The organism is Streptomyces sirii, from assembly GCF_045690365.1.
In the GTDB taxonomy this organism is placed as follows: Bacteria; Actinomycetota; Actinomycetes; order Streptomycetales; family Streptomycetaceae; genus Streptomyces; species Streptomyces sirii.
The window spans coordinates 744,088-799,082 of record NZ_CP147982.1 but is presented as its reverse complement, the minus strand read 5'-3'; the positions used below and the strand labels follow the sequence as shown (position 1 = coordinate 799,082).

Annotated in this window: 59 protein-coding genes and 2 pseudogenes (2 of these 61 only partly in view); 38 read left to right on the top strand and 23 right to left on the bottom strand. The window is 70.9% G+C overall.

Translation table 11 applies throughout. The features are described 5' to 3' along the window. From WAB15_RS03815 to WAB15_RS03800, 4 genes are all read left to right on the top strand, one after another. Positions 1–1,448 carry the 3' portion of a purine-cytosine permease family protein gene (locus WAB15_RS03815; RefSeq protein ID WP_407285313.1) on the top strand. The gene continues 13 nt to the left of window position 1, outside the view, so only the last 1,448 of its 1,461 coding nucleotides appear in the window; the start codon falls outside the window, past its left edge; it ends in the stop codon at positions 1,446–1,448. A gap of 77 nt (positions 1,449–1,525) precedes the next feature. After that, positions 1,526–3,187 carry an amidohydrolase gene (locus tag WAB15_RS03810; RefSeq protein WP_407285312.1) on the top strand — a complete coding sequence of 554 codons (1,662 nt, stop codon included), beginning with the start codon at positions 1,526–1,528 and terminating at the stop codon, positions 3,185–3,187. Positions 3,188–3,429: 242 nt separating this feature from the next. Then, positions 3,430–4,506, top strand: a complete 1,077-nt coding sequence (locus WAB15_RS03805; RefSeq protein ID WP_407285311.1) for a PP2C family protein-serine/threonine phosphatase — start codon at positions 3,430–3,432, stop codon at positions 4,504–4,506. Between the two features lie 26 nt (positions 4,507–4,532). After that, on the top strand, positions 4,533–5,036 hold the full coding sequence (locus tag WAB15_RS03800; RefSeq protein ID WP_407285310.1) for a VOC family protein: 504 nt from the start codon (positions 4,533–4,535) through the stop codon (positions 5,034–5,036). 102 nt (positions 5,037–5,138) lie between these two features. Here the strand turns inward: WAB15_RS03800 and WAB15_RS03795 are convergent, their stop codons facing one another. Further along, positions 5,139–6,032: a SigB/SigF/SigG family RNA polymerase sigma factor gene (locus WAB15_RS03795; RefSeq protein ID WP_407285309.1), complete on the bottom strand. Its 894-nt coding sequence runs from the start codon at positions 6,030–6,032 to the stop codon at positions 5,139–5,141. Between the two features lie 135 nt (positions 6,033–6,167). Here WAB15_RS03795 and WAB15_RS03790 point away from each other — a divergent pair. After that, positions 6,168–6,276, top strand: a pseudogene (locus tag WAB15_RS03790) (IS630 family transposase); the annotation flags it as partial. Between the two features lie 87 nt (positions 6,277–6,363). Here the strand turns inward: WAB15_RS03790 and WAB15_RS03785 are convergent. Beyond that, the gene (locus WAB15_RS03785; protein ID WP_407285308.1) at positions 6,364–6,552 is read right to left on the bottom strand and encodes a hypothetical protein; all 189 of its coding nucleotides are present in this window, start codon (positions 6,550–6,552) and stop codon (positions 6,364–6,366) included. A gap of 111 nt (positions 6,553–6,663) precedes the next feature. Here WAB15_RS03785 and WAB15_RS03780 point away from each other — a divergent pair, with 111 nt between their 5' ends. The 3 genes from WAB15_RS03780 (at position 6,664) to WAB15_RS03770 (ending at position 8,122) form a co-directional block, all read left to right on the top strand. Then, a complete protein-coding gene (locus WAB15_RS03780; RefSeq protein ID WP_407285307.1) occupies positions 6,664–6,924 on the top strand; it encodes a DUF4436 family protein in 261 nt (86 codons plus the stop codon). Between the two features lie 199 nt (positions 6,925–7,123). Continuing rightward, positions 7,124–7,582 (top strand): TIGR03618 family F420-dependent PPOX class oxidoreductase, encoded by a 459-nt coding sequence (locus tag WAB15_RS03775; RefSeq protein WP_407285306.1) that lies wholly within the window; start codon positions 7,124–7,126, stop codon positions 7,580–7,582. A gap of 141 nt (positions 7,583–7,723) precedes the next feature. Beyond that, entirely contained in the window at positions 7,724–8,122 is a 399-nt protein-coding gene (locus WAB15_RS03770; protein ID WP_407285305.1) for a nuclear transport factor 2 family protein, read from the top strand. Between the two features lie 126 nt (positions 8,123–8,248). On the opposite strand, the gene WAB15_RS03765 is transcribed toward WAB15_RS03770, so the two are convergent. The 12 genes from WAB15_RS03765 to WAB15_RS03710 form a co-directional block, all read right to left on the bottom strand. After that, positions 8,249–8,419, bottom strand: coding sequence for a hydrophobic protein (locus WAB15_RS03765; protein ID WP_234442092.1), 171 nt, complete (start codon positions 8,417–8,419; stop codon positions 8,249–8,251). Between the two features lie 79 nt (positions 8,420–8,498). Beyond that, positions 8,499–8,819 (bottom strand): gas vesicle protein K, encoded by a 321-nt coding sequence (locus tag WAB15_RS03760; protein ID WP_407285304.1) that lies wholly within the window; start codon positions 8,817–8,819, stop codon positions 8,499–8,501. Next, positions 8,752–9,081 (bottom strand): gas vesicle protein, encoded by a 330-nt coding sequence (locus tag WAB15_RS03755; protein WP_407285303.1) that lies wholly within the window; start codon positions 9,079–9,081, stop codon positions 8,752–8,754. Before WAB15_RS03755 ends, WAB15_RS03760 begins: the two co-directional genes overlap by 68 nt. After that, positions 9,078–9,338, bottom strand: coding sequence for a GvpL/GvpF family gas vesicle protein (locus WAB15_RS03750; protein ID WP_407285302.1), 261 nt, complete (start codon positions 9,336–9,338; stop codon positions 9,078–9,080). The genes WAB15_RS03755 and WAB15_RS03750 overlap by 4 nt, the downstream gene beginning before the upstream one ends. Next, positions 9,302–9,517, bottom strand: coding sequence for a GvpL/GvpF family gas vesicle protein (locus tag WAB15_RS03745; protein WP_407285301.1), 216 nt, complete (start codon positions 9,515–9,517; stop codon positions 9,302–9,304). The genes WAB15_RS03750 and WAB15_RS03745 overlap by 37 nt, the downstream gene beginning before the upstream one ends. Before the next feature lie 5 nt (positions 9,518–9,522). Further along, positions 9,523–9,777, bottom strand: a complete 255-nt coding sequence (locus WAB15_RS03740; protein WP_407285300.1) for a gas vesicle protein GvpG — start codon at positions 9,775–9,777, stop codon at positions 9,523–9,525. 62 nt (positions 9,778–9,839) lie between these two features. Further along, the gene (locus tag WAB15_RS03735) at positions 9,840–10,553 is read right to left on the bottom strand and encodes a GvpL/GvpF family gas vesicle protein (RefSeq protein ID WP_407285299.1); all 714 of its coding nucleotides are present in this window, start codon (positions 10,551–10,553) and stop codon (positions 9,840–9,842) included. A 3-nt stretch (positions 10,554–10,556) separates the two neighbouring features. After that, positions 10,557–11,000 carry a gas vesicle structural protein GvpA gene (locus tag WAB15_RS03730; RefSeq protein WP_407285298.1) on the bottom strand — a complete coding sequence of 148 codons (444 nt, stop codon included), beginning with the start codon at positions 10,998–11,000 and terminating at the stop codon, positions 10,557–10,559. Positions 11,001–11,073: 73 nt separating this feature from the next. Then, positions 11,074–11,430 (bottom strand): gas vesicle protein, encoded by a 357-nt coding sequence (locus WAB15_RS03725; RefSeq protein ID WP_407285297.1) that lies wholly within the window; start codon positions 11,428–11,430, stop codon positions 11,074–11,076. Positions 11,431–12,050: 620 nt separating this feature from the next. Further along, positions 12,051–12,947 carry a YwqG family protein gene (locus WAB15_RS03720; RefSeq protein WP_407285296.1) on the bottom strand — a complete coding sequence of 299 codons (897 nt, stop codon included), beginning with the start codon at positions 12,945–12,947 and terminating at the stop codon, positions 12,051–12,053. 73 nt (positions 12,948–13,020) lie between these two features. Further along, the gene (locus tag WAB15_RS03715; RefSeq protein WP_407285295.1) at positions 13,021–13,668 is read right to left on the bottom strand and encodes a LuxR C-terminal-related transcriptional regulator; all 648 of its coding nucleotides are present in this window, start codon (positions 13,666–13,668) and stop codon (positions 13,021–13,023) included. After that, entirely contained in the window at positions 13,653–14,912 is a 1,260-nt protein-coding gene (locus WAB15_RS03710; protein ID WP_407285294.1) for a sensor histidine kinase, read from the bottom strand. Before WAB15_RS03710 ends, WAB15_RS03715 begins: the two co-directional genes overlap by 16 nt. A gap of 204 nt (positions 14,913–15,116) precedes the next feature. Here WAB15_RS03710 and WAB15_RS03705 point away from each other — a divergent pair, with 204 nt between their 5' ends. Both WAB15_RS03705 and WAB15_RS03700 read left to right on the top strand, forming a co-directional pair. Beyond that, on the top strand, positions 15,117–15,557 hold the full coding sequence (locus tag WAB15_RS03705) for a hypothetical protein (RefSeq protein ID WP_407285293.1): 441 nt from the start codon (positions 15,117–15,119) through the stop codon (positions 15,555–15,557). 314 nt (positions 15,558–15,871) lie between these two features. Next, complete coding sequence (locus WAB15_RS03700; protein WP_407285292.1) at positions 15,872–17,710, top strand: sulfatase; 1,839 nt, start codon at positions 15,872–15,874, stop codon at positions 17,708–17,710. A 71-nt stretch (positions 17,711–17,781) separates the two neighbouring features. On the opposite strand, the gene WAB15_RS03695 is transcribed toward WAB15_RS03700, so the two are convergent. Further along, complete coding sequence (locus WAB15_RS03695) at positions 17,782–18,540, bottom strand: DeoR/GlpR family DNA-binding transcription regulator (RefSeq protein ID WP_407285291.1); 759 nt, start codon at positions 18,538–18,540, stop codon at positions 17,782–17,784. Between the two features lie 73 nt (positions 18,541–18,613). On the opposite strand from WAB15_RS03695, the gene WAB15_RS03690 reads away from it, so the two are divergent. Further along, positions 18,614–19,828, top strand: a complete 1,215-nt coding sequence (locus WAB15_RS03690) for an MFS transporter (protein ID WP_407285290.1) — start codon at positions 18,614–18,616, stop codon at positions 19,826–19,828. Positions 19,829–19,839: 11 nt separating this feature from the next. Here WAB15_RS03690 and WAB15_RS03685 read toward each other — a convergent pair whose 3' ends face one another. Next, positions 19,840–20,367: a hypothetical protein gene (locus WAB15_RS03685; protein WP_407285289.1), complete on the bottom strand. Its 528-nt coding sequence runs from the start codon at positions 20,365–20,367 to the stop codon at positions 19,840–19,842. Here WAB15_RS03685 and WAB15_RS03680 point away from each other — a divergent pair. Then, entirely contained in the window at positions 20,347–20,649 is a 303-nt protein-coding gene (locus tag WAB15_RS03680) for a hypothetical protein (RefSeq protein WP_407285288.1), read from the top strand. The two genes, WAB15_RS03685 and WAB15_RS03680, sit on opposite strands and share 21 nt — an antisense overlap. A gap of 155 nt (positions 20,650–20,804) precedes the next feature. Then, the gene (locus WAB15_RS03675; RefSeq protein ID WP_407285287.1) at positions 20,805–21,944 is read left to right on the top strand and encodes an FAD-dependent oxidoreductase; all 1,140 of its coding nucleotides are present in this window, start codon (positions 20,805–20,807) and stop codon (positions 21,942–21,944) included. A gap of 49 nt (positions 21,945–21,993) precedes the next feature. Here the strand turns inward: WAB15_RS03675 and WAB15_RS03670 are convergent, their stop codons facing one another. Continuing rightward, positions 21,994–22,845 (bottom strand): helix-turn-helix transcriptional regulator, encoded by an 852-nt coding sequence (locus tag WAB15_RS03670; protein WP_399144847.1) that lies wholly within the window; start codon positions 22,843–22,845, stop codon positions 21,994–21,996. Between the two features lie 54 nt (positions 22,846–22,899). Here WAB15_RS03670 and WAB15_RS03665 point away from each other — a divergent pair, with 54 nt between their 5' ends. The 5 genes from WAB15_RS03665 (at position 22,900) to WAB15_RS03645 (ending at position 28,438) form a co-directional block, all read left to right on the top strand. Continuing rightward, positions 22,900–23,724, top strand: coding sequence for an SDR family NAD(P)-dependent oxidoreductase (locus WAB15_RS03665; protein ID WP_399144848.1), 825 nt, complete (start codon positions 22,900–22,902; stop codon positions 23,722–23,724). Between the two features lie 328 nt (positions 23,725–24,052). Next, the gene (locus tag WAB15_RS03660; RefSeq protein ID WP_407285286.1) at positions 24,053–26,140 is read left to right on the top strand and encodes a SpoIIE family protein phosphatase; all 2,088 of its coding nucleotides are present in this window, start codon (positions 24,053–24,055) and stop codon (positions 26,138–26,140) included. A gap of 156 nt (positions 26,141–26,296) precedes the next feature. Then, positions 26,297–26,872 carry a hypothetical protein gene (locus WAB15_RS03655; protein WP_407285285.1) on the top strand — a complete coding sequence of 192 codons (576 nt, stop codon included), beginning with the start codon at positions 26,297–26,299 and terminating at the stop codon, positions 26,870–26,872. A 193-nt stretch (positions 26,873–27,065) separates the two neighbouring features. Beyond that, positions 27,066–27,731: a CBS domain-containing protein gene (locus WAB15_RS03650; RefSeq protein ID WP_407289156.1), complete on the top strand. Its 666-nt coding sequence runs from the start codon at positions 27,066–27,068 to the stop codon at positions 27,729–27,731. A gap of 11 nt (positions 27,732–27,742) precedes the next feature. Next, the gene (locus WAB15_RS03645) at positions 27,743–28,438 is read left to right on the top strand and encodes a CBS domain-containing protein (RefSeq protein ID WP_407285284.1); all 696 of its coding nucleotides are present in this window, start codon (positions 27,743–27,745) and stop codon (positions 28,436–28,438) included. Between the two features lie 56 nt (positions 28,439–28,494). On the opposite strand, the gene WAB15_RS03640 is transcribed toward WAB15_RS03645, so the two are convergent. Next, a complete protein-coding gene (locus tag WAB15_RS03640; protein WP_399144852.1) occupies positions 28,495–29,070 on the bottom strand; it encodes a hypothetical protein in 576 nt (191 codons plus the stop codon). A gap of 188 nt (positions 29,071–29,258) precedes the next feature. Between WAB15_RS03640 and WAB15_RS03635 the strand changes: the two genes are divergently transcribed. Continuing rightward, the gene (locus WAB15_RS03635; protein ID WP_407285283.1) at positions 29,259–29,966 is read left to right on the top strand and encodes a response regulator; all 708 of its coding nucleotides are present in this window, start codon (positions 29,259–29,261) and stop codon (positions 29,964–29,966) included. A gap of 48 nt (positions 29,967–30,014) precedes the next feature. Here the strand turns inward: WAB15_RS03635 and WAB15_RS03630 are convergent, their stop codons facing one another. Both WAB15_RS03630 and WAB15_RS03625 read right to left on the bottom strand, forming a co-directional pair. Beyond that, positions 30,015–31,724 (bottom strand): GAF domain-containing protein, encoded by a 1,710-nt coding sequence (locus tag WAB15_RS03630; protein ID WP_407285282.1) that lies wholly within the window; start codon positions 31,722–31,724, stop codon positions 30,015–30,017. Between the two features lie 95 nt (positions 31,725–31,819). Beyond that, positions 31,820–32,482 carry a CBS domain-containing protein gene (locus WAB15_RS03625; RefSeq protein ID WP_407285281.1) on the bottom strand — a complete coding sequence of 221 codons (663 nt, stop codon included), beginning with the start codon at positions 32,480–32,482 and terminating at the stop codon, positions 31,820–31,822. A 244-nt stretch (positions 32,483–32,726) separates the two neighbouring features. On the opposite strand from WAB15_RS03625, the gene WAB15_RS03620 reads away from it, so the two are divergent. From WAB15_RS03620 to WAB15_RS03610, 3 genes are all read left to right on the top strand, one after another. Beyond that, positions 32,727–33,719 carry an Acg family FMN-binding oxidoreductase gene (locus tag WAB15_RS03620; protein WP_407285280.1) on the top strand — a complete coding sequence of 331 codons (993 nt, stop codon included), beginning with the start codon at positions 32,727–32,729 and terminating at the stop codon, positions 33,717–33,719. Positions 33,720–33,879: 160 nt separating this feature from the next. Beyond that, entirely contained in the window at positions 33,880–34,776 is an 897-nt protein-coding gene (locus WAB15_RS03615) for a universal stress protein (protein WP_399144857.1), read from the top strand. An 83-nt stretch (positions 34,777–34,859) separates the two neighbouring features. Beyond that, a complete protein-coding gene (locus WAB15_RS03610; protein WP_399145061.1) occupies positions 34,860–35,456 on the top strand; it encodes a CBS domain-containing protein in 597 nt (198 codons plus the stop codon). A gap of 104 nt (positions 35,457–35,560) precedes the next feature. Here the strand turns inward: WAB15_RS03610 and WAB15_RS03605 are convergent, their stop codons facing one another. After that, positions 35,561–36,436 (bottom strand): universal stress protein, encoded by an 876-nt coding sequence (locus WAB15_RS03605; RefSeq protein WP_407285279.1) that lies wholly within the window; start codon positions 36,434–36,436, stop codon positions 35,561–35,563. Positions 36,437–36,819: 383 nt separating this feature from the next. On the opposite strand from WAB15_RS03605, the gene WAB15_RS03600 reads away from it, so the two are divergent. The 8 genes from WAB15_RS03600 to WAB15_RS03565 all read left to right on the top strand — a co-directional run bounded on the left by WAB15_RS03600 (position 36,820) and on the right by WAB15_RS03565 (position 45,838). After that, a complete protein-coding gene (locus WAB15_RS03600) occupies positions 36,820–37,050 on the top strand; it encodes a hypothetical protein (protein WP_407285278.1) in 231 nt (76 codons plus the stop codon). 272 nt (positions 37,051–37,322) lie between these two features. Further along, positions 37,323–37,895 carry a toxin gene (locus tag WAB15_RS03595; RefSeq protein ID WP_399144861.1) on the top strand — a complete coding sequence of 191 codons (573 nt, stop codon included), beginning with the start codon at positions 37,323–37,325 and terminating at the stop codon, positions 37,893–37,895. Positions 37,896–37,949: 54 nt separating this feature from the next. Beyond that, on the top strand, positions 37,950–39,239 hold the full coding sequence (locus WAB15_RS03590; protein WP_407285277.1) for an MAB_1171c family putative transporter: 1,290 nt from the start codon (positions 37,950–37,952) through the stop codon (positions 39,237–39,239). After that, positions 39,236–40,237 (top strand): aldo/keto reductase, encoded by a 1,002-nt coding sequence (locus tag WAB15_RS03585; RefSeq protein ID WP_407285276.1) that lies wholly within the window; start codon positions 39,236–39,238, stop codon positions 40,235–40,237. The genes WAB15_RS03590 and WAB15_RS03585 overlap by 4 nt, the downstream gene beginning before the upstream one ends. Positions 40,238–40,345: 108 nt before the next feature. Next, positions 40,346–41,761, top strand: a complete 1,416-nt coding sequence (locus WAB15_RS03580; protein ID WP_407289155.1) for a cellulase family glycosylhydrolase — start codon at positions 40,346–40,348, stop codon at positions 41,759–41,761. Positions 41,762–41,906: 145 nt separating this feature from the next. Next, on the top strand, positions 41,907–43,124 hold the full coding sequence (locus WAB15_RS03575; protein ID WP_407285275.1) for an FAD-dependent monooxygenase: 1,218 nt from the start codon (positions 41,907–41,909) through the stop codon (positions 43,122–43,124). Between the two features lie 95 nt (positions 43,125–43,219). Continuing rightward, entirely contained in the window at positions 43,220–44,134 is a 915-nt protein-coding gene (locus WAB15_RS03570; RefSeq protein WP_407289154.1) for a cyclase family protein, read from the top strand. A gap of 123 nt (positions 44,135–44,257) precedes the next feature. Next, positions 44,258–45,838: a GMC oxidoreductase gene (locus tag WAB15_RS03565; RefSeq protein ID WP_407285274.1), complete on the top strand. Its 1,581-nt coding sequence runs from the start codon at positions 44,258–44,260 to the stop codon at positions 45,836–45,838. 28 nt (positions 45,839–45,866) lie between these two features. On the opposite strand, the gene WAB15_RS03560 is transcribed toward WAB15_RS03565, so the two are convergent. After that, the gene (locus WAB15_RS03560) at positions 45,867–46,832 is read right to left on the bottom strand and encodes a CorA family divalent cation transporter (RefSeq protein ID WP_407285273.1); all 966 of its coding nucleotides are present in this window, start codon (positions 46,830–46,832) and stop codon (positions 45,867–45,869) included. A 48-nt stretch (positions 46,833–46,880) separates the two neighbouring features. Further along, positions 46,881–47,165, bottom strand: a complete 285-nt coding sequence (locus tag WAB15_RS03555; protein ID WP_407285272.1) for a hypothetical protein — start codon at positions 47,163–47,165, stop codon at positions 46,881–46,883. A gap of 234 nt (positions 47,166–47,399) precedes the next feature. Between WAB15_RS03555 and WAB15_RS03550 the strand changes: the two genes are divergently transcribed. The 8 genes and pseudogenes from WAB15_RS03550 to WAB15_RS03515 all read left to right on the top strand — a co-directional run. Beyond that, positions 47,400–47,813 carry an LLM class flavin-dependent oxidoreductase gene (locus WAB15_RS03550; RefSeq protein ID WP_407289153.1) on the top strand — a complete coding sequence of 138 codons (414 nt, stop codon included), beginning with the start codon at positions 47,400–47,402 and terminating at the stop codon, positions 47,811–47,813. A 30-nt stretch (positions 47,814–47,843) separates the two neighbouring features. Next, a complete protein-coding gene (locus WAB15_RS03545; RefSeq protein WP_407285271.1) occupies positions 47,844–50,270 on the top strand; it encodes a phosphoketolase in 2,427 nt (808 codons plus the stop codon). 246 nt (positions 50,271–50,516) lie between these two features. Next, entirely contained in the window at positions 50,517–51,824 is a 1,308-nt protein-coding gene (locus WAB15_RS03540) for an NAD(P)/FAD-dependent oxidoreductase (RefSeq protein ID WP_399145064.1), read from the top strand. 9 nt (positions 51,825–51,833) lie between these two features. Beyond that, a pseudogene (locus WAB15_RS03535) lies at positions 51,834–52,231 on the top strand (DUF6479 family protein). Next, entirely contained in the window at positions 52,209–52,433 is a 225-nt protein-coding gene (locus WAB15_RS03530; RefSeq protein ID WP_407289367.1) for a hypothetical protein, read from the top strand. The pseudogene WAB15_RS03535 and the gene WAB15_RS03530 overlap by 23 nt, the downstream one beginning before the upstream one ends. Before the next feature lie 652 nt (positions 52,434–53,085). Beyond that, a complete protein-coding gene (locus WAB15_RS03525; RefSeq protein ID WP_407285270.1) occupies positions 53,086–53,748 on the top strand; it encodes an endonuclease in 663 nt (220 codons plus the stop codon). Positions 53,749–53,817: 69 nt separating this feature from the next. Further along, a complete protein-coding gene (locus WAB15_RS03520; RefSeq protein WP_399144871.1) occupies positions 53,818–54,045 on the top strand; it encodes a DUF6458 family protein in 228 nt (75 codons plus the stop codon). Positions 54,046–54,345: 300 nt separating this feature from the next. Then, positions 54,346–54,995 carry the 5' portion of a histone protein gene (locus tag WAB15_RS03515; protein ID WP_407285269.1) on the top strand. The gene runs 325 nt beyond the window's last position, so the window shows 650 of its 975 coding nt (coding positions 1–650); its start codon is at positions 54,346–54,348; the stop codon falls past the right edge of the window.

Here is a 54,995-nt window from a genome sequence, read left to right as displayed (position 1 = left end):
CGAACGCGGACACGATCGGGACGACGGGGACGGGTGGCGGCCCCGTACCCGCCGCCGACGCGGCCGTCGACCCCGCTGCCACCGACGAGGTGTTCCGGGTCGAGACCCACGGCATCGATCCGATCCCCGACGACGAGCGGCACGGCAGCGCCAAGGACCTCTTCTGGCTCTGGTTCGGCTCCAACCTCACCTTCACCTATGTGATCAACGGTGCCCTCGCGGTCGGCTTCGGGCTCTCCTTCTGGCAGGCGACCGCGGTCGTGGTCATCGGCGGGCTGTCGTTCTTCGCGATCAGCGCGGCGGGTCTGAGCGGGGTCCGTACCGGAACCGCCACCCTGGTCATCTCCCGAGCCGCCTTCGGCGTCCGCGGGAACTGGCCGGCCGGACTGCTCAACTGGGTGGTCAGCATCGGTTACACCATCGTGAACACGGTCGTCGGCACCCTCGCCCTGGAGGCGTTCTTCGCCGACCTCGGCTGGCAGGGCGGCAACCTCGCCCGTGCGCTCGCGCTCGCGGTGACCCTCGCGCTCACCTTCGTGGTGGCGATGTGGGGCCACGCCACGGTCCAGTTCGCCGAACGCTGGATGGCCTACGTCCTGGCCGTCGGCTTCGCCGCGCTGCTGGTCTTCGTCCTGCCCGGCGCGCACCTCACCGCCCGGGACGGTGCCCCCGGAGCCGCGGGCTGGAGCCTGGCGTTCGTGGTGATGCTCGCCGGGCCGTTCTCGTACGTGCCGATGCCCGCCGACTACACCCGCTACCTGCCGAAGACGACCTCGCTGCGCGCCCTCACCTGGAGCGGCGCCCTCGGCGGCTTCCTGTCCTCCGTCGCGCTCGGCGTCATCGGCGTGGCCGCGGCGAGCCGGACGGACATGACCGACGCCGTCGCCGGGACGGAGCGGCTGCTGCCCGGATGGTTCCAGCCGGTCTTCCTCGCCCTGGTCCTCCTCGGCTCGGTCACCAACTCCATCATCACCCTCTACTCCTCCTCGCTGAACCTCCAGGTCCTCGGCATCCCCTGGAGCCGGGCCAAGGCCATCGTGATCAGCGCCGCCGTCACCGCCCTCGGCTCGCTCGGCGCCCTCTTCCTCACCGACTTCACCGAGTCGCTGCTCTCCTTCCTCTCCCTGCTGATCATCGTCTTCGCCCCCTGGGGCGGTGTCTTCCTCGCCGACATGCTGCTGCGCCGCTGCCGGTACGACACCGCGGCGCTGCACTCAGGGCGCACCGGCGCGTACTGGTACCGCTCCGGCTACCACCCGGCGGGGATGACCGCACTGCTCGCCGGGATGCTCTTCGCCGCCCTGACCTGCGACTCCGAGCTGTGGACGGGCCCCTTGGTCGCGCCGTTGGGCGGTGCCGACCTCACCTTGGCCGGCGCGGTCGTCTCCGGCCTCGTCTACTGGCCGCTCGCCGGGCGCAGCCGGTCCGCCACGACACCGGCCGCCTGATACGCACCCATACCCCGTCCCGTCACATCCCACCTCGTCTGACCTCATCCCTCCATGCCACCGGGAGCCCCACCCTCATGACCCGTACCACCCCGTCCGCCGCCCCCGCCGATCTGGTCCTCACCGGGGCCCGTATCCACACCGTCGACCCCGCCCTGCCCGAGGCCGAGGCGCTCGCCGTGCGCGACGGCCGGATCGTGTGGCTGGGCACGGACGCCGGCGCGGCGGTGTGGACCGGCCCGGACACCCGGGTGATCGACGCCGGCGGCCGGCTGGTGCTGCCCGGCTTCATCGACGCCCACAACCACGTCCGGCTCGGTTCCGACGACGCCTGCGTCCAACTCGCGGGCGCGCGTACCCTGGAGGCGATCCACGAGCGCGTCCGCGCCTGGCACGCCGCCCACCCGGACGCCGAGTGGATCGAGGCCGAGGCCTTCGACTACTCGGCGATCCCCGGTGGCCGGATGCCGCGTGCCGGCGACCTCGACCCGGTCACCGGCGACACCCCCGCCTTCGTCCTGAGCTACGACGTGCACACCGCCTGGTTGAACACCGCGGCCCTGCGCCGCCTCGGCATCGACCGGAGCCGGACGAGCCTGCCCTTCGGCGAGGCGGAGACCGACCCGGAGACCGGCGAACCCACCGGATTCGTCAAGGACTTCGCGATCAAGGGCCTCTCCCGCGCCGGGCACCGCGCCCTGAAGGAGCTCGGCGTGCCCTGGGCCTCGGCCGACCGCCAGTACGGGCGCCTCGCCAAGAGCCTCGACGACGCCATCGGCTTCGGCCTCACCACGGTCGTCGAACCCCAGAACTCCCTGGACGACCTCGCCCTCTTCGAGCGCGCCCGCGCCGAGGGCCGGCTGCGCTCCCGGATCGTCGCGGCGCTCTTCCACCCGCGCGGCACCACCGACGCCGACCTCGACGACTTCGCCGAGGCGGCGCGTCGCCACCACGACGACCGGCTGCGTGTCGGCCCCCTCAAGCTCTATATCGACGATGTGGTCGAGCCGCGTACGGCCGCGCTCCTGGAGCCCTACGCGGGCTGCCGCCACCACCGGGGCGAGACCTTCTACCCCGCGGAGGAGTTCGGCGACCTGCTCACCAGGTTGGACGCCCGCGGCTTCCAGTGCTTCGTCCACGCCACCGGTGACCGGGGCATCCGCACCGTCCTCGACGCGGTCGAACGGGCCCGCACGCTCAACGGGCCGCGCGACGCCCGCCACCAGATCGTGCACGTCGAATGCCTCGACCCCCGCGACACCCCGCGCTTCGCCGAGCTGGGGGTGGTGGCCTGTATGCAGCCGCGGCACTGCGCCCCGGAGATCGCCGGACCCGGCCAGGACTGGGCGCAGAATGTCGGTCCGGAGCGCTGGCACAAGGCCTGGCCGATGCGCAGCCTGCGCACGGAGGGTGCCGTACTGGCCTTCTCCAGCGACTGGAACGTCGCCGAGATGGACCCGATGATCGGCATCTACACGGCGGTCACCCGGCAGCCGCTGGCCGGCGGCGCGGCCTGGCAGCCGGAGGAGACGGTGAGCGTAGAGACCGCGGTGCACGCGTACACGATGGGCTCGGCGTACGCCAACTTCCTGGAGGACGATCGGGGCTCGCTGACCGTCGGCAAGCTGGCCGACTTCGTGGTCCTCTCCCGGGACATCCTGCGGGCCGGGCCGGAGGACATCCCCGGCGCGGTCGCGGAGACGGTGGTAGTCGGCGGGGAGATCGTGCACCAGAGGTGACGGGGAGATCGTGGACCAGAGGTGACGGGGAGATCGTGGGCCAGAGGTGACGGGGAGATCGTGGGCCGGACCGCGGGCGATCGCCTGCTCCGGGGGCCCGCGAGCGGGGGTGGTGGGGTGGCGGGGTGGAACACTCCACCTCGACGAGGCAGGCTGTACGCATGTGGTCGCTCTTCCACCCACGTCCCCCACCAGCAGGGGCAGGCGGTCACAGCCGGGTCCTCTTCAGATTCGCGCAGTGTGTGCCGTTCGCGATCGTGCTGCTCGGGCTGGCGATCGAGCTCTCGCCCGCTCACGTTCTGTATACCGGTCCGCTCCTCACCGCGATGCCGGCACTGGCCTCGCTGACGATGGGGCCGAAAGGCACCCTCTCCGTGGCGGCCGGGGCCCTGGGCGTCAGCTTGATCACCACCACCCTGCACCAGGCGTGGGGTGGCCAGCAGATCTACAGCAACCTCCTGGGGCTGCTCGTGGTTTCGGTAGCCAGTGTCACCACGAGTAATGCCGTGCGTACGCGCAGACAGAGCGAGCTCGATCAGGTTCGCCGGGTCGCCGTGGCGGCCCAACAAGTCCTCCTGCGGCCGGTACCCGCCCGGCTGGGCCCGGTGCGGGTGGCCAGTCTGTACCTCGCGGCCGAGTCGGAAGCGGAGATCGGCGGTGACCTGTACGAGGTGGTGCAGACCCGGTACGGGGTGCGGATGATCGTGGGGGATGTCCGCGGCAAGGGTCTGCCGGCCGTGCGCCTGGCCGCCGCCGTGCTGGGCGCGTTCCGGGAGGCCGTGCACTACGAGGACGACCTGGTGGAGGTCATGAACCACTGCGCGGCCGCGCTGCGGCGGGAGTGCGCCGTGCCGGATGCGGCCGACCAGCCCGAGGGGGAGGATCGGGCGGAGGACTTCGTCACCGCGCTCGTGGCCGAGGTGCCCGAGGAGGCCGCGGTCCGGGTGGTCAACCGTGGCCATCCGCCTCCGCTGGTGCTGCGCCAGGGCAAGGTCCACGCATTGATGCCCGGCTCACCGCTTCCACCGCTCGGCCTGGAGGACTTCATCACCGGCCCGCCCGTCAAGGCGGAGAGCTACCCCTTCCTGCCCGGTGACCGTCTGCTGCTGCACACCGACGGCGTGATCGAAGCCCGCGATCCCCACAACGACTTCTTCCCCTTGCCCCAGGCCATGGAAGCGGTGCACGACTGCGCCCCGCCGGAGTTCCTGGCGCGCCTGCACCAGGCATTGGTCCGCCATGCGCAGGGCCGCCTGGCGGACGATGCCGCGATGCTCCTCGTCGACCGGCTCAGGGAAGAGACGCAGGTCCGGAACTGAGCTACATCCACGCCGCTCTCGCCCACATGACGACATTCCGTGGCCTCGCCACCATCCGCTACCACGCCGACGACCTGGCCGCCGCCCGCGCCTGGTACACCGAAGTCCTCGGCGTGGAGCCGTACTTCGAGCGCCCTGAATACCTCGAGTTCCGGCTCGGCGACCACCTACAGGAGTTCGGGATCTCGCGTACTCCCTCCGCCCCGGCCGGCGTGGTTGCGTACCGTGGCGGTCGTATGCGGGGTCCGGCGGGGCTGATGCCCCTCGCGGCTCAGCCGACCTCCCGGTCACGCTCGTCGGGCGACGATGCGGACGCCCGCGGGCTCGACGATTTTTTCGATGTAGTCCGGATGGCTGCCGACACGTTGCCTGCCCCCCAGGAAGCGGGCGTAGAACTCGGCCAGCTCCTCAGGTTCAGCAGCGTCCAGTACCAGGGTGCTGGTCTTGGCGACGGCCATAGGGAGCCGAAGAATGAAGTGCCACGGCCAGGTGAAGCATCGGGCGCAGGGGACGGCATGAGGGTGTTCTGACGGCCCAGACCGTTCCGGGACGCACGGCCGCCGCTGTGACGGTACGAGAGGTCACGCGGACAGCCCAAGTGCTGCGACGGTGTCCCCCGCGTCGCGGCCCTCTCACTCCTCGACGAGGAGGCCCTCGCGCAGTTTGTTGCACGTTCGGTTCAACAGACGCGATATCTGCATCTGGCTGACACCGAACTCCTCCCCGATCTCGGCCTGTGTCATATCCGCTCCGAACCGCAACCGCAGCAGTTCTCGTTCACGGGCATCGAGCTGCACCAGGTGCGGTTTGAGGGCCTGGACGTGTTCCACGAGGCCCAGGGCGGGGTCGTCCTCGCCGACGAGATCGGCGACGAGCCCCACCTGTTTGCTTTCACCTGCCTGAAGGGGCCTGTCGATGGAATCGGCGTCGTAGCAGTTACAGGCGACGAGTCCTTCGAGAACCTCCTCCTCTGCCAGCCCCAGCCGCGTCGCGAGTTCGGTGGTGGACGGCTCATGGTTGCCCTCCACGGCCAGCCGTTCGCGCGTGCGAGCGAGATCGGTTCGGAGTTCCTGGAGCCGTCGCGGCACATGCACGGCCCAGGTCTGGTCACGGAAGTGGCGCTTGATCTCGCCTTGTATGTAGGGAACGGCCAGGGTGGTGAACTCGACGTGCCGGTACACGTCATAGCGATCGATCGCCTTGATCAGACCGACGGCTCCGACCTGCAGAACATCCTCGACGCTCACGCCCCGGTTCTTGAACCGCCGGGCGACGTAGCGGACCAGCGAGAGGTTCATCTCGATGAGGGTGTTGCGCGCGTACCGGTACTCCGCTGCTCCTGCCTCGGTGATGGCGAGGCGTTCGAGGAACAGCCGCGACAGGTTCCGTGCGTCGGCCGGGTCGACGCACTGCGGCTCTTCGATCAATGGCAAGGGCTCCGCGGGCGTCGTGTCGACGCTCCCTGTGGACGTGCTCTTCGCGGAGGTTCGTGCCGTAGCTGTCGTCGTGGTGCCGTTGCTCGTCATGCTGTGGCTCCTAGCGATTGCTGTCGGCCCCGTCATCGACCCGTACCCGAACCCTCGCCTGCCATGTCAGATCACAGTCACACAGCACGCTCCTTCGCCAACCAACTCGGCGCCAGGGCAGCGTAGTTGGCCTCCATGACGCCGGCGCAGGCGAAGACCTGGTCGCAGCGCGGTTGCTCCCCTGTGGTTCGGGTCCGCGGCCGTTCCCGGCAGACGCGTGTCGATCACGGCGCTGACCTGCTACTAGCCCGGCCGCAGCTCAAGGCTGATCTACCGGCCGGGCCGGGACGACGACTAACGCGACGGGCGATGTTGTGCTCGGCCGGCACGCTCAAATGTCGTAATTCTCGTCAAAGGTGTCACGCCGGTCTTGTTCTTCCTGCTGCTGGCGCAACTTCTTCTGCCAGGCATCCTCGGCATCCGTAGAGCGGCCAGAGCGCTTCGCTGCCTTTTTCCTTTCCTCGTTCAACTTCGCCTCGGCCTGCTCGCGGGCTTCTTGCGCCTCGGACTTCCTACCCATGGTGACCAGCCCTAACAAGGACGTAGAAAGTTGTAGATCGACTTTCGATCAGCGTCGCACGCCACAGGGAAGATCGCATAGTGCGCTCCGCTCCACATTCCGGGCGGCCCAATGGCATCCGCGCGGTCGCTCCGGGTGACTGTGCGAGAGCCAACAGTGGCGCGACTGTCGGAACCGCTGGGCGTTCGGATATGTCGCGGGGCGTGCAGGTCGAGCCCTGCGGATGGCGGCCGGCGGCGCGGGCTGGTGTGGGGAGCGATGGGCTGGATGGCGGCCACCCTCTTCGCCCTGGTCGGCTTCCGTGACGCGGCACCGAGTGCGCAACCGATCGGGGGTTCATGGACTACGCCGCGTTCTTATGGGCAGAGCTGATCGTCGCGGCGTCGGTGGTGTACGTGGCATGGTTCGGGGTCCGTCTTGAGCGCAGGGGGCTGAGGGCCGGCGCGGGGTGACCGCGGGCCGGCGGCGATGTGGGCCGCTGCCGTACCACCGCTGCCGCACCGCACTCAACGGCCACCCATCGCGTCGAGGTTGTCGGAATTGCTAGGGGGGCCTGGACGTTGATCAGGCCATGACTCAAGGCCCAGCACCTCGCTCGCTGTCCGACGAAGCCCTCTCCGACCTGCCCGGCAAGCAGCAGTTCGGCACCCTCGCCACTGTCAAACGCAGCGGTCACCCCCATCTGACCACCATGCTCTACCACTGGGACGCCGAGGCCCGGATCGTGCGGCTCTCGACGACGGCCGACCGCATCAAGGTCAAGCAGCTGCGGCGCGACCCGCGTGCGGCACTGCATGTGCAGGGCGGCGACGTGTGGTCGTTCGCCGTCGCCGAGGGCGAGGCCGAGGTCTCCGAGATAACCACGGTTCCCGGCGACGCGGTCGGGCGGGAACTGCTCGGGATGATCCCGCGGGCCGCGAAGCCGGAGGACGAAGACGCGTTCGTGGAGCAGTTGGTCGCCGAGCGGCGGGTGGTCATCCGGTTGAAGGTGGACCGACTGTACGGAACGGCACTCGACATCAACGGATAGGACGTATCGGCTGCGTGCTGGTCACAGCGATCCCAAGAAGGGTCCTCCCACCGGCACACGAGGGGAGGGGAGCCCCGGCCGCGGAATTTCACCCCCGTTTCGGGCGTGACTTCAAAGCCTCGGCCACGCGGTAGCCGGGCGATGCTCGACCAGTCCGCGGGCGACCTGGCCGATCTCTACGCGCCTGATGCCGTCCATGAGTTCCCGTTCCTCTTCCTCGGTATGTCCGAGCGCTACCAGGGGCGCGAGGAGGTTCGCGCGGGCTATCGGGCGGCCTGGAGTGCCAGCCCAGCCCAACAGCAGGAGATCGGCGAAATCGTCGTGCAGGAGAGCGCAGACCCGAAAGTGATCACTGTCGAGCAGGTCGTGACCGGGACGGTGACCACGACCGGCCGGCCCTTCAGGTTTCCCGGCCTTCTGGTGATGCGCGTCCGCAACGGCCAGATCGTGCACGTGCGCGACTACATGGACGGGCTCGGCGTGGCTCACGCCCTGGGCCGGCTTGCCGCCGTTGCCGCCGGCCTCGCTGACCGCTCCTGAGTCTCTGACTTCGGACGCATTCGGAGGTCGGCGGCGTGCGCAGCGGCAGGGTGGCGAGGGTGCCGAGGGCCGGGCTGAGGGCGCGTACCTGCCGATGAGCCTGGCTCGGACGGCCGCGCCCCGGCGCTACCAGCGGTACCAGCGGGCGCGGCCGCCACCGGCCCCGGTCGACCGCATCAGGAAGCCGAGCAGCCAGAAGGCCAGCACGACGACGGCGGCGATCCACAGCGCCTTGAGCGCGAAACCGGCGCCGAACAGCAGCAGCGCGAGCAGCAGAACGAGCAGCAGGGGTGCCATGGGTTCCTCCTGTCATGGATAAGGCGAAAAGCCTGTCGTTGAGGGCGGATTGAGAGAGGTTTGTTCAGGGCCCGGCGGTTCAGGGCGAGCTCTGGGGCAGCAGGGAACCGAGGGGCCCCAGGTCGAGGTTGAGGTCGTCCATCGTGAAGCCGTAGCGCTCACACAGTTCCGACATCCGGTCGTGGAGGATCATCAGCGTCATGCCGACCCGCTCTTCCTGATGCTCTGTCAGGTCTCCCTGGTCTGCCCGGTGGAGTGCCGTGCGTTCCATGAGTTGCCGCAGCAGCTCGACGACCGTCAGCACGAGTTTGATCAGATCGCGTTCGACCGTCTCAGGGTCGCTCTCCAGTCGCTGGGCGAGGGGCGCAGGTGCCGTCGGCCCGGTGGAGTCCTGTGTCATAAGGGGATGCCTCCTCCTGAAGGGATGTCTCCTGCCAAGGGAATGCCTCCTGCTGCGCGATCGAGTGAATGACGGCACGGAGGCTGATCCGGACGAGGTCCACGTCGGCGATGGACAGCACCAGGTCCCCGGTGAGGACCGCGCCGCCGTTGAGGAGCCGGTCGAGGAGATCGATGAGGGCGATCTGCGGACCGGCGACCCCGGCGGGCCCGCCCGGTCCGCGCGAGCCTCCGGCAGGCGCCGTGACCTCACTGGCCGTCATGCCGCGCCACCTTCCGCCGGGCGGCTCGCGAAGGAGTACGGTGCCCACGGGCCGGTGATCTCGACCCGTACGCCGGTGTCGCTCCCGGTCAGGCCGGCCAGCACCTGGTGGAACTCCCGCACGCGGCTGCGGGGCACGAGATACGCCTCGTTGGCGACGTTCCCGCCCGAGCCGGAGGCCGGTTCGCCCTGCTGGGGGCGATGGGCGACCACGCCCCGCGTCAGCGGGGCCACCGTGTCCCGGACCGCGCCGGCCACTCCACGACCTCGTGGTGGGTGCGGGCCAGCGCCTCCGGCTCCGCCAGGTCCGCCATCCGCTCGGTGAACTCGTCCGTACCGAAGTCGTCGGCCGGGACGGAAAACACCAGAGCCGTCAGCCCGGACCCGGCGACGGTCCGCAGGGGCGCGCCGCGCAGCCCGGTCAGCGGGTCGGACATGCGGTTCAGCCTCCTCGTGGTTGACGCCGGCGGGACTGGAGCCACTCCAGCCGGTCCAGCAGTTCGTCCTCGCGGGCGTCGAACTCCTCGGGCCCGATCCGGCAGTCCACCAACTGCCTTTCCAGCTCGGCAAGTTGTCGGTGTACCGGTTCCGGGTCGTAGAACTCGTGCTCCGCGGTGAGCAGTACCTGGTCGAGGACCCAGACGGTGCCCCTCAGGGGGGCGATCGGCAGGGTCAGCAGGTGGGTGAGCAGCCACATCGGGACCTCCCGCCCGATCGGTCTCCCGCTGCCGAAGGCGCGGCCCGGGGTGCGGGGTGCGGTCAGGCGAAGCTGTAGGGCGGCAGCGGGCCGTAGAGCCGGAAGGTGTACCGGTCGCCGCGCTGTTGTGCCTCGGTGCGGACCGCCTGGGCGAAGGCGGCTGTCTGCTCCCGCGCCACGAGGAACGAGGTGATGAGGAAGTGGTCTTTGGTGGGTTCGCTGTTCTCGATGCGTACGGCGGTCGGTGCGAGCCGGGCCAGGATGTCCGTGCGGGCGTGGGCCTGGCGAGCTTGGACCTCGTGTGAGATCAGCTCGCCGAGCATCAGTTTGTCGTCGTGCGGCCCGCGGTTGTGCCGGGTGCGGTCGTTGAGCCGGCGCACCTCGGGTGCGTCCCGCACGATCTCCCGCAGCAGGTCCTCCTCGTCGCGCGTCACCTTGAGGTGGTACTCCCGGCACCCGGCCAGCTCCCCGAGCCGCTGGGCGTAGGTGTCGTGCTGCTCCTCCAGCACGGCGGCGACCTGCTCGTCGTCCGGCCCGATGAGCCCGAAGCGCATCGGCAGACAGCTGCCGTCGGCCATCAGGCGTTCCTGGACGTCCTGGTGGGCCGCCACGTCCCGGCGCTTGGCGCGTAGCTCCGCCGGGGCGTCGCTGACCACCGCGCACAGGTCCTTGGTCCGCACGGTGCGCAGCGGCGCCGCGGGGTTGCCGACCCCGGCGACATCGGAGAGCCGCAGCGGATGGGCGGCGTCGGTGATGGCGTAGACGTACGTGGTCATGGCTCATCCCTCCCGGCGTGCGGTGCGGCGGCCGGCGGCCGACGACGGTTTGCGCGCCGGGCGCTCTTCGGGTTCCTCGGATTCGTCGTGGCCCTTGCGGAGGGATTCGCCGACCGCCTCGACGGCGCCCGCCAGTGCGCCCTTCGACTTTCCCTTGGCGCCGCTCTCGGTCGCCTCGCCGACGAGATCGGTGAGCTGTTCCGGTGCCTTGCGGCCGGATTCGAGGTCCAGCCGGTTGCACGCCTCCGCGAATCGCAGATAGGTGTCCACGCTCGCGACCACGACGCGTACGTCGATCTTGAGTATTTCGATGCCGACGAGGGAGACCCGTACCAAGGCATCGATGACCAGCCCGCGGTCGAGAATGAGCTCCAGGACGTCGTAGAGAGTGCCTGAGCCGCTGCCGCCGGCGGGTGGTGCCTGGGTCTGCTGCTGAATGGCAGTCACGGTCTTGTGTCCCTTCCAGTTGACTGGAGAGGGCCATGGAAGTGGGTGGAAACCGCGGTGCGGGGCTGCAGCCCTAACGGTCGATCTGGCCCCGCCCGGAGCGGCGCGTGCGCGCGTATTCCATGAGATGGCCCTGGTCGTCGAGGCGGACGCGGTAGGACGCCATCACGCTCGTGGTGTCCGGCACCCTTTCGAGTTCCATCACTTCCACGTCCGCCAGCCAGCCGTCACCGGCGGCCTTCAGCGCGGACACCGAGCCGGGTGCGCAGTTGAGCATCTCGGCGAGTTGCCCCGCGGCGAGGCGCATTGCCGCGGGGGCGGCGATCCGGTCCAGCCCGCCGCTCGCCGCTTCCGTTTCGGTCGGCGCGAGGCTTTCCTCGCCCGCCGCGCCCGCTTCCACCCTTTCCACGATGCTTTCCTCTGTCGCCATGATCCCGCCTGTCGTGCCTCGTAGAGGTCGTCTGCCGAAGATGGTGCCGTCGAACGGTGGTTGGCCGTTCTGTGTCGATGGAAAGGCGGGTGCCCGCGAACGTCGGGCGTATGCGCGAGTGGGGAAATCCAAAGGGGAGTCAGCCCGTGGTGACGGTGAAAGGCCGCCGTCGGTGTCGCGCCGCGGAGCTTGTCGAATTCGTGGGCGACGGCGTACAGCTCTTCGCGTTCAGGCCGGCGCGGCCAGCGTGATCGGTCATGACGGACTCCGGCGGTGAGGTCGGTCGAGGACCGCGGGCGGTGAGGCCGCAGTGGGTGCCGCCACAGGGGCAGCGATTGAGAGGTGAGGGCGGCTGCGGGATCGGGCCGCTTCGATGTGGGCAGCAGGCGGGGCGGCGCCTGGTTGGCCGGCGGCTCGGCTCGGCTCCGGCTCGACTCCGGTGGCGATGCGCCAGCGCTGGCGGACTTCGTCCAGCGGCCCAAGGGCGGGGAGGGCGTAGCCGATCAGCCGCCCCGGTGCCAGCGACTCGTTCTCCCTCCGCAGCATGAGCTCGGCGACGGGCGGCCGGACCGACTCCGTCGGGGGATGACACCCGAGTCGGCAGGGCCGGACGGATCCCGTCAGCCGCACTGCCAGGTGAACATCGCGCGGTCGAAGCGGCGTTCGGCCAGGTCTTCGGGGCGTATCAGCCAGTAGAGGGCGCCACAGTCGCCCCACATCATGTCGGCGTCGTCATCCGAGTCGAACTGGGCGAGCAGTACCCAGCGGAGCGCCTCCTCGTCTATGCGGGGGTCGTCCCACGGCGGGCCGCCCAGCGCGCCGCGGGCGACCTCGAACTCCACTTCACCCTGCACGGGTGTCGCATGGCCGCCGATGCGGTGCTCGGTGCCCTCGCAGTGGTCCCACAGGGCGTCCGCGAACTCCTCGTCGTGCAACGGGTGGTCTTCGGGAAGCTGCGCGAACTCCCGGTGCATCACCGGATGCTCGGGGAACGGCGCCGTCGCCTCCACGCGCGCCGTCACCGGTACCTCGGGGTAGGGCTGAATCTCTGCCGGCGCGGCCCGTTCGGCGACGGGAACGTCCGCCGGTACGTACAGCACCCGCGCACCCGCCCAGCTGTCGGGCTCATCGGGCGCGACCACCGCACAGCCGTCGTCCAACTGCCCGTCGAAGTAGAAGAAGGCCAGCGTCCCGTCTGACGGCAGGGCGATGTCGAGGGCGGCGGAGGGGAGCGCGGCGCAGTCGAGCGCGGCGACGAAGGAGAGCGGGCCGTGCCCCTCCCACACGGGCCACTCCTGGCTCTCCGGAAGCTCCGGCAGGCCGCCGAGCCGACCGACGACTGGGTCCGTACCCATACCCATACGGGTACCGGTACTTGTACCCGTTCCCGTACTCGTGCCCGTGGCCTTCTCCAGGCGCAGGCTCGGCCGCAGCAGGCCGATCCACCGCTCGGCGATCTCGGCGGGCAGATGCTCGCGGGCGAGCGTGTGCAGCGGCTCAGTGGTGCTCTGTGTCATGGGAACGATGATGCACGGACCCACTGACAACGGCCGCAGAGCCCGGACTCCGTGGCCGTCTGCGCCCGGGACGTCAGGGGTTGTTCAGGTAGGCGAGGACCGCGAGGACGCGGCGGTTGTTGTCGTTGTCATCGGTGATGCCGAGTTTGCCGAACATGGAGGTGGTGTACTTGCTGATCGCGCTGTCGCTGAGGAAGAGCCGCCGGCCGATGGCCTGATTGGACAGCCCTTCGGCCATGAGGCCGAGCACGGAGTGTTCGCGTTCGGTGAGCTGTCCGAGTCGCCGGTTCGAGGATCCGCTGGACAGCAGTTTCGCGATGACGGCAGGGTCCATGGCGGTCCCGCCCCCGGCCACGCGCTCCAGGGCGTCGACGAACTGATCGGCGTCGAACACGCTGTCCTTGAGGAAGTAGCCGATGCCACCGGAGCCATCGGCCAAGAGCTCGCGGGCATAGAGCTGTTCGACGTACTGCGAGAGGATCAGCACCGGCAGTCCGGGCAGTTCGCGGCGCGCGGCCAGGGCCGCCCGCAGGCCCTCGTCCGTCTGGGTCGGCGGCATGCGGACGTCGACGACGGCGACGTCCGGCCGCCACTTCAGCAGCGCGTCGAGCGTCTCGGGTCCGGTGGTCGCGGTCGCCACCACCTGATGTCCGTACGCCTCGATGAGGCGGACCATCCCGTCGCGCAGGAGGTAGAGGTCTTCGGCTACAACGATTCGCATGGCACGACCATCCTTGCACGGGTCGGACCGCCCGCCGGGCTGCTGATCTCCAGGGTGCCGTCGAAGACCGCGAGGCGGCGACGCAGCCCGGCGAGCCCACCGCCGGTTCGCTCGTCGGCTCCGCCCTGACCGTTGTCCTCGACATCCACCACGATGTCGTTGTCGTCGCGGGCGACAGAGATGTGCGCCCGGGTCGCGCGGGCGTGCTTGACCGCATTGGTCATCAGCTCGGCGACTCCGAAGTACAGAGCGGACTCGATCGGCGGGTCCAGGCGCAGCGTCACCTCGGCGCTGACAGCCGCTTCGAGCGGGCTGTCCAGGGCGAGCGCGCGCAGGGCGTCGACGAGCCCCCGGTCGTTGAGCACCGGCGGGTTGATCCCCCGGACCAGTTCGCGGAGCTCGGTCAGTGACGTGGCAGCGCCGGCTCGCGCCTCGCGCAGCAGCTCCTTGGCCCGGTCGGGGTCGGTCTCCATCAGCTTCTCCGCAGTGGCCAAGGAGAGCCCGAGCAGGACCAGGCGTGCCTGTGCCCCGTCGTGCAGGTCCCGTTCGATCCGGCGGATCTCGGCGGCCTGCGCGACCGTTGTGTCCGCGCGCTGGGCGGTCAGTTCGTCCAACCGCTCCGCCAGCGTCATCGCGGGCGACGGGCGCAGGAAGCGGGCGGCCACCGGCTCGACGGGCCGCCAGGCGTACGGGGCACCGGCGACGGCCACGACCAGGCCGAGCGCCCCTATGACGCGTGCGGCGGGCTCCGACTGGTCGAGCCCGAGGACCGCCGCGGCCAGCCCGGCCGGCGGGAGGGATGCGACCAGACCCGCGGTGAGCGGCGCGATCGCCATGAACCGCAGGTCGCGCCCGTTGGCGGGGTCGCCCCACCGGACCCGCCACTTCTGATCCATGAGCGCGTCGCGGCTGGTGCGCTCGTAGCCGAAGCCGTTCCACCAGTACCCGGTGGACAACTGCGTCACCGGTCCGGCCTGCCGGTATCCGGAGGGGATCTCGGTGGCGGTCCACTTCGCGACGAGGCGGCGGACCATCTGGCAGACCGGGCGGGACAAGGCGAGCGTGCCCACGCTCACCAGCACGAACGGCGCCAGCCACGACCACGGGTTCGCCGCCCCCCACCAGATCCCCAGGGCCACGGCGGCGGCCCATACGGCCGGTACCAGCATGGTGACGACCGCCACCACGCACGCTCGGACGAACCCCACGCAGGCGCTTGCCACCCACGACATCAGCTGTCGCATGTTTCTTCCTTCTACTTCGGCTCGGTGAGTCCACTGTGCGCCGCCCGGAGCCGGATTCCGCACGGATCGGCGCGGGAGTGGGTCCAGCCCCACCCAGCCGTACGTCCAGGCCGATACCGCGCCACCCATGCGCTTCCTAACGTCGACATCACACCGGAGATCGCACCGGACATCGCAACAGACGACGCAACGGAAGACGGAGCCATGGAAACCACCCAGCGCACCACGGTCGAGCCCACCCACCCGAACCGTCCCGACACCCGACCGGCCTTCGGCAAGGTGAAGATCCTCGTCGCGGCCTATGGTGCGCTGAGCGCCGCGGTCCTCGTCACGGTCGTCGTGCTCGCGCTCACCGAACAGCCGGTGACCTCGTTCATGTGGGGCCGATCGGCCGGAGTGCCGGCGAGCGCCGCGGTGACCTACTGGCTGACCGTCCTCGCCGCACGCGGAGCGCGCTGGGCCTATCTGCGCATACGGATCATCTCGATCATCATGCCGCCCGTGATCATCGCCATCGACACGATCCCCGGTGCCCTCCCGGTGTGGTTCATCGTGATGCACGGCGCATGTGCGATCGCCCTGGCCGCGGCCGCCTTCATCGTCAACGGATCCGGGCTGCGCACCGCGTTCCCCAAGAAGCGCTGACCCACCATCAGTCCTGAAGCGCACGCCGGTGGTCGCCGCCCCGCAGCGTGGCCAGTGCGGCGGCTCCCAGAGTGCAGGTGACGACGACGTAGTACGCCGGACCGTTGACCCGACCCGGCCTCCAGTCGCGTATGCCGGAAGTGTCCCTCTCCCCGTATGGCCTCATCGGCGCCACCGGGAAAAGTCCGAAGCGCCGGCCCGGTGATTGAACGCGGCCCGCCCGCAGCCCGTACACATACAGACAACGGCGGGCTTCGGCCTCCCGGGTCCCGCCCGCCGTATCGCCACCGGGCTTCGTAGGGAAGGACCATCGGGTGCCGCACTTGACGCGCTCTCCTCAGCTGCCGGAGACGGACCCGGCATCGGACCGGGTATCGGAGACGGACCGGGCAACGGAGGAGGCGGAGGGCCGGACGCCGGACGAGGGCAGCGCCGAGCCGGCGGCGTCCGCTCCGGCCAAGGACCGCGGTGCGGGCGGGGCGGTCCGTGGGTGGCACGATCGGCACCCGGCCGTCGCGCGGGTTCTGGCGCGGACGGCCACCGTCCTGTCCGCGGCACTCGTGCTCTTCGCCCTGCTCCTGCCCGACCAGCTCTCCGGCCTCACGCCAGGGCAGTTCGCACGCATCCCGGTGGAGGGGATCGCCGGTGCCGCTCTGCTGCTCGTGCTGCCGCCGAAGGCGCGGCGCGTGGCGGCGGTGTTCGCCGGGGTGACTCTCGGCCTGCTCACCGTCCTCAACTTCCTTGATATGGGCTTCTATTCGGTGTTGGCCCGGCCCTTCGACCCGGTGCTCGACTGGGGCCTGTTCGGCGACGCCGAGTCCTTCCTCAGGGACTCGGCCGGCGAGGCGGGTGCCATCGGGGCCGTGATCGGCGTGCTGGTCCTCGTCGTCGCCTTGCTGGTCCTGATGACGCTGGCGGTCGTCCGGCTGAGCCGTGTCATCTCCCGGCACAGTGCGGCGGCGACGGGTACCACCCTGCTCCTGGGGACGTCCTGGGTCGCCGTCACGGCGCTCGGCATGCAGATCGCCGGTGTTCCGGTCTCCTCCAGGAACGTGGCCGAGCTGGTCGGCAGCCGTGTGGACCAGGTGCGTGCGGACCTGAAGGACGAGCGCGCGTTCGCCGAGGCGGCCGCCGGCGACGCCTTCCATGACACTCCGCCCGACCGACTGCTGACCGGGCTGCGCGGCAAGGATGTCATCTTCACCTTCATCGAGAGCTACGGGCGCAGCGCCGTCGAGGACCCGAAGATCGCTCCGGGGGTCGATGCCGTACTCGCGGACGGGACCCGCCGACTGCGCAAGGCCGGGTTCTCCACCCGGAGTGCCTGGCTGACCTCACCGACCGCGGGCGGGGGCAGCTGGCTGGCGCACTCCACCTTGATGTCGGGCCTGTGGATCAACAACCAGCAGCGCTACCGCACCGTCACCTCCAGCGACCGCCTGAGCCTGACGGGTGCCTTCCGGCGCACGGGGGCCTGGCGGACCGTCGGCATCATGCCGGGCGTCACCCGGTCCTGGCCGGAGGGGACGTTCTACGGTCTCGACCACGTCTACGACTCCCGGAACCTCGGCTACCGGGGCCCCAAGTTCAGCTGGTCGACCATGCCCGACCAGTACAGCCTGTCCGCCTTCGAACGCCTCCAGCACGGCAAGCCGGGCGGCAAGCCCCTGATGTCGGAGATCATCCTGACGTCCAGTCACAACCCCTGGGCGCCGCTGCCCAAGATGATCGGCTGGAACGAGGTCGGCGACGGTTCGGTCTACAACGCCATACAGAAGGCGGGCAAGAACCCCACGGAGGTGTGGCGGGACCCCGCGCAGGTGCCTGTCGAATACGGGCATGCCATCCAGTACTCGCTGCGCAGCCTCATCTCCTACGTGGAGAAGTACGGCAACAAGAACACCGTGCTGGTCTTCCTCGGCGACCACCAGCCCGTTCCGGCCGTCACCGGCGAGCACGCCAGCCGGGACGTGCCGGTCGCGATCGTCGCCCACGATCCGGCCGTGCTGAAACGGATCTCCGACTGGGGCTGGCAGACCGGCCTGAAGCCCGGCCCGAAGGCACCCGTCTGGCGCATGGACGCCTTCCGCACCCGCTTCCTGACGTCCTACGGCCCGCATCCCGGCTCCGCCGCGTCGACGCCGGCCCGGTAACCGGCGCCCGGCCGGCGAGGCTGGACGTCGTCGGCGCTCGCACCGTCCGTACGCTCAATCCGTGCTTACGCTCACACCGTCCGTACGGTCACACCCGCGGCGGCCAGCGCGTCGATCTCCTCGCCCGGTGCGGCCTCGTCGGTGACGAGGGTGTGCAGGGCGGCGGCGGGAGTGACGAAGGCGAGGGCGGTGCGGGAGAGCTTGGCGCCCTCCGCGACGGCGATGATGCGGCGGGACGAGGCGATCGCGGCGCGCTTGACGGCGGCGTCGTCGAGGTCGTACGCGGTCAGGCCGTCCGTCGCGGTCACCCCGCAGCAGCCGATGACGGCGGTGTCGAAGCGCACGGCGGCCAGCGACGCCGCGGTCAGCGGGCCGGTCAGCGCCAGTTCGCCCGGCCGCGGCCGGCCGCCCGGCACCAGCAGCGTCAGTCGCGGTGCCCCGGCCAGCGCGTTGGCGGCGTGCAGGGAGAGCGGCATCACCGTCAGACGACGGGGTTCCAGTGCGTGGGCGACTTCCAGGCAGGTGGTTCCGCTGTCGAGGACGACGGACTCGCCGTCGGCGATCAGTTCGGCGACCGCGGCGGCCAGGCGCCGCTTGGTCTCCTGTCCCTCCTGCACCCGCAGCGCGAACGGGGGCTCGTCACCGCGCAGCAGCAGACTTCTCGCCCCACCGCGGTAGCGCTCCAGGACGCCCTGGTCGGCCAGTACCTCCAGGTCGCGGCGAATGGTCATCTCCGAGGCCCCGGTGAGGGCCGCCAGCTCCGCGACGCCGACGCGGCCGGCCTCGCGTACCGCGTCGGAGATCTGCCTCAGTCGGTCTGTGCTCACCATGCCCACATTGAACATGGACCCTGCTCGAATATCAATCTTTCGAACATCAATCATGTTCGATATGTTCGTTCACATGAAGAGAACGCTACGAGCCGGCCGGCTCGCCACCTTCGTCTACTTCGCCCTGAACGGCTTCCTCATGGGGATGTGGGTCGTGCACATCCCCGCCGTCGAGCACCGCGCCGGGGTCGGCCATGCCGTGCTCGGCTGGCTCCTGCTGCTGCTCGGCGCGGGAGCCTTCGCGGGGATGCAGCTCGCCGGCCGGCTCACCGACCGCGTCGGTGCCCGCCGGGTCGTACCGGCCGGCGCGGTGCTGTGCAGCGCCGCGCTCGTCCTGCCGGGACTGGCCACGAACGGTTGGCTGCTGGGCGTGGCGCTGCTGGTGCTCGGGTTCGGCAACGGTTGCCTGGACGTCAGCATGAACGCCCATGCCGTCCAGGTGGAACGCGGCTACCGACGGCCCGTCATGTCCGCCTTCCACGCCACCTTCTCCATCGGCGGCGTCCTGGCCGCTCTGGTCGGCGCGCGCACTCTCGACGGCGGCGCGGGACCGGCGGTCACACTCGGCGCGGTGGCACTCCTCGGCGTCATCGTCTCCGTACTGGCGGTTCCCGCACTGCTGCACCCCGAGCCCGCTCGCACCGCGCACGCGCCCACGGAGCCACACCCCGACGCGCCGGCCCCCACCGCGGCCTCGGCCCGGCCTCGTACGCCCCGGCGTATTTGGCTGCTCGCCGTGCTGGCGCTGATGCTGATGCTGTGCGAAGGCGTCGCCAACGACTGGAGCGTGCTCCATCTTCGGGACGTCCTGGATGCCCCGGCCGCCACCGCCGCCCTCGCTTACGGCGCCTTCGCCACGGCCATGACCCTAGGCCGTCTGCTGACCGACCGGGTGGCCGCGCGCTTCGGCCCGGTGGCGATACTCCGCTACGGCGCGTCCCTGGCGGCGCTCGGACTGACGGTGGCGGCGCTGTCCCCGTGGACGCCCCTGGCGCTGGCCGGCTGGACCCTGTTCGGGGCCGGACTGTCCGGCTGCATCCCCCAACTCTTCAGCGCCGCGGGCCACACCGATCTGGACGCCGCCGGAGCCAATGTCTCGCGCGTCGCCGGCCTCGGCTACCTCGGCATGCTCGCCGGACCCGCCCTCATCGGCCCGCTGACTCGCCTCGTCCCCCTCAACCTCACCTTCTTCCTGCCCGTGGCGTGCTGCCTCGTCGCCGCCTGCGCGGCGGGCATCCTGCGTGCCCAACGCCCCACTTCCGTCCGCCAGGAGGTTGAGGCCGTATGACCGCGACGTGATCACGACCTCTTCCTGGGCACCTCGCCTGCCTGCCGGCCGCCCGGCGACAGCGGAGGCTCCAGGGGTTCGTCCAGGGGGACCTCCGACCAGTCGAATCGGAAGGGGCCTTCCTTCGGCTCGGAGGGGATCCGGCCCATCAGGTCGAAGGTGGCGACCGGCTGCCCGGGGCGGTGCACATCCAACTCCAGCTTGATGAAGCCGTCGAGTTCCTCGCGGGTCAGGTCGCCGGTTTCGCGCAATCTCGCCTCGGCGGTGTCCCGCGCGGCGGCGAGTGATCTGCACACGTGGCCGATGTCGATCCAGTCGGAGTTGGAGGTCCGCAGTTTCTCGCGCAGCAGGGCGAACGCGTACGAGCGCGGGCTCTTCAGGGCTGGGGGCGGATCGACCTCGACCTCGACCTCGAGCATTTCGAGGCAGGTGTCCGCTTGTTCATCGAACGGGTCGCGGCGCAGTGCCTCCCGGTAGGCGGCGACCGCGCCGTCGCGGTCGCCGAGCCAGGCGAGCGCATGGCCGAGGTGGATCGGCACGAGCGGATCTTCGGGGTCGGCGTCCATCGCCGCTCGCGCCGCCTCGGCGGCGCGAGCGGCGACCGGGCGGCCGAGGAACTGGAACGGCGTATCCGGAGGTCCTCGGACTACTTCCTCGAAGAGTTCGCCGTCTTCTGCTGTCTCAAAGAACGCGGCCTGCAGGTCATGCTCTATCCGGGATCGTTCGACACGCTCTACGAAATCGCCGAGGGCAGACACGAGGGAGCGCCGAAGGAATTGCGCGACCTCATCGTGGTGTCCCTTCAACTCCGAGGCCGGTGACGGCTTCCCGCCCTGGCCCACCTCCTGCACTCCGAAAGTGTCGGTCGTCTATCGGGGCGGTGAGTTCACTGTCGGCGGCTTGTCGGTGGGGCCTGGCACCTTTCCGGAGACGGCCGCCGGAGATCACCGGGCGGTCCCGACCCCGAGGAGTGCCCATGCACACCCCCGTCACGATCATCGGCGCCGGACTCGGCGGCCTCACGCTGGCCCGCGTCCTGCACGTCCATGGAATCCCCGTCACGGTCTACGAGGCCGAGTCCTCCCCGACGGCGCGCACACAGGGCGGGATGCTCGACATCCACGACTACAACGGGCAGCTCGCGCTCAAGGCGGCCGGCCTGATGGACGAGTTCCACGCCATAGTCCTGGAGGGCCGCCAGGCGATGCGGGTCCTCGACCGGGACGGGACCGTCCTGTTCGAAGAGGCCGACGACGGCACGGGGGGACGCCCCGAGGTGCTGCGTGGCGAGCTGCGCCGGATCCTCCTCGACTCGCTTCCGACCGGCACCGTCCGGTGGGGGCACAAGGTCGGCAGCACCCGTGCCCTCGGCGAGGGTCGCTACGAGGTGACCTTCGCCGACGGCGGCACCGTCGTCACGGGGCTGCTGGTCGGTGCGGACGGCGCGTGGTCGCGGGTCCGACCGCTGCTGTCCACCGCGACACCCGAGTACGTCGGCAAGTCGGTCGTCGAGACCTACCTGTTCGACGCCGACACCCGGCACCCGGCCGCCGCGAAAGCGGTCGGTGGCGGGTCGATGATCGCGCCCTCGCCGGGCAGGGAGATCTTCGCCCACCGGGAGAGCGGCGACACTCTCCACGCGTACGTGGGGCTGTCCGAGCCGCAGGACTGGTTCGCCACCATCGACTTCGCCGATGCCGCCGCGGCGACCGCGCGGATCGCGGCGGAGTTCGACGGCTGGGCACCGGAACTCACCGCGCTGATCACCGACTGCGACACCGCGCCGGTCCTGCGCCCCCTCTACGCTCTGCCGGTCGAGCACCGGTGGGACCGGGTGCCGGGGGTGACCCTGCTCGGTGACGCCGCCCACCTCACGGCCCCGAACGGCGAAGGCGCCAACCTCGCCATGCTCGACGGCGCCGAACTCGGCGGGGCCCTCGCCGCGCACCCCGACGACCTCGAGGCCGCGCTCACCGAGTACGAGCAGGCCATGTTCGTCCGCAGCGCCGAGGTCGGCACTTTTGAAGGCGCCGAGGTCCACGGGATCGACTCCGAGAAGAACACACCCCAGGCCATGCTCAAGATGTTCACCGAGCAGAGTCGACAAGCCACTTGAGCCCCGACCGGCGGACAGCTGCTCGGGCGACAGCTCGACGCTCTCACCGCTAGCCGGGCACACCCATGCGCTGCGTGCCGACGACGGACAGCAGCCGCAGTGCCTCCGCGGACGGCGAGCCGGGGGTGGCGGTGTAGATGACGACCCGCTGGTCCCGGTCGGTGATGTCCAGGACGTCGCAGGCCACGGCGACGGGGCCGACCAGCGGGTGCTGGAAGGTCTTGCAGAGGGTGGGCCGGGCGACCACGTCGTGGGCGGCCCAGAGCCGGGCGAACTCCTCGCTTCCGGACAGGAGTTCCTCGACCAGACCGGTCACCTCCGGGTCGTCGGGATAGCGGGCCGCGGCGGCGCGCAGGTGCTGCGCCGAGGTCCGGGCGAACTCCTCCGCGTCCGAGGCGCCGTACAGCCGTCGGCCGTCCCGGTACGGCCCGAGGAAGTGGCGCCGGATGAGGTTGCGGTCGCGGCGCGACAGGGCGGAGAAGTCCTCCAACAGGGCGGTCGCCAGGTGGTTCCAGGCGATGACCTCGTACGTCGCCGACATCACGAGCGCCGCGGCCTCCGGCAGTCGGTCCAGCAGGTCGACGACGCTCTGCCGCACCTCTCGTGACGGCCCGGCCGGGGGCCCGGGCGGGGTACCGGCGAGGTGGTGCAGGTGGTCGCGCTCGGCGTCCGACAGGCGCAGGGCGCGGGAGAGCTGGGCCAGCACCTCCCGGGAGGGGTGCGGGGCGCGAGCCTGCTCCAGCCGCGTGTAGTACTCGGTCGAGATGAACGCCAGCTGCGCCACCTCCTCACGGCGCAGTCCCGGGGTGCGGCGGCGCGGCCCGGCGGGCAGCCCCACCTCGGCGGGGGTGATGCGCGCACGCCGGCTGCGCAGGAAGTCGGCCAGTTCTCTTCGATTCACCTCCCCAGTGTGCGCGGTGATCGAATTGCCCAGCCAGGTACTGCCGGTGCCTGGATGAGCGGGGCGGCCGGACACAGGCTCGTCGGCATGAACCACACACGAATCACGTCCACCACGACCGCGGGCCTGCTCGCCGACAAGGTCGCCTTCGTCACCGGTGCCGGCCGGGGCATCGGTGCGGCGGCGGCGCGGCTGTTCGCCGGGGAGGGTGCCCGGGTGCTGCTCGCGGCCCGTACGGAGTCCCAGCTCAAGGCGGTGACCGAGGAGATCCGGGAGGCCGGCGGGATCGCGGACTACGTACTGTGCGACCTGTCCGACGCAGCCGGCGTCCGTGCCGCCGTACAGCGGGCCGTGGAGCTGTACGGCCGGCTCGACGTCGCCTTCAACAACGGTGCGACGGGCCAGCCGCCCGGCCCGATGGACCAGCTGTCGGAGGCGGACTTCGACCATGTCTGCGCCGTCAACGTCAAGGGGCCGTGGCTGGCCATGACCGCCGAGATCGCCGCCATCCGCGCCACCGCGCAGCGCGGCGCCATCGTCAACACCTCCAGCGTCGGCAGCCTGATGGCCAACCCCTGGCTGCCCGCGTACGGCGCGGCGAAGCGGGCGGTCAACAGCCTCACGGCATCGGCCGCCGCCACGTACGGCCCCGAGGGCATCCGCGTCAACGCCATCGCCCCGGGCACCACGCTCACCGAGATGCTCTACGAGTGGGACGAGAAGTCCCCCGGCACCATCGACCAGCTCAACGCCCAGACCCCGCTGGGCCGCGCGGCCGATCCCGACGAGATCGCCCAGGCCGCCGCCTGGCTCCTCAGCGACCGCTCCTCCTACGTCACCGGCACGGTCCTCCGGGTCGACGGAGGGATGCGCGCCTGAGCCGCCGCCGGTCCCCGATGTCGGTGACTCCGCGGCCTCCGACAGCCACATGCGGTGAGGAGGCCGCGGTGGTCGCCGATATACAGAGCGTGACGGAGGGGGAGGGGTCGGGGGCCGGTGGCGAGGCCCCGTGAGGCGCTCTGTGGGGCGCCTTGTGAGGTGGGAGCAGGGGCCTGGGCCGGGTGAGGTGTCCGGTCGGCCGGTCCGGGGGGACCATGGAAGCCGGAAGCACTCACGGGACGTGGGGACGGGGTCACATCCGTCGGCAGGCCACGGACCGGAGCGAGGGGAGTGCGTGCCTGGTCCGGCGACCGGAAGGAGGGCCCGGGTGAGCGCAGCCGATGACCTTCCGGCCCGCCCCGCCGAGCCGGCGGGCGGGCCGTCCCAACCGAGCGGACTGCTGGATCTCCTCGGCGTGGCCGCGGTGCTGCTCGACGCCGAGGGACGGATCGTCCTGTGGAGTCCGCAGGCCGAGGACCTGTACGGCTACCCGGCCGAGGAGGCGCTCGGGGAGTTCGCCGCCCAGCTGCTGGTCAAGGAACAGCACTGGGACCTGGTGCTCAAGGAATTCGCCGAGGTCATGGAGACCGGCAAGAGCTGGGGCGGCACCTTCCCCGTACGGCACAAGGACGGCACCGCGCGGATGGTGGAGCTGCGCAACATGCGCCTGCTCGACGACCGCGGCGACTTCTACGCACTCGGGCTCGGCACCGACTCACCCACGCTGCGCGAGGTGGAGCGGGACGTCGCCCTGTCCACCCGGCTGATCTCCCAGTCGCCCATCGGGCTGGCGATCCTCGACACCGATCTGCGGTACGTCGCCGTCAACCCGGCCCTGGAGCGGATGCACGGCATCCCCGCGAAGGACCACCTCGGCAGGCACTACCGCGAGATCATGACCGCGTCGAAGTTCGCGGTGCCGGAGGCCGCGATGCGCAAGGTCCTGGAGACCGGGGTTCCCATGGTCGACCAGTCCACCATCGTCGGCCGCACCCCGGCCGACCCGGGCCACGAGCACGCCTGGTCGATCTCGCTGTACCGGCTGGACGACCCCCAGGGGCGGGTACTCGGAGTGGCCGACCTGGTGGTCGATGTCACCGACCGCTATCAGGCGGCCACGGAAGCCGCCGAGGCCCGACGGCGCCTGGCCCTGATCGCCGACGGCTCCGCCCGTATCGGCACCACCCTGGAGGTCGGCCAGACCGCCCGCGAGCTGGCCGACGTCACCGTTCCCGAACTCGCCGACGTGGTCACGGTCGATGTGCTCGACTCCGTACTGGACGAGCACCGCCCGGCCAGCAGGGCCGGCCCCGCGGTCTTCCGCGCCCTCGCGGTCAAGGCCGCCTACCCCACCGAGGCCGTCGATGCCGTCGATCGCCCCGGTGAGATCGCCGCGTTCGACGCCGACCGCCTGGCCACCCAGTGCGTACGCACCGGCCGGCCGATCCTGATCTCCCACACCGACGACACCGACATGGCGCGCATCGCCCGCGACGACCACGCCGCCGAGCTGCTGACCCGCGCCGGGGTGCACTCCTACATGATGGCCCCGCTCACCGCCCGCGGCCATATCCTCGGCTTCCTCGGTCTCAGCCGCGCCCGCAACCCACTGCCCTTCGGTGAGGACGACCTCGCCCTCGCCGCCGAGCTGGCCTCCCGAGCCGCCGTCTGCATCGACAACGCCCGCACGCACCAGAGCGTGCGCGCCGCCGCCGAGACCCTGCAGCGCAGCCTGCTCCCCGACCATCCGCCCCACCGCCCCGGACTGCAGCTCGCCTCCCGCTACCGGCCCGCACTGGCCACCTACGAGATCGGCGGGGACTGGTACGACGTCCTCCCGCTCGACGGCAACAAGACCGCCCTGGTCGTCGGCGACGTCATGGGCAGCGGCATCGACGCCGCCGCGACCATGGGCCGCCTGCGCACCGCCACCAGCGCCTTCGCCGACCTCGACCTGGACCCCGCCCAGGTCCTCCAGCACCTCGACCGGATCACCTCGGGGCTGGAGCACTACATCGCCACGTGCGTCTACGCCACCTACGACCCGCACCGCGGCGAATGCCATATCGCCACCGCCGGCCACCTTCCCCCCGCCCTCGTACGCAGCGGTAGGCGCCCCGAGTTCCTCGACCTGCCGACCGGCACTCCGCTGGGAGTCGGCGGGGTCCCCTTCGAGACCACCACCATCGACCTCGGCCCCGACGACCAACTGGTCCTGTACACCGACGGATTGGTCGAAACCCGTCACCACGCCATCGACGAACGCCTCGAAGCCCTCCGCCAGTTGCTCGACGCGCCCGACCGCACCCTGGAAGAGACCTGCGACCGACTCCTGCGCGAACTCCGCCGCCCCGACGACCCGGACGACGTCGCCCTCCTCATCGCCCGCATACGGCCCTTCGCGCCTGGTACGTAGCGCCTGGCACACAGCGACCGGCACTTGGCGCGGCGAGTGCGTACAGCGGTCGCGCCCTCGACGGATCGAGCCGATGTCAGACCCTGGCGTTACGGTCGAGATCGATCGGCACGCATCCGCCCGCCTCTTGGAGGTTCCGTGAGCAGTACGCATTCCGTGAGCAGTGCGTATTCCCCCGTTCCCGAGCTCAACCTCCTCAAGGAACTTGAGGACAGCCTCGACGGGGAGGCCTTCTCCGACGGCTTCGAGCTGTTCGAGTACGGTCGGGTCTCCCCGCTCGGCCCCGAGCCGCCCGCCGAACTGCGCGACCGGCTCATCCCGTTCGCCCAGGCGACGGCCTCCGGGTCGTTCTACGCCCTGTGGAAGCGCGACGACGAGGTGGACCTCGCCACGCTGCCGGTGATTTTCTGCGGGGACGAGGGCGACCTTTTCATAGCGGCCCGCGATCTGCGTGAGCTGTTCCGGCTGCTCGCGGTCGAGGACGAGGACGGGGACGAGTGCGCGCCCGCCCGTCAGGCCTATGTCGGATGGCTGAAGCGCACCTTCGGGCTGACGCCCGCCGAGGACCCGGGCGCCATCTACCGAGCCGCGCTTGCCGAATACGGGCGGGCCTTCGCCGACTGGTGGCTGACGTTCGACGATGAGGACTCGATCGTTGCCGATCTGTTGGAGGAGTTGGAGGAACTGGAGGAGTTGGAGGAACTGGAGGAGTTGGAGGAGCTGGGCCGGTGAGAGCCGGCTGCGACGGTCGCCCCCCCCACAGGCCCGGTGACACGTTCGCTGGACCTGGCGCCGCCGGAGGGTAGTCCCGGAGGGGCCGGACGGCCCTGTTGGTCGGGACGGGCGGGCTTCAGGCTGGAGGTGTCGGCATGGACATACCTCCACGGTCTGCATGATGCGGGCCGGGCTCCGAGGAGGCGCCATGATGCGGAACGCCGCGCAGTTCGTCAGTGATGTCATGACCCGGTCCGTGGCCGCCGTCGATCGCGGGGCTCGGTTCAAGGAGATCGTCGAGACCCTTCGGCGGTGGCAGATCAGTGCGCTGCCGGTGCTCGCGGGGGAGGGGCGGGTGATCGGTGTGGTGTCGGAGGCCGATCTGCTGCCCAAGGAAGGGTTCCGTGAGCGGGACCCGGAGCGACTGGAACGGTTGCGGCGGTCGGACGATGTACGCCGGGCGGAAGCGGTGACGGCGGGGGAGCTGATGACCAGCCCCGCGGTGACGGTGCGCGCCGATGCCACGCTGGGCCAGGCCGCGCGGACGATGGCGCGTGAGTCCGTCAAGCGGCTGCCGGTTGTGAACGGGGACGGGCTGCTGGTGGGCATCGTCAGCCGTGCCGACCTGCTGAAGGTCTTCCTGCGCTCCGACGAGGACCTGGCGGCGGAAGTGCGTCATGTCATCGGGCAGCTCTTCGCGTCACCTGCCAAGGATCTGCAGGTCACGGTCGCGGACGGGGTGGTCACGCTCAGCGGCCGCTTGCGGGACCGGTCCCTCGTTCCGGTGGTGGCGCGTCTGGTGCGCGGCGTCGAGGGCGTGGTCGACGTGAATTTCGATGTGACCGGCACTGCTTCGGTCCGGCCACCTGGCCCGTAGGAGGAGGCGTCATGGCGCGTACCCCGCACAGCGTCAGCGATGTGATGACCCAGACGGTGGTCGCCATCGGCCAGGACGCACGCTTCAAGGAGATCGTCGAGACCATGGAGCAGTGGCAGGTCAGTGCGCTGCCGGTGCTGGCGGGGGAGGGGCGGGTGATCGGTGTGGTCTCCGAAGCCGACCTGCTGCCCAAGGAGGAGTTCCGGGACGTGGATCCGGACCTGCTGCAGCGGTCGCAACGGCTGGAGGCGCTGCGCAAGGCGGGTGCCCTGACCGCGGGCGATCTGATGAGCGCGCCCGCGCTGACCGTGCACGCCGGTGACTCCATCGCCCAGGCGGCGCGGGCCATGGCGCAGAGGTCCGTCAAGCGGTTGCCCGTGGTCGACGCCCAAGGGATGTTGCAGGGCATCGTCAGCCGCTCGGACCTGCTGAAGGTCTTTCTGCGCTCCGACGAGGACCTCGCGACGGAGGTGCGCACCGAGATCGTCGACCGGCTGTTCACGGAGGACCCCAAGGAAGTGCGGGTCGCCGTCACCGATGGCGTGGTGGCTCTGCATGGTCGGATCCGCGACAGGGCGCTGCTACCTCTCGTGGCCCGCCTGGTGCGCGCGGTCGAGGGCGTGGTGGATGTGACGTTCGACCTCGGGGCGGATGGGGAGCCCGGTGCGGAGGAGGAGCCTCCGGCACCTGATGACTCCGGTACTTGATGACTCCGGTGCCCGATGACGATGCCGTACGGGACGCCCAGGGGCCTTCGGTGCGGTCACTGCCGGTAGTGCCGCCCCTGCGCGTCGAGTTCCGCCCACTCCTTCTCCCACTGGGCGGAGCGCTTGCGGTTCAGCAGGCGGACGCCGGCCTTGTCCGCGCCGATGAGCAGCAATCCGGTGCCCGACGCGGCCACGGTGCCGGCCACGACGCTCATGGCCAGGGCGTCCCCAGGGGCGCCCGGGTCCCGTACCAGCGCTCCATGCCGGTCCAGCCACACCGCGGTCCGGTCCCCGACGCGCACGCCGGGTGCCACGGTCGTCTCTCCCGTGCGGACCTTGTGGTCCGGGGCCATCCACTGGACCGCCGCATGCACCCGGCCGGCCGAGCCACCGCTGGTGTCGACGCCGACGCGGGCGGGCGGCTCCTTCGCCACCACCGCGGTGACCGAGTGCCATCCGGCGCGCTGCTGCTGGGACGCGGCGTGCACCGTCTGACCGGCCACCACCCCGGCGGCCGGCGCCGCCACGGCGATGGCCAGCCCGGTGGCCAGCGCCAGCCAGGACTGCGTCACGTCCGTGCCACGTCGCAGCGGCTCGTGCCGCCATGGTGGGTGGAGTTTCCATGGAGTCATCCCGCACCCCCTTCATCTGCTGTATCGAGGGTCTCACCGCAGGCAGGCGGGGGCGAGGGCTGAATGTCCCCATCGGCATGCTGCGGCATGCGCTCCCCGTGGCAGGGCCGGGACCGTTCGGCCCTGGCGCGCCACCGCGGGGAGCGCCACGATGAATCAGGGGTGTGCACTTCCACGCGGAGGGCGTCATGAGCGAGACGGGCACGTTCTCACCGCAGCGGCCGATCCGAGTCTTCCTGGTCGACGACCACGAGGTCGTCCGGCGCGGTGTCCAGGACCTGCTCGATGCCGAGTCCGACATCGAAGTGGTCGGCGACGCGGGGACGGCCGGCCATGCGCTGGCCCGGGGCCCGGCGTTGCGGCCGGACGTCGCGGTGCTCGACGTCCGCCTGCCGGACGGCGACGGCGTCTCGGTATGCCGTGAGCTGCGCTCGAGCATGCCGGGGCTGGCCTGCCTGATCCTCACCTCGTTCGACGACGATGACGCGCTGCTGGACTCGATCATGGCCGGCGCGGCCGGCTATGTGCTGAAGGAGATCAAGGGGGCGGATCTGGTCGCCGCCGTGCGCACGGTCGCCTCGGGGCGGTCCATGCTCGACCCGGCGACCACGGCGCGGCTGATGCGCCGCCTGCGGGGCGAGGAGGACGAAGCCCGGCCCGAGGAGGACGCGCTGTCCGGGCTCTCGCCACGGGAGCGGGAGATCCTCGACCTGATCGGCGAAGGTTTGACGAACCGTCAGATCGGTGCGCGGCTCTATCTGTCCGAGAAGACCATCAAGAACCACATCTCCCGCATGCTGTCCAAACTCGGCGTCGAGCGGCGCATCCAGGCCGCGATGCTCGCCACACGGGGCGGCGCGGTACCCGGCGCGGACATGGGGCGGCACGGGAACTGAGCGCTTGCTCGCCGTGGCCCAGGCGTGGCGGCAGGATCGCCGCCGGTGCTATTCCGGGAGCGGTGCCCACCACCGCAGACGGGTGCCGCCGTTCGGCCCCGCCTCGACGGTCATGCCGCCGCCCGCGCTCTCGGCCCGTTTGGCCAGGTTCAGCAGACCGCTGCGCCGGCCGTCCTCGGACATGCCCACCCCGTTGTCCGTGACGGTCAGGGTGATCCGACGGCCACGGGCGATCAGGGAGACCTCCGCCGCGCTCGCCTGCGCATGACGGGCGATATTGCTCAGCGCCTCCCCGAGGGCCGCCAGGACGTGTTCGGCCAGCCCTGCCGGTACGTCGGTGTCGATGAGGCCCTCCATGTGCAGGGACGGCGTGAACCGCAGGGTGCGGGAGGCCTCTTCCAGCGCGGTGACCGTGCGGACCCGAAGGCCCTGGCGGCCGTGAGCGGCGTCGCGCGTGCGGAGCCCGAAGATGGCGGACCGGATGATCTTGATCGTCTCGTCCAGGTCGTCCACCGCGCGCAGCAGCCGTTCGCCGGCCTCCGGGTGATCCACGAAGCGGACCGCGCTCTGCAGCGTCATACCGATGGCGAAGAGCCGTTGAATCGCCAGGTCGTGCAGATCGCGGGCGATCCGGTCGCGGTCCTTGAGCAGGGTCACCTGCTCCGCGGCCGCGCGCTGCTCGGACAGCTCCATCGCCAGCGCTGCCTGGCCGGCGAACGTCAGCAACGGCGCGGTCTCCGGTTCGGTGAACGGGCCGCGCCCGCGCAGGCGGGCCAGCAGCAGCACCCCGCGGACCCGTTCGCCGGTGGCCATCGGGACCGCGACGGCGGGCCCCAGCCCCCACCAGCGGGGCGGACCGGTGGTGATCCTGGGGTCGTGCTCGATGTCGTAGCTGGTCAGGGGCCCCTTGGCGGTGAACGCCGCGCCCATGAACGACCCGTGGCGGGGAAGGACCAGGCCGCGGTGCGCTTCGGCGTCGACACCCGAAGCCAGGTCCACGCGCAGGCAGTCACCCTCGGCGGGCACGGCCAGCACACCGAGGTCGGCGGAGAGGATGCGCACCGCGTGATCGACGATCGTCGCGAGCACCTCGGCCGTCTCCGCGCCCGGCAGCAGCCCGGCGACGATCTCGCTGTTGGCCTCCAGCCACTCCTGGCGGTAGCGGGCCTCCTCGTAGAGCCGGGCATGCTCGATGGCCACCCCTGCCGCCACCGCCAGTGTCGACAGCAGGGTCTCGTCCTCGGCGGTGAAGTGCCCGCCACCGCGCTTCTCGGTCAGGTACAGATTGCCGAAGACCTCGTCCCGGACCTTGACCGGCACCCCTAGGAACGAGTGCATCGCCGGATGGTGCGGCGGGAATCCGTAGGACGCGGGGTGCTCGCCCAGTTCGGTCAGCCGCAGTGGAGCCGGGTGGCGGATCAGCTCACCGAGGATCCCGTGACCGGCCGGGAACGAGCCGATGGTCTCGATCTGCTCCTCGGTGACCCCGACCGGAAGGAACTGGCTGATCCGGCCGTCCTCGCCGATCACCCCGAGCGCTCCGTACTCCGCGTCGGTCAGCACGACGGCGGCCTCGACGATCCGGCGCAGCACCTGCGGCAGCTTCAGCCCCGTGCCCACCGACAGCACGGCTTCCAGCAGCAGGTGTTGCGGCCGGTCGGCGTTCCGCTCAGCCGTGCGGAGGCGCTCCAGCAGGTCGTCGGGCAGCGCGTCCAGGCGTGGCCGCGCACCGTCCGTCCGGTCGCGATCGTCGTCCACGACGCCCTCCGCTGCGGCCGGCGTCCACGGCCCGGCCACACCACCCACGGTAGTGCGACGAGCCGACGGGCACCCGTGGGCCGAGGTCGCCGCCCCTAGGCGGGCGTCGTCAGGCCCGCCGTCACCCGCACGTCCTCGGACACCGACACCACCCCGTCGACGCTCGCGCACATCCGCACCAGTACGGGAACCAGCAGCGGGTCCGTCACCGTGCCGTGCAGTGCCACCTGGCCCCGTACGACCTCGGCGGTGACCCCCGCCGCACCGAGCCGCGCCGTGCGCCCGATGACCTCCCGCGCGATCTCCTCCCGGATCGCGTCGTCCTTGCGCAGGAAGACGCGCAGCAGGTCGCCGCGGCTGACGATGCCCAGCAGGGCGTCCGCCTCGTCGACGACGGGGAGCCGCTTGACCTGCTGCACCTCCATCAGCCGCGCCGCCTCCACCACGGTCCACTCCGGATGGGCGCAGACCGCGGGAGCGGACATCAGCTCACCGGCGGTGCGGCCTTCCGCCCGGGCCCGCTCCCAGGCCTCCAGATCGGGCAGCGGTGTCCGGCCGGAGAGGTCGGTCCGGTCGGCCGCCTTCCGCAGCAGATCGGCCTCCGAGACGATGCCGGCCGGCCTGCCGAGGCTGTCGAGCACCGGCACGGCGCTCACCGCGTGGTCGGCGAGCGTCCGCACGATCTCCTTGAACGGGGTGTCGAGCCGGACGCTCACCACCTTCCGGGTCATCAGCTCACCTATCGTGCGGTGCTCCATCTCCCGCTCCTTCCGCCGGGGCGGCCGACGTTGCGGCCACCTCTCCAGCGTGGTCGGCCCGCGGAGTCGCGGCATGAGCCACTCGGCCCCGACGGCCGGCCTTGTGTCCCCGAAGGCCGACCGGTCCGCATCCAGGGTCCTATGGCCCCTGACGGCACCGACGACGGCGGCGCCACGATGAAGGAGCCGGCAGATCCACCCTCCGTGCCGCGTCGGCGCGGTCCGAACCGCCCGGGAGGCTCCCGTGCTCGCGCACCCCACCCTCGATGACACCGCCGTGCGGGACCTCGTCGCCGACGCCGTCACCGCTCCCTCGATGCACAACGCCCAGCCGTGGCACTTCGACTACTCCCGCGCGAACCGCACCCTCACCCTCTCCGCGGACTTCGACCGCGCCATGCCGATGGCCGACCCCACCACCCGAGGCCTCCATCTCGGTTGCGGTGCGGCCCTGTTGAACCTGCGGACGACCGCCGCACACGCCGGCCTCCGGACGAAGACGACCCTGCTGCCCGCCCCGCACACTCCCGCCCTCCTGGCCACCGTGTGCCTGGACGCCCCGCACGAAGCCCTGGACGTCGGGCTCTCCGGTCTCCATCGCGCCCTGCGCGAGCGGCGCACCAGCCGCTACCCCTTCGCCGAGCGGCGGATCCCCGACAGCGTCCGCGCGGCCCTGGTCGAGGCCGCGGCCAGAGAAGGGGCGCGGCTGGAGTTCCTGACGGCCTGGCACCGAGAGGCCGTGCTCGACCTGATCGTGCACGCCGAGGGCTACGACCGCATGGACGACGAACGGGACGCCGAACAGCGGAGCTGGACCCGCGACAGCTCCGCCGAATCGCCCGTCGACGGCGTTCCGGACTACGCCTTCGGCCCCGTGAAGTACGGCGGCGAGGCACCCGTACGGAACTTCGCGGGCCGGCGGTCGCTGCCCGGCCGCCGCTACGCCGCCTTCGAGCAGCAGCCGCAACTGGCCTCCCTCACCACCACCCGCGACGGCCCCGCCGACTGGCTCCGCGCCGGCCAGGCCCTGGAACGCGTGCTGCTGCTCGCCACCAGCGAAGGGCTCGTGAGCTCCTTCGCGTCCCAGGCGCTGGAATGGCCGGACCTGCGCTGGCTGCTGCGCGACCCGGTCCACGGCACCGGCAATGTGCAGATGATCCTGCGCCTGGGCTACGGCCCCCAGGGGCCGCGCACTCCGCGGCGACCGGTGGACCAGGTACTGACCATCACACCGTGACCACCTGGCCACCGGGCCGAACCTGGGCCGTTCGGCCCTCTGGCAGCGCCCAACGACTCATTGGTGCGGTTGCGGAACGTCCCGCAGGCTGGACAACAAGGGTCGGCTACCCGGGCGACCCGGGAAGGATCCACGCAGCCGCCTGGGAAGAAGGACAGCCATGGAGCCGGAAATCATCACGGTGGGGCTCGACGGATCGGTGGAGAGTCTGGCGGCCGCACAGTGGGCGGCCGACGAAGCGGACCGGCGGAAGGCCGTGTTGCGGCTCCTCCACGCCTGGATACTGCTCGCCGCCGAGGCGCCGGACACTCCGCCCGACCGCGACCAGAACGCCGGCGCCCGCCGGATCGTGCGCCAGGCTCTGGACGAGGTACGAAAGCGCCATCCTCATGTGCGGATCGTCGAGGACCTGGTGGGCGCCGAGGCCGATGTGGCACTGCTGCGCGCGGCGGACGAGTCGCGGATGGTCGTGCTCGGGACGCGGGCGCTCACCGCGTGGGAGAGCTACGTACTGGGTGATGTGAGCCTGGACGTGGTGGGCCGGGCCGAAGGGCCGGTCGTTCTGGTGCGGGGCGGTTGGTGCGCCACACCGGAGCGCTCCGGGGCCGCGGACGAGGTCCCCCCGGGCCGGGAGCCGCGGGTCGTCGTCGGCGTCAGCCTGAACGGTCCCTGCGACCCCCTGCTCGCCTTCGCCTTCGATGCCGCGGCGAGCCGTGGACTGCCGCTGCAGGCCGTGCACGGACGGTCCCTCCCTGTGCACGCCTACGCGCCCTGGGGAGTCGACCCCGATGTGGCCGACGCGATCACCAAGGAAGCGGACGCCGAGCTGCGAGAGTCCGTAGGACCTTGGGCGGAGCGCTTCCCCGATGTGGCGGTGCGGCTGACCGTACTGCCGGAGAGTCCGGCGCGGGCCGTGATCGAGACGGTCTCCGGGGCCGAACTCCTGGCGGTCGGCCGCAGACGCCACCGTCCGCTGCTCGCACCGCGCGTCGGACCCGTCGCACACGCCGCGATCCACCATGCGACCTGCCCGGTGGCCGTGGTCCCGCACGAGTGAGGCGACGCGCACAGCTTCAGGCTCGCTCGTAGGAACGGGACTTGAGACCGTACGCACAGGACGTGAGAAAGGACCAGCCCGAGATGCGGCACCGCAGCGTCGCCGACCTGATGACGCCCCAGGCCGTCGTCGCCCAACCAGGCACCCCGTTCCGGGAGATCGCGCGGTTGCTCCACGAGTACGACATCACCGCCGTTCCGGTCGTCGACGAGGACGAGCGGCCGGTGGGAGTCGTCTCCGAAGCCGATCTGCTGCGCCGGCCGTCCGACGAGCGGGGCCGCACCACCGCCGGTGCGATCATGACCAGCCCCGCCGTGGTGGCGCGGCCCGATTGGAGCGCCGTGCAGGCGGCCAGGACGATGGAGGAGCGGAAGGTCAAGCGCCTACCGGTGGTCGACGACGCCGGCCGGCTCATCGGGGTGATCAGCCGCAGCGACCTCGTGCAGTTGTTCCTGCGGCGGGACCGGGCGATCCAGGAGGAGATCCTGGAGGACATCCTGACCCGCACCCTGGGCATCGCGCCCTCCGCCGTCACGGTGAACGTCGCCGATGGCACGGTGACCCTCAGCGGCACCGTGGAACGCAGGAGTCTTGTGCCCATCGCCGTGCGCCTGTGCGAGAGCGTCGACGGGGTGGTCGAGGTGATCGACCGGCTCACCGCCGAGGAGGACGACACATAGGACGACACATGGATGGCGGTGCCCGCGGCACCCGGCCGGGACCGCGCGGAGCGATCTTGGTGGGCACCCGGCCGCGGGGGCGCACGCGCCGCGGGGGCGCACGCTCAGTCGCCCGGAACGATCGCCACGGGGCAGGGGGAGTGGTGCAGAAGGGCGAGGACGACGGGGCCGAGCAGCATGGGGGAGCGCCGCACACCGCGTCCGATGACCAGCAGACCGGCCTGCGAAGCGGCCGTCAGCAGTGCGGGCACCACTCTGCCGCTCTCCATGTGCTCGATCACCTCGACTTCGGGGAACTTCCGCCGCCAGGAACGCAGGGCGTCGGTGAGCGCCTTCTGCTCGCCGCGTACCAGCTCCGGGTCCTCCGGGGCGAGGCCGGCGGTGTCCGGCGCGAGACCACCGATGTCGGGCGGTTGCCGTACTCGCACGGCCCGCAGCCCCGTGTGATGGGTGTCGGCGGCCGTGAACCCGAAGTCCAGTACCGGCTCGCCCGCCACCCCCGTGTTCCGTACGCCGACCACGATCTCCGGCTCGGCGTACGCGACTGCCTGTTCCTCGCGCACCGTGACCACCGGGCACCCTGCGCTGCCGAGCACATGCAGGCTGACCGAGCCCAGCAGGAAGCCGTTGATGGCGCTGTGCCCGCGCGATCCGAGCACGAGCATCGACGCCTGCCCGCTACGCTCCGTCAACGCGGCCACCGCGTCCTCGGAGACCTGCTCGGTCGTCACCGCGATTCCCGGATAGGCGGCACGCGCCGCCGCCTCCGCCGCGTGCAGTACCTCGGCGCCGCAGCACTCGCTGTCGCCGGCCCGATGCGTGACGCGGACGCTCGGAGGCTGTGAGCGCCATGAATGGACGAGGTGAAGCGGCAGGTCGCGGGCCGCTGCCTCGGTGGCACCCCAGCGCACCGCCGGCACGCTGTTCCCGGTGCCGTCCACGCCGACGACGACCGAGCCGCTGACGACTGAGCCGCTCATGATGCACCTCCGCGGAGCCGGGACCACAGACCACATCCCCTCCTGCCTCCAGCATCGCGAGAACAGGTGCGCGGACCCATGGGCCGAGCGGGCCCAACCGGTTGGGCACATGGGCACATGGACCCATCGGAACGTCGGCACGATCCCGATCTCGGTCCCGGTCCCGACCTCGGTCCCGACCTCGGTCCCGACCTCGTGTGAGATGGAATCTTGTGATTGTTCCGATTTTGGGTAATTGCTTGTATGGTCCCCTGTACGTCTCCGTGAAGCCGCGGCTCTGAGTGCGTGGTGATGTGGGGGTGTGCGCCCTCGGCCGGTCGTGAAGCGGTTGAGTCCCCAGCCCCCACAGGCAGTTCACGCACGCGTGGGAACTGGGAGGAGCCATGAAGAAGCTCATCGCGACAGTGTTCGTCGCCGCATTGTGTGCCGTCGGCGGCGCCGGTACCGCTTCCGCGGCCACCGCCTCGCCCGGCCCCCCGCCGGGCCCTGACACCACCACCGTGACCTTTCACTGCCCCCGCCCGCACGGCACCCTCACGATCACGGCGGATGCGTGGGTGATGGGCCAGTACGAGTGGTATTACGCAAAGCTCGGCTGCGACCACACTCCGTAGCCCTTTGTGCCCCCGCCGGCCGCTGTCTCCAAGGCCCCCACCTGCGAGCGTCCGGACCCGCTCGCCCCTGCCCGCCTGCTGTTCGGGCCAACTGCCGCCCTCTGGGCGTGAATTCGCCGGGGCCGCCGATTGGTGCGCATCCGGAAAATGCGTCGCACTATCAGAAGGGCTACTGTGCTCGGGTGTCTTGTGCGGCGCGCCATGACTCCTGCGGGCGCGCCTTCGTTCGGCGAGACGACGAGACCGGCGGTGGGAAGGAGTAGGCATAGGCCGTGGCCTTGACCTCCAGGGCTCACAAGCAGCCCCGCAAGAAGGAACTCAAGCACCTGCGACGGGCCGCGGATGCCGTACTGGCACGCCTGGACCTGTCCGACGGATGCGATATCGCCACGCTGGTGGAACAACTCAGCGCGGACAGAGGACGCCCGATCCAGCTGGTATCGCTGCCCTTGGGCGTCACGGCTCCCTGCGGTATGTGGCTGGCGACGGACACCTTCGACGTCATCGTGGTCGAGTCGGACACCAGCCGTCTGCACCGGGACCACATCATCGCCCACGAGCTCGCGCACATGCTGTGCGACCACTGCGACTCCGCCGGATTCAACACGGCGATGATGCGCGATCTGATGCCGAATCTGGATCCACAGCGGGTCCGCGAGATGCTGGGGCGCACCAGCTACTCCACCGCGGAGGAGCAGGAGGCGGAGATCGTCGCCTCCGTCATCCTCGAACGCGTCACACGTCCTTCGGTGGAGTCGGTGTGGAGCGTGCCGTCCGCCGACGCCGAGACGGTCGGGCGGATCGAGAGCTCGCTCAACCCTGGCCCGGGGCCGCATGCCCACTAGGGTCTGTCCGATTGGTTTCGCGCAGCACCGGGCCATCGGTCGACAGGAGCTCTCATGACCGCCGTGAAGGCCGTCGTCTTCCCCGCGTGCGCCGTGCTGTGCGCACTCGCGCTGCTCTACAAGCTGCGCGACCTGCGTCATCACCGACGTGATCCGGCACTGCTCGCCCTGCTCATCGCCTTCGGCTGCAAGGGCATCTCGTTCACGCTCTCCACGCCCTCCGTCGCGGAGGCGGTGGACGCGCGCCTCGGGGTGTCCGACATCGGGGCGCTGGGCATCCACCTCTTCGGCGGTGTCGCGTCCAGCGCCGCCTTCCTCACGGCGATCGTCTACTGGGTGTACCCGCCCGAGGCCGCCCGGCGGCGCGCCCTGGTCCGGCTGCTCATCGCGGCCCTGTGCGCGGTCGCCATGGTCACCATGTGGGCGGTGGCGGGCACGGGCGCACAACATCGCAGCGCCCACTATCTGCTGCAGAACGCGCACCGCCCGTTGGTCGCCGCCTATCTGCTGCTCTACGTCAGCGCGTTCGGCGCCGGCATGATCGAGATCATCCGGCTGTGCCGCCGCTACGGGCGGGTGGCCGGACGGCAGTGGTTGCGACGAGGCCTGTACTGCACGGCGATCGGCGCGAGCGCCTGCCTCGTCTACTGCCTCAACCGCCTGCTCTCGCTGATCGCGGTGCAGAGCGGACTGGACCCGCTGGAATGGGAGCTGCTGACGCCGGTGGCCAACGGGACCGGCATCCTCTTCCTGGTGGCAGGGCTCACCATGCCTTCCTGGGGGCCGCGCCTCGCCGAGTGGCGGCGTCTGGTCCGCAACTTCGTCACCTATCAGCGACTGCATCCACTGTGGGCGGCGCTGTACGCGGCGGTGCCGGACATCGCGCTCAACCCGCAGCACGCCGGGCGCCTCGCCCGCTTCCTGCCCGGCGACATCAGCTATCGCCTCTACCGCATGGTCATCGAGATCCAGGACGGTCTGCTCGCGTTGCGCCCGTACATGGCCCCGGCCGTGGCCGCCGACGCCCGGCGGTCGGCCGAGGAGGCGGGGCTGTCGGGCGACCGGCTGCACGCCATGGTGCAGGCCAGATCGCTGGTGTCGGCCCTGCGCGCCAAGCACGACGACCGTCCGCCGGTGCGGGAGTCCGAGTCGGCCGGCCCGGAAGCCGACACGGACGGTGGCGACGCCGAAGAGCAGACCGCCACGAACGGGGGCTACGCCGAGGAAGTCGGGTGGCTGCTGCATGTCGCCCGCGCCTACATCGCTGTCCGGGCCACTGATCGGCCCACTGCCCGATCCACTGACCGGTCCACTGCTGGGCCCACTGAGGGGAAAGTTCGATGAAGTACCGCAAGCTGGGCGCCGAAGGCCCCGAGGTGTCCGCGATCGGCTTAGGGTGCATGGGCATGTCGATCGCCTACGGGGTCCCGGACGAGGAGGAGTCCCAGCACACCCTGGACGGCGCCCTTGAGGCGGGCATCACTCTCCTGGACACCGCCGACGCCTACGGGCAGGGCAGCAACGAGGAGCTGGTCGGCCGCTGGCTGCGCAGGCACGCTCATGAGCGCGACCGGGTGGTCGTGGCGACCAAGTTCGGGCTCCGCCACGACGCGGCCACGGGCCGGGTCGGCGACGTCGATACCTCCGCCGACTACGTTCCGCTCGCCTGCCGGGCCTCGCTGCGCCGCTTGGGCGTCGAGCACATCGACCTCTACTACGCACATCGCCGCGACCCCGCCACTCCCATCGAGGAGACGGTCGGCGCCATGTCCCAACTGGTGGAGGCCGGGCTGGTACGCCACATCGGACTGAGCGAGGTCAGCCCCGCGACGCTGCGCAAGGCCCATGCGGTCCACCCGGTCAGCGCGATCCAGGTGGAGTACTCCCTCTTCACCCGCGGCGTGGTGGAGGGCGAGCTGCTCGACACCTGCCGGGAACTGGGCATCGCCGTCGTCGCCTACTCCCCGCTCGGGCGCGGCATGCTCACCGGTGCCGTCTCCTCCCGCGGCGACCTGGCCCCGCAGGACAACCGCCGGCGCTGGCCCCGGTTCGCCGACGAGAACATCCAGCGCAACCTGGCGCTCGTCCAGGCCGTACGGGACGTCGCCGAGCGGATCGGCTGCTCACCCGCCCAGGCCGCGCTGGCCTGGCTGCTCGCCCAGGGCGAGGACATCGTGCCCATCCCCGGTACCAAGCGCCGGCGCTATCTGCGGGAGAACGTAGCCGCCGTGGCACTCGCCCTGACCGACGCCGACCGCGAACTGCTGCGTCAGGCCGTACCCGAGGACGCCGTGGCGGGCGAGCGCTACCCGGAATCGGCCCTGGAGCGGTTGGGGCACTGAACGCGGCCGCACGGCTGCGCCCGGAAGTCGGAACCGCCCAGGGTTTCAGCAGACGGGCAGCCGGACATATGTTCGACAGGGTGTGTCGGCGTGCAGCGTGGGGGGACCATGGCCGGGCGCGGGTTCGGGTTCAAGGCGGGGTTAGTCCTCGCCGCCGTCTTCGCGCTGCTCTCGCCGAGCGCGGCCCGAGCGGACGCGTCGCCCTCCCCGCCGCCGCTCACCGACGACCGCGGGCGCACGCTCACCCTGCGCGGCTGGAACGTCGAGGACAAGACGCACCGCGGCGCCGACGCGCTCACCGCCGTCACCGAGCGGCACTTCCGCGATATGCACGACCAGGGGCTGAACTTCGCCCGCCTGCTGGTCTTCTGGGACGACCTGGAGCCGCGCCCCGGCCACTACAGCGCGCGCTACCTCCGTAAGATCGAGCGGATTCTGGACTGGGCCCACCGCTGGCGCATCCAGGTCGTCATCGACGCCCACCAGGACGTCTTCGGGCCCGGGTTCGGCCATCGCGGCATTCCCGAGTGGGCGACCCGCACCGACGGGCTGCCCTTCACCCCGCACCCGGACGACTGGTTCGCGGAGTACTTCGAACCCGCCGTGCAGGCCGCCTTCGAGCACCTCTACGAGGACCGGGACCTCCAGCGAGCGCAGGCCCGCATGTGGCAGGTGCTCGCCCGGCGCCTGGCCCACCACCCCGCCGTGTTCGGGTACGACCTGATCAACGAGCCCATGGGGCGGCTCCGCGCGGGCGAGGACCTTCCGGCGGCCGCCCACCGCATCGAGTCCGAGCAACTCACCCCGATGTACAACCGGATCGCGGCCGCCATCCGCACGGCCGACCGCCACAGCAGGCTGTTCGTCGAACCGACCCCGATCGTCGGTGAGGGCCTGCCCACGGGCCTCGGCCGCATCCACGACCCCAAGGTCGTCTACGCACCGCACTTCTACAACGCCACCATGGAGGCGGGCGGTGACTACGACCCCTCGGCGCGCTGGATCGAGACCTACGAGAACACCGTCACCCGCTACCCGAGCGCCGAGCACATACCGGTCGTCATCGGCGAGTGGGGCCCGCGCGACAGCTCGCTGCCCAACATGGCGCGCTTCTACGGTGATGCCCTCGCCTCCCTCGACCGCTACAGCTCCGGTTGGGCGGGCTATGTGTGGTGCTACGGGGGCGGATACTGCGCCGTCGGCGAGGACGGCCGCTTCCGCGCCAACAAGGAGCAGACCGCGCGCCCCTACGCCCCCGCCGTCGCCGGCAGGGTCCGCGAGCAGGGCTACGACCCCGCGGCGCGCACGTTCCGCCTCGTCTACGACTCCCCGGGGTCCCCGGGCAGGCCCGGCGTCAGCGAGCTGTCCGCTCCGCCCGCCTCCTCGGGCTGGCGGGTGTCGGTACGGGGCCCGGCGGTGGCCTGGCCCCGTACGGTGCCGGCGGGGGAGCGGGGCACGATCCGGGTGCGGACGCTGCCGGGCGCCTCCGGGCGGGTCACGGTGACGGTCTCGGCACGGGGGTGAGGCCCGGCCCCTCTGCACGGCTGTCCGCACTCGTCGGCGCCCTGTCGGTGTTCGTCGGCGCCTGTCAGCGCCCTGTCGGTGCCTCGTCGGCGTCGTCGGCCAGTCTCGGACGTATCGAAATCCGCAGACTGATGAGGAGCCCGCAGTGTCCGCAAGCAGGGAGACGAAGCGCCCGGAGGGCATGGACGTCCTGATCTCCGGCGCCAGCATCGGCGGCCCCACCCTTGCCTATTGGCTGAACCGGTACGGGTTCAACGTCACGGTGGTGGAGCGGGCCGACGGTCTGCGACCCGGCGGGCAGGCGATCGACGTCCGAGGCCCGGCGCTGGAAGTGGCCGAGCGCATGGGGGTGTTGGACGAGATTCGCGCCCAGAGCACCGCCCTGCGCGGGATGTCGGTCGTCGACGGCGACGGCAACGAGCTGTCCAGGAGCACCGAGCGCACCGTCAGCGGAGGGGAGATAGACAGCCCCGACGTCGAGATCCTGCGGGACGACCTGGCACAGATCCTGTTCACCGCGGGCGGCGGCGAGATCGAGTACCTCTTCGACGACTCCATCGCCACCCTCGAGCAGGACGACAACGAAGTCCGGGTCGTGTTCCGCAGTGGCACGGCACGCACCTTCGACCTGGTCGTCGGCGCCGACGGGGTGCACTCCCACACCCGGCGGCTGGTCTTCGGCCCGGAAGAGAACTACCTCCGCCACCTGGGCAGTTACCTGGGTGTGTGGTCGGCACCGAACCACCTCGGCCTGGACCGCTGGGAGGTGGTCTACCGCATGCGGGACGGCGGTCAGTGGGGCCCGATGGTGATGAGTGTCCGGGACAACACAGAAGCACGCGTCTTCATCGGCATCGAGTCGGACCAGCCGCCCGCGCAGTTCCTCCCCCGCGATGTCATGGAGCAGAAGCGCCTGGTGGCCCGCGAGTACGCGGACGCGGGCTGGGAGCTGCCGCAGCTGCTGAAGGAGATGTGGGACGCCCCCGACTTCCACCTCGACGCCATGGCGCAGATCCATATGGACTCCTGGTTCCGCGGCCGGGTCGCCCTCCTCGGCGACGCGGGGTACTGCGCCTCACCCGCCTCGGGCCAGGGCACCACCATGGCCATGGCCGCCGCGTATGTCCTGGCGGGCGAGTTGCGGGACGCGGCCGGCGACCACCGCGCCGCCTTCGCGGCATACGAACGGGAGTTGCGCGGGTTCGTGGCCGCGAACCAGGAGATCGCCCTGGTCACCCGCGCCCACATGCGGCAACAGCACGCAGCGGACACCGCCCTGACCGAGGTGCTCCCCAGGTTCGAGGAGGCGGACTTCGCGAGGGTCTTCAAGAAGGTCGCCGCCTTCCGGCTCAAGGACTACTGATCCTCTGGTCCCCCGGGATGCGCGGAGGCGCAGGGAGGCCGAAAGTGGGAAATGAGCCCTGCGCCGGACGAGGAGGAGCTCACGTGACGCACTCCGTGTCCGAAGCAGCCTTCCGGGCCCTGTACCGCCGGTTGCGCGACCAGGCCCCGGAGGGTCTGGACCAGCGGCGCGGAGCACTGGGCCGGCTCACGCCCGAGCGTGTGGTGGCCGCTGCCGCCGAGGTCCGCTGCGGGCGCACCGTGTCGCTGGCCGCCCTCATCGAGACCACGCCGGGGCCGGACAACCCGCAGCCCGCGTCCCACCGGATGACCGCGCCGACGTCCGGGCAGCACGACGCCCCCGGGCTGCGGTTCGCCCTCGACCGGTTCGCCATGAACGTGCACGGGGACGCCGACAGCCACCTCGACGCGCTGTGCCACGTCATCTTCGACGGCGAACTCCACGGCGGTGTCCCGGCGAGCAGCGTGACGCCGGACGGTGCCGGCGCGCTCACGCTGGACCTGGTGCGCGACGGCATCGTGGGTCGCGGTGTCCTCCTGGACATCCCGCGCCTGCGGGGCGTGCCCTGGCTCGAACCGGGAGACCATGTCACCACCGAAGACCTGGTCGCGGCCGAGACCGCACAGAAGGTCACGGTCGGGCCGGGCGACCTGCTCTTCGTGCGCGTCGGGCACCGCCGGCGGCGCCGGAGCCTCGGTGCGTGGGACGCGGCGCAGGCCCGGGCGGGTCTCCATCCGACGACGATGGGCTTCCTGGCAGAGCGGCGGGTGGCGGCCCTGGGGTCGGACGGCAACAACGACACGGCCCCCAGCGCGGTGGCCGAGGTCCCGTTCCCGGTGCACGTACTGGCCATGCACGCCATGGGGCTGCACCTGATGGACTACCTGGACTTCGAGGAACTGGCACCGGAGTGCGAACGGCAGGACCGCTGGCACTTCCTGTGCGTGATCGCCCCCCTGCGGCTGCCCGCGGCCACCGGCTCCCCGGTGAACCCGATCGCCGTGCTGTGACCGCGCCGGGAGGCGGGCTGCTCCGGGTGCCGCGCTGCCGCGGGGCGTATACGTTCGAAGTGGAAGGGCTATGGCAGGCTCCGGCAACGGCCGGAGATCGCGGAGGCAAGGACGGTGGTCGCCATGGGCGACTCCTCCCACTACGACGTCATCGTCATCGGTACCGGCGCCGGCGGCGGCACGCTCGCCCACCGGCTCGCCCCCTCCGGCAAGCGGGTGCTGATCCTCGAACGCGGCGACTACCTGCGGCGCGAACGCGACAACTGGGACTCCACCGCCGTGTTCGTCAAGGGCAAGTACCGGGCCGAGGAGTTCTGGCTCGACAAGCACGGCAACGAGTTCCCACCCGAGGTCAACTACTACGTCGGCGGCAACACCAAGTTCTACGGTGCGGCGCTGTTCCGGCTGCGCCCCGAGGACTTCGGCGAGCTGCGCCACCACGACGGCGTCTCTCCCGCCTGGCCGATCCGTTACGAGGACCTGGAGCCGTACTACACCGAGGCGGAGCACCTCTACCTGGTGCACGGCCGGCACGGCGAGGACCCTTGGGAGGGGCCGTGCAGCGGGCAGTACGCCTACCCGCCGGTCGAACACGAGCCACGCATCCAGCAGTTGAGCGACGACCTGGAGAAGCGCGGACTGCACCCCTTCCACCTGCCCATCGGTGTCAACCTCACGCAGGACGAGAACGGGCGGGCGACCCACTCCAGCGTCTGCATCCGCTGCAACCGGGTGGACGGCTTCCCGTGCCTGGTCCGCGGCAAGTCCGACGCACAGGTGATCTGTGTGGAGCCGGCACTGCGGCACCCCGACGTCGATATGATCACCAACGCCCGGGTGACGAGGCTGGAGACCGATCCCACCGGGCGCAGCGTCACGGCGGTCGTCGCCCAACTCCCAGGCGAGGAACAGGTCCGGTTCTCCGCAGACCTCGTGGTCGTGGCCTGCGGGGCGGTCAACTCCGCCGTACTGCTGCTGGCTTCGGCGAGCGAGCAACACCCCCGCGGGCTGGCGAACAGCTCGGACGTGGTCGGCCGCCATTACATGAGGCACAACAACCTTGCCCTCATGGCCATTTCGCACCAGCCCAACGACACCCAGTTCCAAAAGACCCTCGCCCTGCACGACTGGTACCTGGGCGCGGACGACTGGGACTACCCCCTCGGAGGGATCCAGATGCTCGGCAAGTCGGACGCCGAGCAGATCCACGGTGAGGCCCCGCGCTGGGCCGGGGCGGCGGCACCGGACATGCCCTTCGAGGTCCTGGCCCATCACGCCGTCGACTTCTGGCTCTGCGGAGAGGACCTGCCACAGCCCGACAACCGGGTCACGCTGGACGGCGACGGCCGCATCCACCTCGCACTCGACGAGAACAACAACATCGCCGGCCTCAAGCGCCTGCGGCACAAGCTGGAGCACCTGCTCGGCCACCTGGGCATGCACGAACACCGCCTGCTGTCCCACAGCATCTACCTGCACAAGGGCATGCCGATCGGCGCCACCGCACACCAGGCCGGCACGGTGAGGTTCGGCGACGACCCCGCGTCCTCGGCTCTGGACGTCAACTGCAAGGCACACGACCTGGACAACCTGTATGTCGTCGACACGAGCTTCTTCCCGAGCATCGGTGCGGTCAATCCGTCCCTGACGGCCATGGCGAACGCGCTCCGGGTGGGCGACCACCTCGTGGCCCGGCTCGGCTGACCGACTGACCCGCGCCGAGGCGAACCGCTCACCGGCCCTCCGGACCCTCCGGACCCTCTTCGTCACGCAGTCTCCGCCAGATCTGGGTGCGGTGCAGCACATAGAGGGCGATGAACAGGACGATCGCCTGCAACCCGACGGCCAGCAGCCAGAAGACGGCCCTGCTCTCCAACTCGTTCGTCAGGTAGTCGAAGTTCATTCCGAAGAACCCGGTCAGGAACGTCAGCGGCAGGAAGATCGTCGACACGATGGCCAGCCGATTGATCACGCCGTTCTGCTCGCCGGACACGAGGGAGGAATGGCTGGCGAACGCCCGCCGGGCAGCGTCCTGAAGGGACTCGATCTCCGTGAGCACCAGCCTGCTGGAGTGCTGGAACTCCCGGGCGAGCCGTTGCCGCTCCTCCGGGAAGCTGCGACTCAACATCCTCCGGGTGAAGAGCTCGTCCGTCACCTGGAGGTACGGCAGGAGGACGTGGTGCAGGAGGGCGGCGCGCCGTCGTAGTCTCGCCAGCCGGAAGATCTGCTCGGGGCGTCGTCGCTCGAACATCTCGTCCTCAAGGTCCTCCACCGCCAGGAGGGACTGCACGGCGTCCCGGCGAAAGGTCTCCAGAGCATCCTGGAGCAGCAGGAAGAGCACGGCCGCGGTGTCGGCGGGCTGTTCCTGCCCCAGCCGTCCGGTGAGGCCCTCCAGTGCCTTGACCGGCCCACGATGAACGGTGATCAGCTGCCGCTCGGTCACCACTACGTGGACATGGGTGACCTCGTCGCCGTTGATCACGGGTACGACGAAACCCGCCCGGTCCCCGAGGAACTCGGCGCGCGCGGGTTCTCCCTCCCGACCGAACCAGGTCAGCCGCTCGGACTCCAGACCGAGCTGGTGGACGATCGGCCGTTCTTCGGGCGGCAGCTCGTCGGGGAGTTGGATATCGACGAGGAGGAAGTCGGACTCGGCGAGACGTTGACGCGCCTCGGAGATGTCAGTGCGAGTGACCATCCCTCCAGGCATCGACACCACGGATACGATCATCGCTCCTCGCCGTTGTCACAAGGCCCACAAGGCCCACAGTCCCACGGTGCGCACACCCCGGTGATCGACGCATGCGGAGGCGGGCAAGCGCCGCGACGGGTGCCTCGGAAGAGTGACCGCCGCACCGGGCTCAGGCGTATGGACCAGCGGCGTTCGCACGACGAGCAAGAGATCGCCGTGATGCGGCAGGCGATGGCAGCGGGCGAGCCGGTCGGCCACCAGCCGGGCGCCGATACCGGCTTCACGAAACAGGCCGACCGGGGGAATACGGAGCGCGACGGCGAGGAAGGCGAGCGCCATGACTGCTACAACCACCCTGACTGCCACGACCGCCCTGATTGTCACGAGCGCCTTGGTCGCCCCGGCTACGGAGCCGGTTCCGGACGGCCCGGGCCCCGTGCCCAGCGGGCCCGATCCACTGCCGCGTGACCCGGTTCCCGCCGCGCCCGGACCGGGGGAGCCGGGTCCCGGTCCGGGCCCGGAGGAGCCGCCCGGCGCCCGGCCCGACGAGAATCCGTCCCCCGAGCCGCCCGACTGAGCCGAGCGAGCCGTCCGGCACCGGTTGCCTGTGCGCGGCCGTCGTCGCAAGGTGGGAGGAATGGTGCGCGCTACCACCCCGCCGTCATCGCGCAGCAGGCGACCACCCTGCAGCTGCTGTCGCAGGGCCGGTTCCGGCTGGGGCGCGGCTCCGGCGAGAATCTCAACGAGCACGTGGTGGGCCGGGGCCGGCCCCCGGCCCCGGTACGGCTGGACAAGTACGTACGACCGGACGACATCGCCGCAGCCGTCCCGTGCGGAGACGACGTCGGCCGGTTCGTCGAGGCGGTGCGCCCGTACGTGGACACCGGCTTCACGGAGGTCGCGCTGGTCCAGATCGGCGGCGACCGCCAGGAGCCGTTTCTGCGCTGGGCGGAAGCCGAACTGCTGCCCGCGCTGCGCGAGCTGTGAACGCACCCGCACACCCCTCTCGTCGAGGAGATGAGCATGCCCGATGTGCACCCACACCCCCAGGCCACGGCGGGGTCCGTCCCCGCCCCGTCGGCAACGGGGCCGCTCGACGCGGACGAGCTGCGAAGGCTGGACGCGCACTGGCGAGCGGCCAACTATCTGTCCGTCGGGCAGATCTATCTGATGGCCAATCCGCTGCTGACGGAGCCGCTGCGCCCCAAGCACATCAAGCCGCGGCTGCTGGGCCACTGGGGCACCTCGCCCGGCCTGAACCTGGTGCACACCCATCTCAACCGCGTCATCAAGGCCCGCGAGCTGGACGTGCTGTGCGTATGGGGCCCAGGGCACGGCGGGCCCGCGGTGGTGGCCAACTCCTGGCTGGACGGCACGTACTCCGAGACCTACCCCGACGTCGGCCGGGACGGGGCGGGCATGGCGCGGCTGTTCCGGCAGTTCTCGTTCCCCGGCGGGATCCCCAGCCATGTCGCGCCGGAGACGCCGGGATCGATCCATGAGGGCGGTGAGCTGGGCTACTCGCTCACGCACGCCTACGGTGCGGCGTTCGACAACCCGGGGCTGCTGGTCGCCTGCGTGGTCGGGGACGGGGAGGCGGAGACCGGGCCGCTGGCCGCGTCCTGGCACGCCACGAAGTTCCTCGACCCGGTGCACGACGGTGCCGTGCTGCCCGTCCTGCACCTGAACGGCTACAAGATCGCCAACCCGACGGTGCTCGCCCGGCTGCCGCAGGACGAGCTGACCGCCCTGCTGCGCGGCTACGGCCATGAGCCGCTCCACGTCGCCGGCGACGACCCCGCGGCAGTGCACCAGGAGCTCGCCGCGGCCATGGACCACTGCCTGGACCGGATCAGTGACATCCAGCGTCGGGCCCGTACCGACGGCGCGACGGAGCGCCCCGCCTGGCCCATGATCGTGTTGCGGACGCCCAAGGGCTGGACCGGGCCGCGCGAGGTCGACGGGCAGCCGGTCGAGGGCACCTGGCGCTCACATCAGGTCCCGCTGGCCGGCGTCCGCGACGACCCCGACCACCTGCGGCAGCTGGAGGACTGGCTGCGCTCGTACCGGCCGGAGGAGCTGTTCGACGCGGAGGGCCGGCCACGGCCCGATGTGCTCGCCTGCGTGCCCGAGGGGACGCGCAGGCCGGGTGCGTCGCCGCATGCGAACGGGGGCCTGCTGGTGCGGGAACTGCCACTGCCGCCGCTGGAGCGGCACGCGGTGGAGGTCGACAAGCGCGGCAGCGTGCTGCACGAGCCGACCCGGGTGCTGGGCGGCCTGCTGGCGGCGGTCATGGCCGCCACCGCCGAACGCCGCGACTTCCGGGTCATGGGCCCCGACGAGACCGCGTCGAACCGGCTGGAGGCGCTCTACGACACCACCGGCAAGGCCTGGCAGGCCGAGACGCTGCCGACCGACGAGCACCTCGCACGGGACGGCCGGGTCATGGAGGTGCTCTCCGAGCACCTGTGCCAGGGATGGCTGGAGGGCTACCTCCTGACCGGCCGGCACGGGCTCTTCTCCAGTTACGAGGCCTTCGCCCATATCGTCGACTCGATGGTCAACCAGCACGTCAAATGGCTGCGGACCGCGCGCCGGCTGCCCTGGCGGCGCCCCATCGCCTCGTTGAACTACCTGCTCACCTCGCATGTCTGGCGGCAGGACCACAACGGCTTCTCCCACCAGGACCCGGGCTTCGTCGACCACGTCCTCAACAAGAGCCCCGAGGTGGTCCGGGTCTATCTGCCGCCGGACGCCAACACCCTGCTGTCGGTGGCCGATCACGTGCTGCGCAGCCGCGACTACGTCAATGTGATCGTGGCCGGCAAGCAGCCGACCTTCGACTGGCTCACCCTCGACGAGGCCCGCGCGCACTGCGCCCGCGGCGCCGGTGCGTGGGAGTGGGCCGGTACCGAGGGCGGCGGCCACGATCCGGACGTGGTGCTGGCCTGCGCCGGGGACGTCCCCACCCAGGAGACGCTGGCCGCCGCCGCTCTGCTGCGCCGGCACCTGCCGGAGCTGGCCGTACGGGTGGTCAACGTCGTCGACATGGCCCGGCTGCTGCCGGCCGGGGAACACCCGCACGGCATGCCGGACTTCGAGTACGACGCCCTGTTCACCCCCGACAAACCGGTCATCTTCGCCTACCACGGCTACCCCTGGCTGATCCATCGGCTCTGCTACCGCCGCGCGGGCCACCGCGGTCTGCACGTCCGCGGCTACAAGGAGGAGGGCACCACCACCACGCCCTTCGACATGGTCGTCCGCAACGACCTCGACCGGTACCGCCTGGTGATGGACGTGGTGGACCGGGTCCCGGGCCTCGGCTTCCGCGCCGTCGCGCTGCGCCAGGAGATGGCGGACGTACGCAACCGCCACCACGCCTGGATCCGGGAGCACGGCACCGATCTGCCGGAGGTCGCCGACTGGACCTGGACCGGCTGAGACCGGGAGGGAGGGAACGGGGCGGGGGAGATGCTCAGGCGGGTGGACCTACCCGCTGGGGCCAGTGGACGCCCCGCGTGTGCGGCGCCACGCGCCCCGTTCCCTCCGCTTGCCCGTCGGTTGAGTAACAAGCCCGCCAGCGGGCACCCGACGCTTTCAGGAGCGAGGTTGGCGGAGTGCCCCCGCTCCTGACTTGACACACCCTCGACCGTAGGAGTCCACGTGAAGCGACGTTGCCCTCGGATCGTGATCGTCGGAGCCGGTTTCGCCGGTTACCACTGCGCCCGCACGCTCTCCCGGCTGGCCAAGGGAGCCGCCGAGATCGTGCTGCTCAACCCTCTCGACTACTTTCTGTATGTCCCGCTGCTGCCCGAAGTGGCGGCCGGAATCCTCGAACCGCGCCGGGTGTCGGTGTCGCTGACCGGCACCTTGCCGGACGTCCGACTGGTCCTCGGGCAGGCCCACAACGTCGACCTCGATGCCCGCCGGGTGGCCTACACCGACCCCGAGGACCGGGAAGGGACCCTGTCGTACGACCGGCTGGTGCTGACCGTCGGCAGCGTCAACAAGCTGCTGCCCGTCCCCGGTGTCGCCGAGCACGCCCACGGCTTCCGGGGGATGCCCGAGGCGCTGTACCTGCGCGACCACATGACCCGCCAGATCGAGCTGGCCGGTGCCACCGACGACGAGGACGAACGGGCGGCCAGGTCCACCTTCGTGGTGGTCGGCGCCGGATACACCGGCACCGAAGTCGCCGCCCACGGCGTGCTGTACACCCGAGCGCTGGCCCGCCAGAACGCCCGGTTGCGTGACGGCCCCCGGCCGCGTTGGCTGCTGCTGGACGTCGCCGACCGGCTGCTGCCGGGACTCGACGAGCGGCTGTCACGCACCGCCGACCGGGTGCTGCGCGCCCGCGGGGTGGACGTCCGCACCGGCACCTCCGTCAAGGAGGCGACGGCGGACGGGGTGCTGCTCGACGACGGTGGGTTCATCGCCAGCCGCTCGCTGATCTGGTGCGTGGGCGTACGTCCCGACCCGCTGGTCGCCTCCCTGGGGCTACCCTCGGACAAGGGGCGGTTGTGCGTCGACGAGTACCTGAATGTCCCGGGGCGGCCCGAGGTGTTCGCCTGTGGCGACGCCGCGGCCGTACCGGATCTGACCCGTCCGGGCGAGGTGACGCCGATGACCGCTCAGCACGCCCAGCGGCAGGGCAGGGTCGCTGCCCGCAACGTGGCGGCCTCCTGCGGCAAGGGCACCCCGCGCGCCTACGAACACCACGACCTGGGCTTCATGGTCGATCTCGGCGGGATCCAGGCCGCCGCCAACCCCCTGCACCTGCCGATCTCCGGCCCGGTCGCCGGCGCCGTGACCCGCGGTTACCACCTCATGGCGATGCCCGGCAACCGCGTCCGGGTGGCCGCCGACTGGCTCCTGGACTCCGTGCTGCCCCGCCAGGGCGTCGGCCTCGGCATGGTCGCCCCCTGGTCGGTGCCGCTGGACACCGAGTCGCCCGAAGTGGCCCGGCTGCCACGCGGCACGACGGGGACCGCGTAGCAGGACCGCATGGCAACAACCGCACGGCAAGGGCCGAGCTGCCCGGTACGCGTGGCCTTCGCCTCGTCGGGCAGCCGACCTGGAAGGAGACTGACCGTGGCTGCAATGCATCTGGACCTGTCCGAACAGCCGGCCGCTCCCTACGGGGCGAGCGAAGTGCTCCTCGTCTGCGGGGGTGTCGCCCTGGTCGCCGTACTGCTTGCCGCCTTCGCCTGGGGACGGCGCCTCAAGGCCCGTGAGCCCGGCCCCCCCGTCCCGAGGACCAGCCGAGGCTGCCGGAGAGCGGTCCGGTCGGCGACGTCGTCCAGAGCCGGGAGCCCGACGTATTCCCCCGAACAGAGCAGCGGCTCACCCCGCATGAGCTGAAGGACAACGGTGGTACCCATGACTCTTCGTCACCCCGTTAGTCGAGGCGGCGACGGGCGGGGCCGCTTCGCCGAACTGGCCGAGAAGGCTTCGCTGTTCACCAGCTCACCCGCCTTCTTCGTCGCCTGCCTGGCGCTGGTCGGCCTCTTCGTGGCGTCCACCTCGCGTATCTCTCCCTCGCGTGGCAACTGCTGGTGGGCGATCTCATGGCGGCGGTCACCCTCCTTCTCCTCGCGCTGCTGAAGAAAGCTGCGCGCCGAACACGCCATCCAGCGCAAGCTGGACGCCCTGGCGGCCGCCCTGCTGGAAGAGCACGAGAAGAAGGGCGGTCAAGCCGCCGAGGACCTCAGGAAGGTCATCCGTCTGGAGGACGAGACATGACGCGGCGCTGCATCGCCCGTGCCCGGAGGGCCGGTGTGCGGGGCCGGGCGCGGATCCGGGGCCGGGCCGGGCGTGGGGCCTGGCGTCGGGGGCGCCGGATTGGGCGGCACCGGGTCCGGTTCGGGGCGCGGCGGGGGCGGGGGCACCGGGTCGGGGCCGGGTGCGGGGACCGGACCGGGGCCCGGGCCCGGCTGCGGACCCAGCGGGCCGGGGTCCGGCCCCGGTGTGGGCGGGACCGGATCCGGTCGGGTGAGGCCGTCCGGCCCCGGGGGCTGCGGCACTGCCATGTCGTCCTCCGTCCAACGGGAAGAGCGTTCCGTCCACCATCCACCGTACGACGGACCGTGCCGGGGCCCGCGGCAATCGCCGTCGGCCCAGGAAATCCGGCCACCCGTACGTACGAGCCTGCGCGCGCGCCCCTCTGGGGAAGGGATATGAGCGACGGGACCGGGGAGGGCCGCACCCGGCAATGCAGGGGCACGGACCTCACCGGCGCATATTTCGGAGGGCGGCCATGAGAGCCGACGGTAAGCAACGCACCCTCGTATGGGCCCTGTTGGACCGGCATGGCGAGACCTATGCCGAAGAGTGCGGCATCAAGCTGCGGAACACCCCGCAGCCGCTCTACCAGCTCCTGGTGCTGGCCGATCTGCTCAGTACGCGGATTCGCGCCTCGGTGGCCGTCGCCTCGGCGAGGGCCCTGTTCGACGGAGGGATGAGCACCCCGCGCCGTATGCTCGACGCCACCTGGCAGCAGCGCGTGGACGCACTCGGCGAGGGCGGCTACCGGCGCTATGACGAGAGCACCGCCACCCGGCTGGGGGAGGGGGCCGAGCTGCTGCTGGGCGAATGCCGCGGCGATCTGCGGAGGCTGCGGGAGGCGGCCGGCGGCGATGCCAGTGAGCTGCGCCGGGCGCTTCAGGAACTGCCGGGCATCGGGCCTACGGGATCCGCGATCTTCCTGCGCGAGGTGCAGGGAGTCTGGACGGAGTTCGCGCCGTTTCTCGATCAGAAGGCCGTACAGGGCGCGGAGCGGCTGGGGCTGCCGACCGACCGTACGAAGCTGGCGCGGCTGGTCACGACGGACGAGACGGCCGGGTTCGCCTCGGCGCTGGTGCGCGCGGCGCTGGACCGGGCGGTCGCGGAGGAGGTGCGGGAGGCCGTTGGCGCCGGGTAAGCCGCCCGCCTCGGGGTAGGCGGCCCGCAACGGAACCAATCGGCACACCAGTTACGGAGGCTGAACACCATGGGTATCGGCGGGTGCATCGGTTTGCTCGCGTTGGGGGCCATCCTCACGTTCGCGGTGGACTGGCACATGGCCGGAGTCAACCTTGACCTTGTGGGCGTCATTCTGATGGCCGTCGGCGTCATCGGCCTGGCGGCATACGTGAGCATCCTCAAGCGGCGGCGTACCCAACCGCCCTCCCCTGGCGCCCCAGTGGTCGACGTCGAGGACAACCGCTACTACAAGTAGCCGTGTGACCGCTGGCCGATGACCGGTGGCGGACGGGTGACCGCGTCCCGGATGGCCCGGCCGCCCAGTTGCGTGCCGAGGACGGGAAGGGCGAGGGAACTGTCAGGAAGCGCAGTGCCCTCAGCAACCGAACGGCTCCGGTAGGGCCCTGGTCGGGGCTCGAACCGGAGCCGTTCACCCATTTGGCCCAAACCAGCAGATTTCCACCTTCGGACCGCTCGGGATGCGCAGGTCACGACACGGACCACCCTGGAAGGGAGGCGCCGATCGGCAGCACCGTCGGGAAAAGGTGACGCATCCATGAATGAGGGAACCAAGATCATGCTCGCGGCAGCGCTGGCCGGCGGGTACGTACTGGGTCGAACGAAGAAGGGCCGGCTCGCTCTCACGGCTGCCACCTATCTCGCCGGGCGGCAATTCGGACTGCAACCGCGCCAGCTACTGGCCGAGGGCGTACGACGGCTCGGGGAGATCCCTCAGGTCACGGAGCTGGGTGAGCAACTGCGCGGCGAGGTCATGGACGCCGGTCGGCAGGCCCTGGCCACCGCCGCCAATCGCCGTCTGACCGACCTCGCCGACACGCTTCACGACCGCACCCGCCAGCTCGAACGCGGTGTGGCGCCGGGGGAGGAAGAAGAAGCGGAAGAGGAGGAAGAGGGGGAGTACGAGGAGGAAGAAGGCGGGCCTGAGGAGGAGTACGGGGAGGGCGAGGAGGAGGAAGAGGAGGAAGAGGAGGAAGAGGAAGAGCCGGAGGAAGAGGAGCCTGCGGAAGAGGCCGAGGAGGAGCCGGAGGAAGAGCCCGAGGAACGGCCGCGCCGCCGCGGCCGCCGGCGCACAGAGCGGGCGGAGCCGGCGAAGGCGGCCCGGCGGCGGCCGTCGGCCGGCAGAACCGCCGCGCGGAAGAAGGCTTCCGCGAAGAAGAAACCGGCCAAGCAGGCCGCACCCGAGAA

Bases quoted from the DNA above. Each gene is read 5' to 3' on its own strand.
- WAB15_RS03800 (WP_407285310.1), top strand. From the start codon at position 4,533: ATGACGACATTCCGTGGCCTCGCCACCATCCGCTACCACGCCGACGAC.
- WAB15_RS03565 (WP_407285274.1), top strand. From the start codon at position 44,258: ATGGGCGACTCCTCCCACTACGACGTCATCGTCATCGGTACCGGCGCC.
- WAB15_RS03605 (WP_407285279.1), bottom strand. From the start codon at position 36,436: ATGAGCGGCTCAGTCGTCAGCGGCTCGGTCGTCGTCGGCGTGGACGGC.
- WAB15_RS03585 (WP_407285276.1), top strand. From the start codon at position 39,236: ATGAAGTACCGCAAGCTGGGCGCCGAAGGCCCCGAGGTGTCCGCGATC.
- WAB15_RS03810 (WP_407285312.1), top strand. From the start codon at position 1,526: ATGACCCGTACCACCCCGTCCGCCGCCCCCGCCGATCTGGTCCTCACC.
- WAB15_RS03755 (WP_407285303.1), bottom strand. From the start codon at position 9,081: ATGACGGCCAGTGAGGTCACGGCGCCTGCCGGAGGCTCGCGCGGACCG.
- WAB15_RS03600 (WP_407285278.1), top strand. From the start codon at position 36,820: ATGAAGAAGCTCATCGCGACAGTGTTCGTCGCCGCATTGTGTGCCGTC.
- WAB15_RS03645 (WP_407285284.1), top strand. From the start codon at position 27,743: ATGGCGCGTACCCCGCACAGCGTCAGCGATGTGATGACCCAGACGGTG.
- WAB15_RS03760 (WP_407285304.1), bottom strand. From the start codon at position 8,819: ATGACACAGGACTCCACCGGGCCGACGGCACCTGCGCCCCTCGCCCAG.
- WAB15_RS03795 (WP_407285309.1), bottom strand. From the start codon at position 6,032: ATGACGAGCAACGGCACCACGACGACAGCTACGGCACGAACCTCCGCG.
- WAB15_RS03775 (WP_407285306.1), top strand. From the start codon at position 7,124: ATGACTCAAGGCCCAGCACCTCGCTCGCTGTCCGACGAAGCCCTCTCC.
- WAB15_RS03590 (WP_407285277.1), top strand. From the start codon at position 37,950: ATGACCGCCGTGAAGGCCGTCGTCTTCCCCGCGTGCGCCGTGCTGTGC.
- WAB15_RS03675 (WP_407285287.1), top strand. From the start codon at position 20,805: ATGCACACCCCCGTCACGATCATCGGCGCCGGACTCGGCGGCCTCACG.
- WAB15_RS03615 (WP_399144857.1), top strand. From the start codon at position 33,880: ATGGAGCCGGAAATCATCACGGTGGGGCTCGACGGATCGGTGGAGAGT.
- WAB15_RS03555 (WP_407285272.1), bottom strand. From the start codon at position 47,165: ATGGCGCTCGCCTTCCTCGCCGTCGCGCTCCGTATTCCCCCGGTCGGC.
- WAB15_RS03525 (WP_407285270.1), top strand. From the start codon at position 53,086: ATGAGAGCCGACGGTAAGCAACGCACCCTCGTATGGGCCCTGTTGGAC.
- WAB15_RS03745 (WP_407285301.1), bottom strand. From the start codon at position 9,517: ATGTCCGACCCGCTGACCGGGCTGCGCGGCGCGCCCCTGCGGACCGTC.
- WAB15_RS03725 (WP_407285297.1), bottom strand. From the start codon at position 11,430: ATGGCGACAGAGGAAAGCATCGTGGAAAGGGTGGAAGCGGGCGCGGCG.
- WAB15_RS03705 (WP_407285293.1), top strand. From the start codon at position 15,117: ATGGAAACCACCCAGCGCACCACGGTCGAGCCCACCCACCCGAACCGT.
- WAB15_RS03560 (WP_407285273.1), bottom strand. From the start codon at position 46,832: ATGGTCACTCGCACTGACATCTCCGAGGCGCGTCAACGTCTCGCCGAG.
- WAB15_RS03770 (WP_407285305.1), top strand. From the start codon at position 7,724: ATGCTCGACCAGTCCGCGGGCGACCTGGCCGATCTCTACGCGCCTGAT.
- WAB15_RS03690 (WP_407285290.1), top strand. From the start codon at position 18,614: ATGAAGAGAACGCTACGAGCCGGCCGGCTCGCCACCTTCGTCTACTTC.
- WAB15_RS03680 (WP_407285288.1), top strand. From the start codon at position 20,347: ATGGCCGAGGTGGATCGGCACGAGCGGATCTTCGGGGTCGGCGTCCAT.
- WAB15_RS03735 (WP_407285299.1), bottom strand. From the start codon at position 10,553: ATGACCACGTACGTCTACGCCATCACCGACGCCGCCCATCCGCTGCGG.
- WAB15_RS03695 (WP_407285291.1), bottom strand. From the start codon at position 18,540: ATGGTGAGCACAGACCGACTGAGGCAGATCTCCGACGCGGTACGCGAG.
- WAB15_RS03610 (WP_399145061.1), top strand. From the start codon at position 34,860: ATGCGGCACCGCAGCGTCGCCGACCTGATGACGCCCCAGGCCGTCGTC.
- WAB15_RS03715 (WP_407285295.1), bottom strand. From the start codon at position 13,668: ATGCGAATCGTTGTAGCCGAAGACCTCTACCTCCTGCGCGACGGGATG.
- WAB15_RS03635 (WP_407285283.1), top strand. From the start codon at position 29,259: ATGAGCGAGACGGGCACGTTCTCACCGCAGCGGCCGATCCGAGTCTTC.
- WAB15_RS03625 (WP_407285281.1), bottom strand. From the start codon at position 32,482: ATGGAGCACCGCACGATAGGTGAGCTGATGACCCGGAAGGTGGTGAGC.
- WAB15_RS03740 (WP_407285300.1), bottom strand. From the start codon at position 9,777: ATGTGGCTGCTCACCCACCTGCTGACCCTGCCGATCGCCCCCCTGAGG.
- WAB15_RS03650 (WP_407289156.1), top strand. From the start codon at position 27,066: ATGCGGAACGCCGCGCAGTTCGTCAGTGATGTCATGACCCGGTCCGTG.
- WAB15_RS03710 (WP_407285294.1), bottom strand. From the start codon at position 14,912: ATGCGACAGCTGATGTCGTGGGTGGCAAGCGCCTGCGTGGGGTTCGTC.
- WAB15_RS03640 (WP_399144852.1), bottom strand. From the start codon at position 29,070: ATGACTCCATGGAAACTCCACCCACCATGGCGGCACGAGCCGCTGCGA.
- WAB15_RS03530 (WP_407289367.1), top strand. From the start codon at position 52,209: ATGACTCTTCGTCACCCCGTTAGTCGAGGCGGCGACGGGCGGGGCCGC.
- WAB15_RS03780 (WP_407285307.1), top strand. From the start codon at position 6,664: ATGGCATCCGCGCGGTCGCTCCGGGTGACTGTGCGAGAGCCAACAGTG.
- WAB15_RS03580 (WP_407289155.1), top strand. From the start codon at position 40,346: ATGGCCGGGCGCGGGTTCGGGTTCAAGGCGGGGTTAGTCCTCGCCGCC.
- WAB15_RS03545 (WP_407285271.1), top strand. From the start codon at position 47,844: ATGAGCATGCCCGATGTGCACCCACACCCCCAGGCCACGGCGGGGTCC.
- WAB15_RS03765 (WP_234442092.1), bottom strand. From the start codon at position 8,419: ATGGCACCCCTGCTGCTCGTTCTGCTGCTCGCGCTGCTGCTGTTCGGC.
- WAB15_RS03665 (WP_399144848.1), top strand. From the start codon at position 22,900: ATGAGCGGGGCGGCCGGACACAGGCTCGTCGGCATGAACCACACACGA.
- WAB15_RS03520 (WP_399144871.1), top strand. From the start codon at position 53,818: ATGGGTATCGGCGGGTGCATCGGTTTGCTCGCGTTGGGGGCCATCCTC.
- WAB15_RS03785 (WP_407285308.1), bottom strand. From the start codon at position 6,552: ATGGGTAGGAAGTCCGAGGCGCAAGAAGCCCGCGAGCAGGCCGAGGCG.
- WAB15_RS03720 (WP_407285296.1), bottom strand. From the start codon at position 12,947: ATGACACAGAGCACCACTGAGCCGCTGCACACGCTCGCCCGCGAGCAT.